This is a genomic window from Sphingomonas aurea (genome assembly GCF_030678875.1).
GTDB lineage: Bacteria > Pseudomonadota > Alphaproteobacteria > Sphingomonadales > Sphingomonadaceae > Sphingomonas > Sphingomonas aurea.
Map to the genome: position 1 here is coordinate 167,645 of NZ_JAUUDS010000004.1, position 56,811 is coordinate 224,455.

Sequence of the window (56,811 nt, forward strand, 5' to 3'; positions counted from 1 at the left end):
GCTGCTCGAGGAGTTTTCCATTCGCCGCGGCTCGGGCGGCGGGGGCGCGTGGCCGGGCGGCGACGGCGCGACCCGGCGAGTGCGCTTCCGCGAACCGATGCGCGCCAACATCCTGTCCAACCATCGTCAGGTCGCGCCGTTCGGCCTGTCGGGTGGCGGCGATGGGACGGTCGGCGCCAACCGGATCGAGCGTGCCGATGGCCGCATCGAGACGCTGGCCTCGGTCGCTTCGGCCGATATGGCTCCCGGCGACGTGTTCGTGATCGAGACGCCGGGCGGCGGCGGTTACGGCGGGGTACGCTGATGCTCGTCCTGTCCGGCGTCGCGGTGATCGCACTCGGTTTCCTGCTGCGGTTCAACCCGCTTCTCGTCATCGTCGTCGCGGCGCTGGTGACCGGCCTCGCCGCCGGTCTGGACCCGCTGACGGTGCTGGCGCGGTTCGGTCATGCCTTCAACGAGACGCGCTACGTCACCGCGATCTACATGGTGCTGCCGGCGATCGGGCTGCTGGAGCGCGCCGGGTTGCAGGCGCGTGCCCGCTCGCTGGTCGCGGGCCTGCGCGGGTTGACGGTCGGGCGGCTGCTCGCCGGCTACCTGCTGTTCCGCCAGATCTCGGCGGCGCTCGGCCTGACCGCGGTCGCCGGCCACCCGCAGACGGTCCGCCCGCTCGTCGCGCCGATGGCGGAAGCCGCTGCCGAGCGGCAGGGCGATGCCGATCCCGAACGGGTTCGCGCCCTGGCGGCGGCGACCGACAATATCGGCCTGTTCTTCGGCGAGGACATCTTCATCGCGATCGGATCGATCCTGCTGATGAAGGGGGTGCTAGACGGATATGGCATCCATATCGAGCCGTTCCACCTGTCGGTGTGGGCGATTCCGACCGCGATGGCCGCCTTCCTGATCCATGGTTTTAGACTCTGGCTGCTCGACCGACGCTTGGGGCGGCGGCCGGCATGATCGGGATCGGCTTCGTCTATCTGGTCGCCGGCAGCTTCTTCGCCACCTGCGCGCTGCTCGGGCTCGTCGACCGGCGCTGGGCCAACGCGCTGTTCCACGCGCTCCTCGCCACCTCCTTCTTCGCGGGCGACCGCATCGGGGACCTCGGCAACGGCGTGCTGGTGCTCGCGCTGGTCGCCACCGCGACATCGGGGCGGATGCGGCGCGGCGAGCCGGCCGATCAGGTGGCGCCGCGCGGCCCGCTCCTGATGCTGGCGCTGGTGATCCCCGCAACCGCGCTCGGCGGCACGCTGCTGTTCAAGCAGATGCCGGCGCTGATCGATCCGGCGCAGGCGACGCTGGTGGCGCTCGCCATCGGCGTGCTCCTCGCCCTCATCCTCTGCCATCTCTTCCTGCGTCCCGCTCCGCTCGACGGGATCAGGGCCGGGCGGCGGCTGCTCGACGAGATCGGCTGGGCGGCGGTGATGCCGCAGCTGCTCGCCAGCCTCGGCGCGGTCTTCGCGCTCGCCGGGGTCGGCGACGTGGTCGGCCGGCTGGTCGGCGGCGCGATCCCGGCGGGCAGTGTGTTCGGCGCGGTCGTCGCCTATGGCCTGGGCATGGCGCTGTTCACGATCGTGATGGGCAATGCCTTTGCCGCCTTTCCGGTGATGGCGGCGGCGGTCGGCATTCCCCTCCTCGTCCACCAGTTCGGCGGCGATCCGGCGCCGGTGGCGGCGATCGGGATGCTGGCGGGCTTTTGCGGCACGCTGCTGACCCCGATGGCGGCGAACTTCAACATCGTCCCCGCCGCCCTCTTGGAACTGAAGGACCGCTACGGCGTGATCCGCGCGCAGGCGGCGACGGCGCTGCCGCTCCTCCTCTTCAATATCCTGCTCCTCTGGTGGGTGATCCGATGACTGCGCTCGACCCGATCCTCGCCGCCCGCTTCGCGCGGATCACGCTGGACCATATCGGCCGCGAATATCCCTATAAGCTCGACCATATCCTGACCGGTCCTCACGACGCCGTGACCCCGGCGACGCTCCACCCGATCTTCCACGGCAGCTTCGACTGGCACAGCTGCGTCCATGGCTGGTGGCAGCTGCTGACGCTGCGTCGGCTGTTCCCCGACCTGCCCGAGGCGGAGGCGATCGCCGCGCGCGCCGACGCGAGGCTAACCCCGGCACTGGTCGCGGGCGAACTTGCCTATCTCGACCGGCCGATGAGCGCGGGGTTCGAGCGGCCCTATGGCTGGGCCTGGCTGCTCGCGCTCCATGCCGAGGCCATGCGCCACGACGCACCATGGGGTGGGGCGCTGGCCCCGCTCGCCGCCGCCTTCGCCGCGCGCTTCGCGGCCCATCTGCCCCGGCTGACCTACCCGATCCGTGTCGGCACCCACTTCAACACCGCCTTCGCCCTGATGCTGGCGCGCGACTGGGCGGTCGAGCACGACGCGGCGCTGGTCACGCTGATCGACGACCGCGCGCGCGACTGGTTCGGCCAGGATCGCGGCTGTCAGGCGTGGGAGCCGTCCGGCGACGACTTCCTCTCCCCCGCCCTGACCGAGGCGCTGCTGATGAGCCGCGTCCTGCCCGCGCCCGCGTTCGCGAAGTGGTTCGACGCGTTCCTGCCCGACCTGTGCCGGGGCGAGCCCGCGACGCTGTTCACGCCCGCCCATGTCTCCGATCGCAGCGACGGCAAGATCGCGCATCTCGACGGCCTCAATCTCAGCCGCAGCTGGTGCTGGCGATCGATCGCCGCCGCGCTCGGGGCGGCTCATCCGGTCGCGACCGACATGGCGGAGGCCGGCCGGCGGCATCTCGCCGCCAGCCTGCCGCACCTCGACGACAATTACATGGGCAGCCACTGGCTCGCGACCTTCGCGCTGCTCGCGACGGTGGGCTGATCGCGCCGATCCGGACCCTACCCGATCGTCACGCCCACCACGCGCCAGCCGCCGGCCTCGCGCTCGAGCGTGACCGTCTCCACCGCATCCGCCTCGTTGGCGAAGCTGGTGCTAAACTTCACCACCTCGTACCCGTCCGGCGGAGCGGGCAGGTTTTCCTGGCTCAGCAGGGTGCGTGAGATCATCTTGCCCAGCGGCACGCGGACCTTCTCCGACACCGTCACCCAGACCTGCGGCGTGTTCAGCTTGCGAAACGCCGCCCCGGTCATCCGGTAGCTCTCGTCCCAGCGCCCCTCGTCGACCAGGACCAGCCAGCGTCGCGCCGCGTCGGACACCTCCGACGGCGCCACCGCTGTCGCCGCGGGAGGCGGGGCGGCGACCTGAGGCAGGGCGGCAAGGGCGAACAGGCCGAGGACGAGGGTCATGAGCACGACTCCGATGAAGATCGCCGGACGGTGTGCCGCCGGGCGTGCGCCGCCGACCGGCGCTGTGCCCTGATCCGCGTCCGGCCCGCCCGGGTCACCCCCGATCCTGTCGTCCGCAAGTAAATCGGGGTGCGCGGCGCCGCCCCGACCCTCCGCATCCAGCAGCAGGCGTGCCGCCTCGCGGCTGCTCGACACCGCCAGCTTCCGCCGCGCGTCGCGCAGCCGCTCGTTGATCGTGTGGACCGACAGGCCCAGGCTGCGCGCGGTCGATTTCGCGTCGTGCCCACGCACGATCAGGCGAAGCGTCTGCTTCTCCTTCTCGGTCAGCGCCGACAGGCGTTCGTCCACCGGCGCGATCATCGTCCACGGCCTAGGCCGCGCCCATCGCCACAGCTACCCTGAAAAATTTGTAGCCGCGCAAACGGGATGTGCGGCGGCACCATCCATGTTAGCCTTACGTTTCCGACGCGCGCAGTCGGCGGAACGGAGGCAAGCATGTCGCTCATCATCAACGGGATCGCGGTACCGGCCCCGGTCGATCCCCGCGTGTCCCTGCTCGACCATCTGCGCGAGACGCTGCACCTGACCGGCACGAAGAAGGGCTGCAACCAGGGCGCGTGCGGAGCCTGCACCGTGCTGGCCGATGGCGAGCGCATCCTCTCGTGCCTGGCACTCGCCGTGCAGTATGACGGGCGATCGATCACGACGATCGAGGGGCTGGCGCAGGACGACGCCCTCCACCCCCTCCAGGCCGCATTCATCGAGCATGACGGGTTCCAGTGCGGTTATTGCACGCCCGGCCAGATCTGCTCGGCAATCGGCATGGCGGCGGAAGCCAGGCGCGGGGTGCCCAGCCATGTCACCACCGACCTGACCGCCGACGTCACCCTCAGCCGTGCGGAGGTGCAGGAGCGGATGAGCGGCAATCTGTGCCGCTGCGGCGCCTATAACGGGATCGTCGAGGCGATCCGGAGCACCGTCGCCGCCGAGGTGGCGGCATGACCCCCTTCAGCTACGCCCGCGCCAACGACGCGGCAGAGGCGCTGCAACTGGGTCGGGACGCCGCCGCAGCCTATCTCGGCGGCGGCACCAATCTGGTCGACCTGATGCGCGAGACGGTGGCGCGACCCGACCGGCTGGTCGACGTGTCCGGCCTGCCAGCCGACATCGCGGAAACCGAGGACGGCGGACTGCTGATCGGCGCGGCGGTGCGCAACACCGCACTGGCCGAGCATCACGCGGTGCGGACGCGCTATCCGATGCTGTCGCGCGCCATCGTCGCGGGGGCATCGGCGCAGATCCGCAACATGGCCACGGTCGGCGGCAATCTGCTGCAACGGACGCGCTGCACCTATTTCTACGATACCGACGGCTCCCGCTGCAACAAGCGGGCGCCCGGATCGGGATGCGACGCGCGCGAGGGGTTCAACCGCATCCACGCCATACTCGGCGCTTCCGACGCCTGTGTCGCGACGCATCCGTCGGACATGTGCGTGGCGCTGGCGGCGCTCGACGCGACTGTGCATCTGGAGGGGAGCGGAGGCGCGCGGAGGCTGCCCTTCGCCGACCTGCACCGCTTGCCGGGCGACCGGCCTGACATCGACACCGTGCTGGAGCCGGGCGAGCTTGTCACCGCGGTCGAGCTACCGCCGCTGCGCCTTGCCGCCACCTCGACCTATCGCAAGGTGCGCGACCGGGCGAGCTACGCCTTCGCGCTGATCTCGGTCGCCGCCGCGCTGGAGCTGGACGGCGACCGGATCGCCGACGTGCGGATCGCCTTCGGCGGCGTCGCGCACAAGCCGTGGCGCGCAACCCGCGCCGAGGAGGCGCTGCGCGGCGGTCCGGCGACCGATCAGGCGGTCCACGCGGCGGCGGCGCTTGAGTTCGCCGACGCCCGGCCGCTGCGCGACAATGCGTTCAAGCCGGCACTGGCGGCACGGACGCTCGCCGCCGTGCTCGGCGGCCTGGCTCGGGGAGAAGCGGCATGAGCATCGTCGACACCGCCAAACAGGCTGCGCAGGGCCTGATGCAGGGCGCGATGGAGAAGCTGGTGCCGCTCGCCCCCGACAGCTGGATACCGGGCGGCGTTCCCGACCCGCTGATCGCGCGCAAGCACGGGCTGATCGGCACGCCCGTCTCGCGCCTCGACGGTCCGCTGAAGGTAAAGGGCGGCGCGCGCTTCGCCGCGGAGTACCGGTTCGACGACATGGTCTATGCCGCGCTCGTCTACGCGACGATCCCGCGCGGCCGCATCGTCGCGATCGATCAGGCGGCGGCCGAGGCAGCCACCGGCGTGGTCCTGGTGATGACCCACCGGAACGCGCCGCGGATGAACACGCCCGCCGTGTTCGGATCATCGCCGACCGCGGTCGGACCCGCCGACCTGCCGATCCTGCAGGACGACCGTATCCATTGGAATGGCCAGCCGATCGCCTGCGTACTGGCAGAGACGCAGGAACAGGCGGACCACGCCGCCTCGCTCATCGCCGTCACCTATGATGAGGAGCCGTCGACCACCTCGCTGGCCGGGGCCAAGGCCAACGGGATGGAACAGGGCCTGTTCATGGGCCAGCCGCTGCTCAACGAGATCGGCGACGCAGAGGCGGCGCTGGCATCGGCGCCGCACCGCATCGACCATGTCTACCGAACGCCGCGCCACAACCACAACCCGATCGAGCCGCACGCCGCGACGCTCGCCTGGGTCGATGGCGGGCTGGTGATCCACGACGCCAGCCAGATGGTGACCCAGCAGGCGCAGACCATCGGCGAGGTATTCGACCTGACGCCCGATCAGGTTCGCCTCACCTCGCCCTATGTCGGCGGCGGTTTCGGGAGCAAGGGGCTGTGGGATCATCAGGTCATCGGCGCCGCCGCGGCGCAGCTGGCCGGACGGCCGGTCCGCATCACGCTGTCGCGGGAGGGCGTGTACCGCGTCGTCGGCGGACGGACGCTGACCGAACAGCGCGTCGGGATCGGCGCGACGGCGGATGGCCGGTTCCAGGCGCTCATCCACTCCGGTCTGTCGGTCATGACCCCGCACAATTCCATGCCCGAGCCGTTCATCCTCGGCACCCGTGCCGCCTATGCCGCACCGAATATCGCGCTGAAGGTGGAGATCGCGCGCATGAACATGCTCGCCAACACCTTCATGCGCGCGCCGGGCGAGGCGGTCGGCACCTTCGCGCTCGAATGCGCGGTCGACGAGCTGGCGGTGCAGATCGGCATCGACCCGGTCGACCTGCGCATCCTGAACGAGCCGGACAAGGATCCGACCTCCGGCCTGCCCTTCTCGTCGCGGCACATCGTCGAGGCGTGGCGCCGGGGGGCGGAGCGGTTCGGCTGGTCCGACCGCCCCGCCACCCCCGCCTCGCGCCGCGACGGCGAGTGGCTGGTCGGCATGGGCTGCGCCACCGGCACCTATCCCTATTACCGGATGCCCGGCGCGGAGGCACGGATCACCCTGACGCGCGACGGCGACGCTGTGCGCGCGACCGTGGAGGTCGCGGCGGCAGAGATGGGCATGGGCACCTCGACCACCACGGCGATCGTCGCGGCGGAGCGGCTGGGCCTGCCGCTCGACCGGGTCGAGGTGGCTTACGGCGACTCGGCCATCCCAGGCGCGATCATGGCCGGCGGGTCGCAGCAGACGGCGGCGATCGGTGCGGCGGTGATCGCCGCGCACAACGCGCTCGTCGCCGAGTTGCTGAAGCTCGCCGGCAATGATTCGGGATTGGCCGGCCTGTCCCCGGACGATGTCGGCAGCGTCGATGGCGGCCTGTCCAAGCGCGACGATCCGGTGCGGCGCGAGAGCTATGCCTCAATCCTGTCCCGCGCCCGGCGCGACAGCGTGACGGTGACGGCGGCGGGTTCGCCGCCGCTCGAGCTGATGCACTGGTCGATGCACTCGCACAGCGCGCTGTTCTGCGAGGTGCGGGTCAACGCGGTGACCGGCGAGACGCGGGTCACCCGCATGCTGGGTTCGTTCGATTGCGGGCGCATCCTCAATCCCCGCACCGCGACCAGCCAGTTCCGCGGCGGCATCATCATGGGGCTGGGCATGGCGCTGATGGAGGAAACCCAGTTCGACGAGCGGAGTGGCCGGATCATGAACCCCAGCCTCGCCGAATATCACCTGCCGGTGCACATGGACGTGCCGGAGATCGACGTGATCTGGACCGACATCGCCGATCCCCACACCCCGATGGGCGCGCACGGCATCGGCGAGATCGGCATCACCGGCGTCGCCGCCGCGGTCGCCAATGCCATCTACAATGCCACCGGCAAGCGGGTGCGGAACCTGCCGATCACGCTCGACAGGCTGCTTTAGCCGGCTGCCTCAGGTCCGCGGCAGCGCGAAGGCCATGGTATAGTCGCCGTAGCGGGTGCCGAGCGCGCCGTGCCCGCCGGCGGTGATGACCACATATTGCCGCCCGTCACGCCCGCGATAGGTCATCGGCGTCGCCTGCGCGCCTGCCGGCAACCGGGCCTTCCACACCACCTCGCCGGTGTTCAGGTCATAGGCGCGCAGATACTGGTCGGTCGTCGCGCCGATAAAGGCAAGGCCACCGGCGGTGATGATCGACCCGCCAAGGTTGGGCACGCCGGTCTTGATCGGCACGCCCAGATGCGATCCGAACAGACCGGTGTCGCGCGCGGTGCCCAGCACCTTCTTCCACGCGATCTTGCGCGTGTTCAGGTCGATCGCGGTCAGGTGGCCCCAGGGCGGCGCCACGCAGGGCGCGCCGAAGATGCCCACCCACGCCTTCACCACCGCGACGTACGGCGTATTGTACTGGGTCTGGAGCTGCGCCTGCATGGCGTTCTCGCCACCCTGCTTCTGCTTCATCAGGGAGGCGACGCGCGGATCGTCGCGGCGCATCAGCCACAGCTTGAACGGCATTTCCATCGTGTTGACGGTCATGATCCCGCGCACCGGATCGACCGCCGCGCCGCCCCAGTCGGTGACACCGTCGAAGGCGGGATGGCCGATGATCGGCTTCAGGCCCATCGGCTGGTAGATGCCGGTCCCCTGCGCACGACGAATGTCGATACGGCAGAACAGCTGATCGATCGGCGTCGCGCCCCAGGTCGCGACCTCGGTCGGGGCGGGCGGCGTGAAGCTGGGCATCCCGGTCGAGAAGGGCTGGGTCGGCGACACGCGCACGCCCGGCGTCGCGCCATCGGTCCGCACCGGTCGCTCGGTGATCGCGGCGATCGGCTGGCCGGTCAGGCGGTTCAGGAAGAACACCTGCCCCATCTTGGTGGTCTGGATCAGCGCCGGGACAACCTGTCCGTTCGGCGCGCGATAGTCGAACAGCGACGGCCCGATCGGCAGATCCATGTCCCACATGTCGCGGTGTACCAGCTGACGGGTCCAGCGCAGCTTGCCGGTCGCCACGTCGAGCGCGACGATCGAGCTGCCGAACCGGTCGTCGAACGGCCGGCGATACCCGATCCAGTAATCGGGAGAGGCGTTGCCGGTGCCCAGATAGACGATGCCGTTCGCCGCGTCCGCGGTGATCGCGCCCCAGACGTTCGGCGTGCCGCGTGTATAGACCTGCCCCGCCGGCAGTGGGGCGATCGCGTCCTGCGACCGGCCCACGTCCCATGCCCAGACTGGCGCACCGGACACGGGGTCATAGGCGCGGACCACCCCGCTTGGGATGTCGCGGTTGACGTTGTCGGTGATCCGCTCGCCGATGATGAGGCGACCGTTCACGACCACCGGCGGGGTCGTGCCGATCTGGTCGGACGGCTTCGACGTGCCCATGTTCGCGCGCAGGTCGATCGCGCCGCCGTTCGCGAAGCTGGGGCACGGCCGTCCGGTATCGGCGTCGAGCGCGACGAGGCGCGCGTTGAAGGTCGGCGCGAAGATGCGGTGCGGGCACGGCGTGCCGGCCGGTGCCTCGAAATAGGTGACGCCGCGGCAGACCAGATAGTTGTTGCCCTGGATCTTCGCGTCCTCGTGCCAGCTCCACTTGGTCTTGCCGGTGGTGGCGTCGATCGCCTGGACGAAGGAATGCGGCGTGCAGGTGTAGAGCGTGTCGCCGATATGGATCGGCGTCGCCTCGGAATGATATTCGCGCTTATGCTCGGTCGCCTCCGCCGGCATGGGCAGGTCGCCGGTGCGTTGCGTCCAGGCGAGTTGCAGGCGGCCGACATTCTGCGGCGTTATGTCGGCAAGCGTCGAGTAGCGGCGCCCGGACAGCGTGCCACCATAGTCGCGCCAGTCGCCGTCCGCCTCGCCCGTCGGCGCTGCCGGCAGCTGCACCGCTGGCGCGTCCTGCGCGACGACTCCTTGCCCGTGCAGCGTCAGCCCGGCGACGCACAGCACCGCTAGTCCCGCAGCGACGGCGGGCATCGCATGCCCGCGCGACCGCCACGAACGCCCGCGCAGGCCGGTCAGCAGCACCAGCACCAGCAGCACGGTGGGCGCAACCAGCCGCGGTACCAGCTGGAGCCCGTCCAGCCCCACCTCCCACACCGCCCAGATCAGCGTGCCGATCCACAGCGCGACGAACAGCCATCGCCCGAGCGGACTTTCGCGCCCGATCAGCGCTCCGCTGGCCACCATCGCGACGCCGACGATAAGATAATAGGGCGAACCACCCAGCGAGACGAGCACCCCGCCTGCGACCACGAAGAAACCACCCAGAATGGTGATGACCCAGGCCAGGACGATGGTGAGCAGCCGTGCCATATCCGCGCATTCCCTGTGATCTACGGGCCACAACGCAGCCGGCGGCGAAAAGTCCCCGTGCGGTCAGGCGCGACTGATCCGGTACGGCCCTGCACGAACGGACAGCGGCTGCCCCTTCCAGCTCAGCCGTACCGCACCCTCGGCAAGGAGCCGGTCGACCGCATCGTGCACGGCGGGCATCGCGTCGCGCCACGCATCGGCATGGCCGGCGGTCAGCGCGCGTGCGACCTCGCTCGGACAGACACTCGCCTCGGCGGCGCGGGCCGCGAGCAGCGCCAGGGTGGCTGCCCGCGCCTCGGTCATGCCCGGCGGAAGCATGTTGCCTCGTGATCGTCGATCAGCCCGCACGCCTGCATCCAGGCATAGACGATCACCGGGCCGACGAACTTGAACCCCCGTGCCTTCAGCGCTGCCGACAGCGCCTCGGATTCGGGCGACCGGGTCGCGGTGCCGTCGCCGACGATCGGATGTCCGCCAACGAAGCTCCAGCAGAAGGCGGCGAAATCCTCGCCCTTGTCCGCCATCGCCAGGACCGCGCGCGCATTGCCGATCACCGCCTCGATCTTGGCGCGGGAGCGCACGATTCCGGCGTCGGTCATCAACCGCTCGACATCGGCCGCGTCGAACCGCGCGACCCGCACCGGGTCGAAGCCGGCGAACGCGGCCCGGAACGCCTCGCGCTTGCGCAGGACGGTGATCCAGGCGAGCCCGGCCTGGAACCCGTCGAGCATCAGCTTTTCCCACAGCGCGCGGGCATCATGCTCGGGCACGCCCCATTCCGCGTCGTGATACGCGGCGAGCAGCGGCGCGCTCTGCGCCCAGCGGCAGCGCGGACGGTCAGGATCGATCGGCGAGGTCATGACGCTGGTGGCTAGGCGCTTCCACGAGCCGGGTCGATCAGTTCCGCGTGCCGCCGAACACCGGCGCACGCTTGCCGAGAAAGGCGGCGACGCCCTCGCGATAATCGTCGCTGCACCCCAGCACCCGCATCGCGTCGCGCTCGGCGTCCAGCTGCGCGTCGAGCGTAGTGCCAGAGGCCGCGCGGATCAGTCGCTTGGTTTCCGCCAGCCCCTGTGCCGGCCCGGCGGCAAGCCGCTCTGCTAGTGCCGTGGCGGTGTCGATCAGCGCATCGTCGTCGACACAGTCCCAGATCAGCCCCCACGCCGCCGCCCTCTCGGCCGACAGCGCGTCTCCGGTCAGCGCCAGGCCCAGCGCCCGCGCCTGTCCGACGAGGCGCGGCAGCACCCAGGTGCCGCCCGAATCGGGGATCAGGCCGACCTTCGCGAACGACTGGATGAACTTCGCCGACCGGCCGGCGACCACGATATCGCAGGCCAGCGCGACGCTGACTCCCGCCCCCGCGGCGACGCCGTTGACGGCGCAGACCACCGGCTTGGGCAGGATCGTCAGCCGCCGGATCAGCGGGGCATAGTGGCGCTCGATCGACTCGCCGAGGTCGATCGGCGTGCCATCGGCCGGCGCGACCCGGTCGGACAGGTCCTGCCCCGCGCAGAAGCCGCGACCGGCGCCGGTCAGCAGGACGGCGCGAACCTCGCCGTCCTCCGCGATCCTGTCGAGTGCGGCGGCCAGTTCGCCGTGCATCGCGGCGGTGAAGCTGTTCAGCCGCTCGGGCCGGTTCAGCGTGACACGCGCGACACCGTTCGCGCGTTCGACCAGGATCATCTCACGTCCCCTCAGACCCGTTCCAGCATCAGCGCGATCCCCTGCCCCACGCCGACGCACATGAACGCCATCGCATAGCGGCCGCCGGTGCGGTGCAGCTCCTCGACCGCCGACAGGGTGATGCGCGCACCCGACATGCCGAGCGGGTGGCCGAGCGCGATGGCGCCACCATTGCGGTTCACCCGCGGGTCGTCCCACGCGATGCACAGGTCGCGCAGCGTCGCGATCGCCTGGCTGGCGAACGCCTCGTTCAGTTCGATGACGTCGAGCCGATCGAGCGCGATGCCGGTGCGGTGCGCCAGTCTGCGCGCCGCCTCTATCGGACCGACGCCCATGATCCGTGGTGCGATGCCGGCCGCTGCCATGCCGAGCACCCTTGCCCGCGGTGTCAGGCCGTGGCGCGCCGCCGCGGCCTCCGACGCGACCAGCATGGCCGCGGCCCCATCGTTCAGCCCGGAAGCATTGCCGGCGGTCACCGTGCCATCGGCGCGCACCACCGGCTTCAGCTGCGCGAGCGCGGCGAGGCTGGTGGCGCGCGGGTGCTCGTCCTGCGCGAACAGGATCGGCTCGCCCTTGCGCTGCGGGATCTCGACCGGCACGATCTCCGCGGCCATGCGCCCGCTGGCGATCGCCGCGGCGGCCTTTTCCTGGCTGGCGAGCGCGAACCGGTCCTGCTCCTCGCGCGACACCTGCCACTGGTCGGCGACGTTCTCGCCCGTCTCGGGCATCGAATCGACGCCGTACGCATGCCGCATCGCCGGATTGACGAAACGCCAGCCGAGGACCGTATCCTGCAGCGTCTGCGCGCGGTCGAACGGGCCCGCCGCCTTGCCCAAAACATAGGGCGCACGGGTCATGCTCTCGACCCCGCCGGCAATCATCAGCTCGGCGTCGCCGGCGCGGATCGCTTGCGCGGCCGATCCGACCGCGTTCAGCCCCGACCCGCACAGCCGATTGACGGTCACCCCCGCCACCGTATCCGGCAGACCGGCGAGCAGCACCGCCATGCGTGCGACGTTGCGATTGTCCTCACCCGCCTGATTGGCGCAGCCCAGGATCGCATCGTCGACCGCCGCCCAATCGACGTGCCGATTGCGCGCCGCGAGCGCACGGATCGGCACGGCGGCGAGATCGTCGGCACGGATCGTCGACAGTCCGCCGTTCAGCTTCCCGATCGGGGTACGGACGGCGTCGCAGATATAGGCGTCGGGCATATGACCTCGCGCTTGGGTGACTGGATGATGCGCAGCGATACCGCGCCCCGACGGTGGTCTGCCATAGCCGCGTCGGCGGCACTGCGACATTCCAACCGTGATTTACATCCGCCCGCCCGGCCGCGCGTGACCGCACCCGCCTGCCCACCTAGCATCCGGTCGTGGACAGGATCATGAGCGGAACGGCGCTGGTCACGGGCGGCGCGCGCGGCATCGGCGCGGCAACGGCAGAGGCCCTGGAGCGGGCGGGCTGGCGCGTGCTGGCCGCCGATATCGACGCACGGGCGGTCGCCGAAGCGGATACAGGCTGGTGTGCCGCCGGTCGGGCCATCGCCGGTGTTCAACTCGACGTGACCGACCGAGCGGCGGTCGGCGCGCTGCTCGACGCGCACGGGCCGGTGACGCTGGTCGTCAACAATGCCGCAGTGCCGGCCGACATGCTCCCATTCGCCGATCTGACGGCACCTCAGTTCGAACGGGCTTTGCGCATCAACGTGCTCGGCAGCTTCATCGTCGGGCAGGAGGCGGCGCGGCGGATGACGGGCGGCGCGATCGTCAACATCGCCTCGCGCGGGTATCTGGGCGGCATCGGCGGCGCACATTACGTCGCCTCCAAGGCGGCGGTGGTCGGGCTGACCCGCGCGATGGCGATCGAACTCCGCTGGCGCGGCATCGCGGTGAACGCGGTCGCTCCGGGCATGGTGGACACTCGCATGATCAAGCATTTCACCCCGGCGATGCGCGCCCGCCTGACCGAGCTTGAGCCGAGCGGCGGCGCGCTCGACCCGCAGGTCATCGCCGACACGATCGTCTTCCTCGCCTCTCCCGCAGGCCGCGCGATGAGCGGGCAGGTGCTGCTGGTCGACGGCGGCAAGGCGCTCGGCGTGGCCCTTTACTGAGGCGGAGACATGATGGCTGCACGATCCCTGCTGGTACTGGGCAAAGCGGACGGCGTTGCCGCCGCGATCGGTGCGGTGCTGTGCGCCGGCGACTATTCTCCCGTTGCGGAGGGACAGATCGCCGACGCGATCCTGATCGACGGTGTCGATGAGGCGCCCGACACCCCGTTCCTCGACCTGACGGAAGAGGCGTTCGTGGCGCAGGCGATCGACGCTACGCTTGACCGGCGCGCCGCCCTGCTGACCGCGCTGGAATGCGCCGCGGCGGATGCGGCGATCCTGGTGATCGCGTCGGACGCGTATCTGGGGCGGTGGCACGGCGCCGGACAGGCGGCGGGCAGCGCGGCGCTGATCGGCATGATGCGCAGCGTCGCGATGGAGCATGGCCGCTCCGGCCTGCGCGTCAACGCGCTGGCGCTGCCTTCCGGGGTCGACCCCGAGGCGGCCGCCGTCCTGGCCGCGGCGCTGATCGAGAGCCCCGCCGCACACGGCCAGTGCGTGCTGGCCGACGGCGGCGACAATCTGAAGCTGCGTCAGGCGCGGCGACGCTGAGCCGCTACGCGGTTTCCAGCCCCAGTTCCCGCATCGCGATGGTGAGTGCGGTACGATAGTCGCTCTTGCCGCTGGCGTGGCGCGGCAGGGTGTCGAGCAGGATGATGTGCTTGGGCATCTTGTACGCTGCCAGTTCGGCCAGCATCTCGCGCTGTGCGACGCCTGCATCGTACCGATCGGTGACGCAGGCCAGCGCCACGACCTTCCGCCCCCAGACCGGGTCGGGCACACCGACGACGATCGCGTCCTCGATCCCCGACGCACGCTTCATCGCCTCTTCCACCTCTTCGGCGAACACCTTCTCGCCGCCGGTGTTGATGACCATGTTACCGCGGCCGACCAGCCGCAGCCGGCCGTCCGCCTCGCGCACCGCCATGTCGCCGGGGATCGCCAGCACCTCGTCGCCGATCCGGCGATAGGTCGCGGCGGTCTTGGCCGGGTCGCCGTGATAGCCCAGGCCGAACGGCGCGCGGCGCGCCAGCCAACCCTCGCCCGGCTGGTCCGCCTCCAGCACGCGGTCGGTTTCCGGCTCGACCAGCACGGTGTGGCGGCCGGGCTCGAACCAGCCGGTCGGCGTCTCGCTGGTCGCGGTGGTGATCGCGTACCCGAAGCCGGACGCCTCGGAGGCACCCAAGATGTCGACCAGCGTCAGCTGCGGGATGGCGTCGACCAGCACCCGCTTCACCTCACGACTCCACATCAGCCCGGCGGACGAGATGACGCGCAGCGACGAAAGGTCCCATCGGCCGGGATGACGCTGCAACGCCTGCGCCATCGGCCGGGCGAAGACGTCGCCGACGATCAGGATGCGGGTGGCGCGCGTCCGCTCCGCCTCGTCCCACAGGCGTTCGGCGTCGAAGCGGGTGTCGGGCAGCAGCACCGCGGTGCCGCCGCCCACCAGCTCCGCCATAGAGCTGTTCAGCCCGGCACCGTGCATCAGCGGACAGGCCGGGATGACCCGGCCGGGCAGTGGGTTCTCCGCCACCATCGCAACATGGTCGGCCATGGTCCGCACGACCGTCTTGATCGTCGGCGCCTCCAGCTGCGACACGCGCGCGTCGCCCGACCGCCACATCACGCCCTTGGGCTTGCCGGTCGTGCCGCCGGTATAGAGCAGATACCCATCCTCGGGCGAGCGGGTGATGTCGAGCGGGCGGCCATCGCCCTCCCCGACCATCGCGTCGTATTGGCCGCCGTCGATCTGCACCGCCAGCGCCAGCGACGGCAGCAGCGGCGCGACCAGCTCGGCGAACTCCGCCTGATAGAACAGGCCCTGCGCCTGGCAGTCCTGCAGGACATAATCGATCTCGCCGGTCGTGTAGCGATAGTTGATATTGACGTGGCTCAGCCGGGCCTTGAACGCGGCACAGGCGATCTCGATGAACTCGGGGATGTTGCGCGCCAGGATGGCGACGCGCGCGCCGGTCGGCAGCCCGGCGGCGAGCAGCGCGCGCGCGAGCCGGTTGGTGCGCGCGTCGAAGTCGGCCCAGCTGACGACGCGCTCGCCGTGGATCAGCGCGGGGCGGTCGCCCGGCACCGCCGCCGCCGTCGCGTCGAGCAGGTCGCCGAAGTTCCAGTCGCCTGCGACCGGTCGCACCGTCCCCTCCCCGGCGGTCATCGTCAGCGCCCCTGGAAGACCGGCGGGCGCTTCTCGACAAAGGCGGCGACGGCCTCGCGCGCGTCCTCCGACTGGGCGAGCTTGGCGGTGTTGCCCTGCTCGTACACATAACCGTCGCGCAGCGTCATGTTCTCGATCGTCCGCATCGAATCCTTGGCCAGCCGCGTCGCCAGCGGGCTCTTCGACGCGATGGTGCGCGCCATATCCATCGCAAACGGCATCAGCTCGTCATGCGGCAGGCACGCCTCGATGATGCCGCGGCGATACAGCTCCTCGGCCGGCGCGCGATAGCCGGTCAGCATCATGCGCCGCGCCAGCGAGTGCGGCAGGATGCGCGCGGCGTGCTTGCCCCCGCCCATCAGGCCGACATCGACCTCCGGCAGGCCGAATACCGCGCGCTCGGAGGCGACAATGATGTCGCACGCCGCGACCAGCCCCAGCCCCGCACCCAGTGCCGGGCCGTTGACCGCTGCGATCGTCGGCTTGGCGTTGTCCATGATGCAGTATCCGACCTCGCGCACCCAGCGGTTGCGGCTCCAGCGCGCACCCGGCGCCGACAGGTCCATGCGGTTCTTCAACTCCGCTCCCGCGGAGAAGCACTTGCCCGCGCCGGTCAGCACGACGCAGCGCACGTCGTCGCGGTCGTTGAAGGTGTCGAAGACGGCGATAAGCTCCTGGATGAACTCCATCGGCTGCGCATTCACCGGCGGGTTGTCGAGCGTCACCACGGCGACGTAATCGGCGACGTCCAGCTTTATCAGGCTCACTTGCCTCTCCCACATTGCGCTTTGATTTGGCCGTATCATTGATCGGTGCGCGCCCGCGGTGAAGCCGCATCGCCGCCTGCCCGGCCCTTAATCCTATATGCGATTGCCCCGCGATCGGGCCTCCGGGTCGGATATCCCGTCTATGATATTGGCCCGCGACGGGCCGAACGCGTTGAGGGGCGACCATCCCCGTGGCGACAATGTGCGCAACGAACACGCAATATCGTGTCTTAAAAAGCCTGGGGAGGATCACACTTCATGCGCGTCCAACGTCTCTCGACCCTGCTACTGCTAAGTTCGGCCCTGATCGTGACCCTGCCGGCCGCGGCGCAGACCAGCACGGATACTCCGCCGGACATGCCCCCCGCCGCGGCGGATACGCCCGAGCAGCAGAGCAATGAAATTCCCTCTCGCAACGGCGGCCTAGACGACATCGTGGTCACCGCGACCAAGCGCGGCGAGGCGCAGAGCGTGCAGGACGTGCCCTTCGCCGTCACCGCGTTCGGCAGCAACCAGCTCGACGAACAGCACATCCGCTCGATCGCCGGGCTCAGCTACGACATCCCGAACGTCCAGCTGACCGAACTCGGCACCGCGCCGGGCTACGCCAATTTCTCGATCCGCGGCCTCGGCATCAACAGCTCGATCCCGTCGATCGACCCGACCGTCGGCACCTTCATCGACGGCGTCTATCTGGGCGTCGGCGGCGGCGTGGTGCTCGACACGTTCGACCTGGCGGGCGTCGAGGTGCTGCGCGGCCCACAGGGCCTGTTGTTCGGCCGCAACGTGACGGGCGGTGCCGTCGTGATCCGCTCCACCGTGCCCAGCAACACCTTCCACGTCGACTTCAAGGCGGCGCTGTCGACCGGCCTGGAAAAGAACGCCAGCATCGTCGTCAGCGGCCCGCTGGTCCAGGACAAGCTGCAGGCGAAGCTGGCCGTCTATTACAACTACGACAATGGCTGGTTCACCAACCAGTTCAACAACAACAAGAATTTCGGCCGCGACCGTACCATGATCGTGCGCCCCGTGCTGCGCTGGACGCCGACGAGCGACGTCGAGGCGATCCTCCGTTTCGAACATGGCGCGATGCGCGGCGACGGCGCGCGGCCGACCAATTTCGGCCTGTTCGGTGCCAACACCTTCAACATCTCGGTCAACGAGGAAGGGCTGTCGCGCAACCTGTGGAACCAGCTGAGCCTGGAGACGAATTTCGACGTCGGCTTTGGCAACGGCAAGATCACCAACATCGCCGCCTATCGCGACTTCAAGGGCGACCTCATCACCGATCTCGATGCGACGCCGCGCACCGACTACCACTTCTACACGCACACCGACCAGAACCAGTTCAGCAACGAGCTGCGCTACGCCGGCACGTTCGGGCGCGTCGACGTGACGACCGGCCTCTACTACTTCGGCCAGCAGATCGAATATCTCGAGAAGCGGCTGCTGTCGGGCGGCAATCTGACCATCGCCGGTGGCGGTGTGCAGAACCAGCACTCCTACGGCGCCTTCGCCTCGTTCGACTGGCACCTGACCGACCAGATCACCTTGAACATCGGCGGTCGCTATTCCAACGAGGACAAGCGCGTCCGCATCGCCAACATCGTCGCGGGCAGCTGCAACTTCGACGCGCGCACCTGCAACTACACCTTCTTCAGCAAGAAGCGCTGGGACGGCTTCACCCCGCGCCTGGGCGTGCAGTTCAAACCGACCGATCAGACCCAGCTCTACGGCTTCTACGCGCGCGGTTTCCGCAGCGGCGGCTACAATCTCCGCTCGATCAACACCGCGGTCGCACCGGGCCCGTTCGACCAGGAGGTGCAGGACTCGTTCGAGATCGGCCTGAAGCAGGATTTCGGCCGGGTGCTGCGCGTCAATCTCGCCGGCTTCCACAACAAGATCCACAACGTCCAGCGCGAGATCGTGACCCCGGTCGCCGGCGTCGGCGCGTTCCAGGTCATCAACAACGCCGCCGACGTGACGATCAAGGGCGTGGACGCCGAAGTGGTGCTGAAGGTGCCCGGTACCGGCCTGTCGATGACCGGCCAGCTCGGCTATACCGATGGCAATTACGACCGGATCTTCGCCGACCTGAACAACGATCGGGTGATCGACGCGAAGGATTATGCCCTGATCCTGCCGCGACTGTCGAAATGGACCTATGGCGGATCGGTCAACTACTCGCTGCCGGTCGGCGACGGCACGATCGACGCACGCGGCGCGGCCAATTACCGCAGCATCGCCTATTATAACGAGCTGAACACCGGCATCCTGCCTGCCGCGACGATGGTCGACGCGAACCTCGCCTATTCCGTTGGCCGCTACAAATTCTCGATCTTCGGCACCAACCTGCTGAACGAGGTTACGTTTGGGATCTCCGGTCCGCTGCCCTTCTTCGCGGGCAGCACCTTCTCGGCACTGAACAAGGGCCGCGTCATCGGCGCGGAATTCCAGTACAAGTTCTGAACGCCGGACGATTCCGAGGGAGGCGCCGACCCGAGTGGTCGGCGCCTCTTTTCTATTCTGCCGCCGGGCCGACGTCGCCATAAGCGGAATAGCCGCCGTCGACCGCATAGCTCATGCCGGTGACGTAGGAGGCCGCGTCCGACGCAAGGAAAGCGACGGCGTCCGCCACCTCGTCCGGCTGGCCCAACCGCCCCATCGGCACGCGCGCGCGGATCGCGTCTAGGTCGCGCAAGCCTGCATCGGCAAGCCCCTGGATCCCGGGCGTCGATATGTACCCCGGCGCGACCGCATTGACGCGAATGCCATGCTCCGCCCACTCGCAGGCCAGGCTCTTGGTCAGCATCGTCACGCCCGCCTTGGCCGCGCAATAGGCGTTGCGCCGCGGCAGGCCGCCGGTCGCCGCGATCGACGACAGGTTGACGATCGCACCGCCCCGTCCGCCCGCGACCATGCTCCGCGCCACCGCGCGCGACGCGATCAGCGTTCCGGTCAGGTCGACGTCGAAGACGCGGCGGAAGCGCTTGGTCGCCTGATCGATCGTCGCCTCGAAGCGGTCGGCGATGCCGGCGGCGTTGACCAGCACGGCAACGGGGCCGTGATCGCGCACCACCGCCGCGACCGCCGCCTCCACCGCCGCCTCGTCGGTCACGTCGACCGGGATGTCGGCAGTGCGATCCAGTACCGCCACCGTCCGGCCTGCTGCCGCGAGCCGCGCCGCAACCGCCGCGCCGATCCCGGACGCGCCGCCGGTCACGATCGCGCAGCCCGCCGGCACCTGTCCACCGACGGCCGCGACCGACGCCGGCGCGCGACCGCCATAGGCCGCCACCCCGCCATCGGCGACGATCGCGGCGCCGGTGACGTAGGGGGCGTCGGCGACATGGGCGATCACCGCTGCGATCTCCGCGGGTTCCGCCATCCGGCCGAGCGGCACCGCCGCCCCTGCGACCGCAGGATCGAACTTGCCCGCGCGCTCCAGCGAAGCGAGGATCTCGGTCCGGACATAGCCGGGCAGCACCGCGTTGACGCGCACCCCGCCCGCCGCCCACTCGCAGGCCAGGGCACGGGTCAGGCCCAGCACCGCCGCCTTGGTCATGCTGTACGGCGTTCGCCCCGGCAGCGCGGCAAGCGCGGCGCCGGACGACAGGTTGACGATCGCACCACCGCCCTGCGCCAGCATCACCCGCGCCGCCTCGCGCGCGGCGACGTAGCTACCCTCGACGTTCACCGCGATCAGCCGGCGTACCTCTGCGATCGGCTTGTCTAGGACCTTGCTCGCCTGCGGATCGACGATGCCGGCATTGTTGACCAGGATGTCGATCCGCCCGAACCGCGCCGCCACCGCCGCGGTCGTGCGGACCACCGCATCCTCGTCCGCGACGTCCATCGGCAGTCCGACATGCGGGTCGCCGAGTTCGGCCGCTCTCGCCTCGACGGCCGCAGCATCGATATCGGTCAGCACCACCGTATCGCCACCCTCGGCGAATACCCGCGCGGTGGCGAGGCCGATCCCCGCAGCGGCGCCGGTGACGATCACGATGCGGGACGGCGCCATGGCTCTCTCTCCTGTTCGGGCTGTTTTGCCGCAATCAATCGCGGGACCGGTCGCGGGGCAAAACGCTTCGCCGCGCCGTTCCGGTTATCGCCCATGAAATAGCCGGTGGCAGCCGACCCGTCGGCGTGACCGGTGCCGGCGCGCGCTGATAGCCCCCTGGCATAACAGGATGGAGGGTGACGATGGCGGGCGAACTGACGGGCCGGGTGGCGATCGTGACCGGCGCCTCGCGTGGCCTGGGCCGCGCCATCGCCGAGCTGTTCGTGGCAGAGGGCGCCCGCGTCGCCGTGCTCGACCTGAAACAGCCCTGGGCCGCTGCCGTAGCAGACGAGATCAACGCGAAGGGTGGCCAGGCCATCGGCCTGGGCTGCGACGTCGGCGACCGCGAGGCGGTCCACGCCGCCGTGCAGGCGACGCTCGACGCGTTCGGCCAGCTCGACATCCTCGTCAACAACGCGATGTGGAACCGCTACGAGCCGGTCGAGACGATCACGACCGAGACATTCGAGCGGATGACCCGCGTCGGCATGGGCGGGATCGTCTGGGGCATCCAGGCCGCAACTCCGGCAATGCGCGCGCGGGGCGGATCGATCGTCAATATCGGCTCGATGGCGGGCCGGCTCGGCAGTCCCAATGCGCTGATCTATGCCGGGGTGAAGGCCGGGGTCGACGGGCTTACCCGCGCCGCTTCCATCGAACTCGGCCGCGACAATATACGCGTCAACGCGATCGCACCCTCGACCGTGGCGACCGAAGGCGTGCTGGCGATGCTGAGCGACGAGATGATGGCGCGCCGGCTCGAACGCTCGCCGATGGGCCGGCTCGGGGAAACAGGCGACATCGCCCAGACCGCGCTGTGGCTGGCATCCGACCGGTCAGGCTTCGTCAACGGCCAGTCGATCGCCGTCGACGGCGGCATCGGCCACGCCTTCATGCCGTGAAGACCGCTACTCTCCCCTCCCCTTCAGGGGAGGGGCTGGGGGTGGGGCGCGTCCACAAAGGTATCGGTAGCGGAAAACGCCCCACCCCGCCCCCTCCTCTGAAGGGGAGGGACCCAGCGCGCGCCTCGTCGTACCGTCAGGCGAACACCGTGTAGAGCGGATCGATCGGATACTTCCCACCTACCGGCTGGCGGGCGCCGAACCGCTCCGCCTCGCTGCCGACCGGCACCGGCAGCGGCTCGACCCAGTCGTACACCACCGTCCGCCGCAGCACGCGCCATTCGCCGCCGCGCTGTTCGAACCAGTCGAGATAGCGGCCCTTCAGATCCCACTGCTGCATCCCCTCCGGCCCCGGCTGGCGCTGAAAGGCGGAGAAATAGCTCTCCACCGCCGCGCCGCCGTCGCAGAATTTGATCAGCACGTTGTGAATCTGGTGGATGCTGCGCTCCACCCTGGGCAGCACCGTCATCGCCCAGTCGCAGAAGCCCTCGGCGCTGCCGCGATACTGGCCGTGATCGTCGGTGCCGTCGGGCCAATAGGCCGATCGCAGCGCCGCCTCGTCCATCCGGTCGATCCCCCGGCAATAGCGATAGAGGCAGTCGCGGATCGCCTCCCGATCGGTCAGTTGCTGCAGGTCGGTCATGCCCCGGCTCCCAGTCGCGCGAAGCGCGTGCGGTGGTGATCGGCATTCCCGAACGCCTGCGCCAGCATCATCTGGCGGCGCAGATGGTGGCTGACGATGAGCTCTTCGCTGAACCCGACGCCGCCGTGCAGCTGCACCGCCTGCTGCCCGACATAGACGCCGCTCTCCGCCACCCGCACCTTGCCCGCCGACACGGCGCGGGTGCGCGTATGGGGGTCGCGGCCCAGGTTCAGCGTCGCGTGATACGCCATCGAGCGGGCCTCCTCGCCCGCCACCACCATGTCGACCATGCGGTGCTGGAGCACCTGAAAACTCCCGATCGCGACGCCGAACTGGTGGCGGGTGCGCAGATGGTCGAGCGTCGCCTCCGACGCCGCCTCCATCGACCCGACTGCCTCGGCGAGCTGCGCGGCGATAGCGCGGTCGACCGCCGCCTCGATCACCGGCGTCGCCGCCTCGACGTCACCGACCGGGATGGCCGCGACATCGTCGAGCATCAACCGCGCGTGGCGATGCCCGTCGATCGCGCGAGACCCGTCGACCGCCAGCCCCTCGGCGGCTCGGTCGATCAGGAACAGCCCGATCCCGTCACTCTCGTGATCGGCGCCGGCGGTGCGTGCGGACACCACGAACCAGTCGGCATCGGCCCCGTCCTCGACATGCACCTTGGCGCCCGACAGCCGCCAGCCCTCGCCGTGCCGCACGGTGCGCGTCGTGACGTGACGCAGGTCGTAACCGCTGTCCGCCTCCAGGAACCCCGCCGCCGCCACCGCCGTGCCGGCCCCGATCTCGCCCAGCAGTTCCGCTCCCGCTTCGCTGCCCTCCAGCAACGCCGGTACCAGCACGCACGAGGTCACATAGGGCACCGCCATCAGGTGCCGGCCGACGCCCTCCATCACCGCCATCACATCGGCCGCGCTGCCGCCCAGCCCGCCATCGCTCTCCGCGATCGGCAGCATCAGCCAGCCCAGCTCGGCCATCTCGGCCCAGCGGCGCTTCGTCATCTCGGGTCCGGCGGCCAGCGTCTTCAGCCGGTCGGCCGCGGCCCAATGCTCCTCGCCGTAGCGGAGCACGCTGTCGCGCAGCATCTGCTGCTCGTCGGAATAGGCGAAATCCATGACTGCCCCTTCAGAGCCCGAGCGCGCGGCGCGCGATGATGTTGTGCTGGATCTCGCTCGACCCGCCATAGATCGACGTCACCCGCGAATAGAGTGCGCCCTGCAGGGCATAGGGCATGTCCTCGGCCGGCCCGTCGCCATTGCCCAGCGGCGCGAAGTGCGCCGACTCCGGCCCCAGCGCTTCGACCCACAGGGCGGTGCCGGCCTGGGTCAGCTGCGACCAGCGCAGCTTCACCATCGATCCCCGCGGGCCGCTGTCCGCGCCGCGCGCGGCATCGTCCATCAGGCGCAGCACCATGGTCTGGAGCGCGATCACCTCGATCTCGAACTGCGCCAGCTTCGTGGCAAAGCCCGGCGTCTCGATCAGCGGCACACCGCCGACCCGCCGCCTGGTCGCGGCGTCGCGGATGCCGCGCACCGTCTGGGTGAGGAAGATCGCGGTCGCCGCGCTCACCATCCGCTCGCGGTCGAGCAGCACCTTGCCATAACCCCAGCCCTTGCCCTCCTCGCCCAGCAAGTTGGACACCGGCACGCGCACATCGTCGAGGAACAGCTCGTTGGTATGGTATTTCTCGTCCATCGTCGGGATCTTCTGCACGCGCAGCCCCGGCGTATTCATGTCGACCAGGATCAGCGAAATCCCCTGCTGCCGCTTCGCCTCCTGCGATGTGCGGGCGAGGACGAAGACATGGCTGGCAACATGGGCATAGCTGGTCCACATCTTCTGCCCGTTCAGCACGTAATCGTCGCCGTCGCGATCGGCACGGGTGCGCAGCGCCGCGAGGTCCGATCCCGCCCCCGGTTCCGAGTAACCCTGGCACCACCAGTCGTCGAGCGTCAGGATGCGCGGCAGGTAGCGCGCCTTCTGCTCGTCGGTGCCATAGGTGAAGATGATCGGGCCGATCAGCTCCAGCCCCTGGTGGAACTGTGCCGGCGCATCGGCGCGCGCCGCCTCGCTCCAGAAGATATATTGCTGGGTCGGCGTCCAGCCGGTGCCGCCATATTCGACCGGCCAGGTCGGCGCGCCCCAGCCGCGCGCGTGGAGCCGCCGCTGGTAATAGATCAGGTCTTCCGGATCGAGGCGCAGGCCGGCACGCACCCGCGTCCGCCAAGTCTCGGGAATGCCGTCCGCGAAGAACTCGCGCACCTCGTCGCGGAAACGCAGGTCGTCGGCGTCGAAGTCCAGATTCATGCGAGCCCTCTCGTCATCCTCTCCGCACTTTGGTGGCGAACGACGGGGCTGCCGAGAACTGCGCGCGCCTGCCGCGCCGGGTTATTCGCGGATGTGATACACACCCTCTGCCAGCCCGGTGGCGCCCAGCCCCTCGATCGCCAGCACGCGCCCGGCGTCGGGATGGTCGCTGCGCAGCCGGTGGCCGGAATCGGCGATCGTCGTCACATAGAGCGTCGCCCGCCCCGGCCCGCCGAACGCCGGACAGGCGGGATAGGGGATCGGCAGGTCAATCCGGCGCAGCACCTCACCCCGGGGGGAGATGCACGCGACCTGCTGCGCCAGTACCAGCGCGACCCACAGATTGCCTTGCGCATCGACAGTCGCACCGTCCGGCCCCGAGCCGAGCGTCCGGCAGTCGATCAGGTCGCGCCGTTCCCCGATCGCGCCGGTGACGGGATCGTAAGCGTGCGCCCGGATGAAGCCGTCGAGACTGTCGGCGAAGTACAGCGTCCGCCCGTCCGGCGCGAAGCAGATCGCATTGCCCACCTCCAGCCCGCCCGCCAGTCGCTCCGCCTCGCCATCTGCGTCGAGCCGCCACAGCCCGCCCCTGGACGGCACCGCCCCGGTGCCATGCACCTGCGCCTGCGCGCTCAGGAAGCGGCCCGCCCGATCGGCCTTGCCGTCGTTCAGCCGCAACGTCGGATCGGCGGGCAGCAGCCGGATCGGCCGGGTCGCGCCGGTCCGCATATCGAGATGGTGGAAACCGTCGGCCAGCGCCGCGATCAGCCCGCCGTCCGCCAGCCCGATACTGCCGACCGGCTGGTCCACCTGGAACCGCGCCCGCGCCTGCCCGTCCGGTGTCGCGGCGTGGATCAGCCCGGCAAGCGCATCCACCCACCACAGCCAGCCGCTGCGATGATCCCAGACCGGGCTCTCGCCCAGCTTCGCGCGATGATCGCCCAGGAAGCGGATCGCGGTCACGCGACCGCCCCGATCCGATAGACGCGCTCGGCGGTGTCGTGCCAGATCGCCCGCCGCTCGGCGGCGCTCCGATCGGCGAGCGCGTCGTCGAAGCGCGCGACGATGGTCGGATAATCGGCCATCACCAGATCGACCGGCGCGTTGCTGCCCCACATCAGCCGCTCCGCACCGAACAGCGCCAGCAGCCGCGCGATCACCGGCCGGACCGTGTCCGCTGACCAGTCGCGCCGCACCAGCCCCGCGCCCGACAGCTTGACCGACACATTTCCGCAGTCGGCCAGCGCCGCCATCCCGGCTGCCCAGAGCGGATCGCCATCGGCCATCCCCAGATGCTCGATCACGATCGCCGCATCGGGCATCGCCCGTGCGAGCGCCGCCACCGCGTCCAGTTGCCCCGGCCACACCATCAGGTCCGCGACCCCGCCGGCGGCAGACAGCGCCGCCAGTCCGCGCCGCCACTGCGGGTCGTCGAACGGCGCGGGTGCCGTGACGCGGATGCCGCGCCAGTTGGCGCAGGCCGCGTCCGCCGCGATCCGCGCCCCGGCATCCGGGTCGGCGAGATCGATACGGGTCAGGATCGCGTGCGGAAAGCCATGGGTTTTGGCGATCGCCTGCACCACCCGCGCCTCCTCGTCGGCCGGCGCGAAGCCCGCCTCGACATAGACCGAGGCGACCACTCCGGTCGCGCGTGCCTGCGCCGCGAAGATGTCGACCGGATAGTCGCGCACCAGTTCGGCACTGTTGCCCCAGAAGCGCTCGACCGGCGGGCCGTCGAGCATCGGATGGCGATCGCTGCCGGCCGTCCACAGATGGTGATGCGCGTCGATGCGCCGGGTCACGCCAGCCTCTCCTGCCTGCACCAGCGCAGAGTGGCGCGGAAAACCCGGACCGGCGTAGGCGACAGCGTCGGCGCGGGCGGAATTTACATGGGTGATAATCCGCGATGGCTTCGCCGCGCGGCTTCATCCACGATGCCGGCGCCTGTCATGTCTGGCGTCAGCGCCGCGGCGACAGACCGGGCGACAGGAGAGCGGCTTTTGCGCAGCGATACCATCACCAGCAGCCCGGACGGCATCGTCGTGCCGACCCTGCCCCCGGCCCGCAACGTTGCGGCCGGTGCCGTGCCGACCCGCTTCCCGCTCGGCATCATGCTGATGATGATGCTGATCTACACGCTGAATTTCTTCGACCGCCAGATCCTGACCATCCTGGTCGAGCCGATCAAGGCGGACCTGCTGCTGTCCGACGGGCAGATCGGCGCGATCACCGGCCTCGCCTTCGCGATCCTCTATACCGCCGCCGGGATGCCCCTGGCGTGGCTCGCCGACCGGACCAACCGGGTGCGCCTGATCGCGGTCGCGCTGGCCGTCTGGAGCGTCTTCACCATCGCCTGCGGCTTCACCCGCAGCTTCGGCCAGCTGCTGCTGACCCGCGTCGGTGTCGGCGTCGGCGAGGCAGGGTGTACCCCCGCCGCCCACAGCCTCATCACCGAATATGTCCCGCGCGAGCGGCGGGCGCTGGCGCTCGCCATGTACCAGATGGGCGTGCCGCTCGGGTCGCTGACGGGACTCGCGGTCGGCGGGCTGCTGGTGTCGTCGCTCGGCTGGCGCTGGGCCTTCTTCCTCGCCGGTGCGCCGGGGCTGGTGCTGGCCGCGATCGTGCCGCTGGTGATGCACGAGCCGCGCGGCAACCGCGCCGCGATCGTTCCCGATCCCGTGCCGCTCGGCCCCGGGCTGAAGACGCTGTGGCGGCGCAAGTCGTTCGTCTGGATCTGCATCGGCTCGGGCTTCTCCGCCTTCGCCTTTTACGGGCTCAGCGCCTTTTCCGGCTCGCTCTACCTGCGCACCCATGCCACCGAGCTGGCGGCGATGGCCGCCGATGCCAGCATGGCGCCGACCGCGCTGCTCGGCATCGTGCTGGGCCTGATCGTCGGCGTCATGGGCGGGCTCGGCACCTTTCTGGGCGGCTTCCTGTCGGACCGGGTCGCGCGCGGCAACATCGTCAATTACGTCCTGTTCTGCGCCGTCGCACTGACGCTCGCCGCACCTTTGTTTGCCGGCGCCGCGCTGGCCGGCGGGCTGGTGCTGTCGTTCGCCTTCTTCGGCGGGGCGCTGTTCTGCCAGACGCTCAGCTACGGTCCCGTCTATGCGGCGATCCAGACCGTGGCGGAGCCGCGGATGCGCGGCATGGCGGTCGCGCTCCAACTGCTGGTCGTGAACCTGGTCGGGCTGGCGCTCGGCCCGCTGTTCGTCGGGATGACGAGCGATCACCTGACCGCCACGCTCGGCCCCATCCACGGGTTGCGCTCGGCCATCGCGCTGGTCGCGGTGCCGATGCTCCTGTCCGGCCTGATGTTCACCCACGCGACCCGCCTCGTCCGGCGCGAAGACGCGACCTTCGGAGGAGACTGACGTGCTTGGCCTCATGCAGCAGCACCGGCTGACCACCGCCGCGCTGATCGACCACGCCGCCCGCGCCCACGGCCGGACCGCGATCGTCTCGCGCCGGGTCGACGGCACTCTCGCCCGCTCCAGCTGGGGCGAACTGGCGGTCCGCGCGCGGCGGGTGGCGACGATGCTCACCGATCTCGGCGCGAAGCCGGGCGACCGCATCGCCACCCTCGCCTGGAACCGCCTGCCCCATCTCGAACTCTATTACGGCGTCACCGCCGCCGGCATGGTCCTCCACACCGTCAACCCGCGGCTGTTCGCCGAGCAGATCCGCTACATCGTCGACCATGGCGGCGCGTGCATCCTGTGCGTCGACCCGGACCTGCTGCCCATCGTCGAGCCGGTGATCGCCGAACTGACCGGCATCGAGCATGTCGTGATCCTTTGCGCCGCCGACGCCATGCCGGAGACGACCATACCCTCCCCCATCGCGTACGAGGACGCGGTCGCCGCCGCCGTGCCGCTCGCCGAGTGGCCGGCGATCGACGAGGATAGCGCCTCCAGCCTCTGCTACACCTCCGGCACGACCGGCCATCCAAAGGGCGTGCTCTACTCGCACCGCTCGACCGTGCTGCACGCCTTTGCCGCCTGTGCGTCGGACTCGATGGCGCTGTCGGCGCGTGACACGGTGCTGCTGGTCACGCCGCTGTTCCACGTCAACGCTTGGGGCCTGCCCTTCACCGCCGCGATGTGCGGCGCCAAGCTGGTGCTGCCGGGGTCGGCGCTGGACGGCGCGTCGATCTATCAGCTGCTGCGCGACGAGGGCGTCACCTTCTCGCTCGGCGTACCCACCCTATGGTTTACGATTCTCGACCACATCCAGCGCCACGTCGACCCGGCCGATCGCGCGCAGCTGAAGCTCCGCCGCGTCTTCATGGGCGGCGCCGCCACCCCGCGCACCCTGATCGAGCGGTTCCGCGACCTGCTCGGCATCCAGGCCAACCAGGCCTGGGGCATGACCGAGACGAGCCCGGTCGCCACCGTCTGCAAGCCGCTCGGCTTCCAGGCCGACTGGCAGGACGACGCGCTGATCGACGTCCTCGCCTGCCAGGGCCGCGCCGTGTTCGGCATCGAGCTGCGCATCGAGGACGAGGACGGCGCACCACTGCCCCACGACGGCGAGCGTTCGGGGCTGCTCAAGGTCCGCGGACCGTGGGTGCTCAACGCCTATTACGGCAACGAACCGGGCTCGGCGCTCGACGATGGCGGCTGGCTCGACACCGGCGACGTCGCGAAGATCGACGCGGACGGCTTCGTCCACCTGACCGACCGTGCCAAGGACGTCATCAAGTCGGGCGGCGAGTGGATCAGCTCGATCGACCTGGAGAACGCCGCCGCCGCCCACCCCGCGGTCGCCGAGGCGGCGGTGATCGGCGTCGCCCACCCCCGCTGGCAGGAGCGCCCGCTCCTGCTGGTCCGCCTCCATCCGGGCGAGACCGTGTCGAAGGCGGCGATGGACACCCACCTCGCCGACCATGTCGCACGCTGGTGGCTGCCCGACGCGATGGTGGTGGTGGACGACCTGCCCCACACCGCGACCGGCAAGGTGCTGAAGGCGACGCTGCGTGCGCAGTACCGCGATCATCTCGGCGGGTGACAATTAGCCCCTCCCCTTCAGAGGAGGGGTTGGGGTGGGGCGTTTCCACTTGCGCGGCGTATGCGGAAGCTCCCCACCCCCGTTCCCTCCCCTAAACGGGAGGGGCTTAGTTGCGATGGCGGATCACGCCTCCACGAGCGACACCGCCGGCCGGAACACCAGCTCCGAATATCCCCCGGCAGCCGCCGTCGCGCAATGCTCGCAATATTTCGAGAAGCCGCCGGTGAACATCGTCAGCCCGCGCGTCTTGCCGGTCACGTTCGCGCCGACATACCAAGTCTGCGCCTTGGACAGCAGGGTCTTCTCGGCCAGCGTATGGACCAGGTCCATCCACCGCGCCTCGGCCTGCGGCGTCGGCTCGAACGTGCCGAGCCCCTCGGCCTCCATATGGTCGAGCAGCGCGCACAGCCAGTTCACGTTCTGCTCGTTGATCGAGATGATGTTGGCGAGCGCGGCGGGGCCGTTGGCGCCGCACACCATGAACAGGTTCGGGAAGCCTGCCAGCATCAGCCCCAGATAGGATTCCGCGCCGTGTGACCATTTGTCGCGCAGGTTCGCGCCGTCGCGCCCGACGATGTCGAACGCCATCATCGCGCCGGTCAGCCCGTCATACCCGGTCGCCAGGATCAGCGCGTCGAGCGCCACCTCGGTCCCGCCCGCCAGCCGGACACCGGTCGGCGTGATCTCGGCGATCGGATCCTTCAGCAGGTCGACGAGATGGACGTTCGGCCTGTTGAACATCTCATAGTAATCGGTGTCCAGGCAGGGCCGCCGCGCGAAGATCGGATAGCCCTTGGGCTTCAGCGCCTCGGCCGTCTCGGGATCGTTGACCACCTCGCCGATCTTGGCACGGACGAACTCGGCCACCTGCTCGTTGGCGTCCGGGTTCGTGAGGAGATCGGAAAAGGTGCCCAGGAACGCGTGGCCGCCCATCCGCCACGCATCCTCCATCAGCTGGCGGCGCTGGCGCGGCGGCAGGCTGAAATAGGGGCGCGTCGTCGACGGCCGCACGCCGCCCAGCGCGCTGGCATTGGCGGCGGCGCGCAGGCCGGCATAATGCGCCTTGATCTCTTCGACATAGTCGGGATCGAGCTTGTCGTTGCGCATCGGCAGGGTGAAGCTGGGCGTGCGCTGGAAGACGTAGAACTCGCCGACGTCCTTGGCGACCTCGGTCACGATCTGGATGCCGGTCGACCCGGTGCCGATCAGGCCGACCCGCTTGGTCGAGAAATCGACCTCGTGGTGCGGCCATTTCTGCGCGCGGTACAGCTCGCCGCCGAAATCGGCCAGGCCCGGTATCTCGGGGTCCTTGGGGATCGACAGCGGCCCGGTCGCCAGCACGCAATAGCTCGCCTCATAGACCGTGCCGTCGTCGACGGTGACGCTCCACAGCTGGCGATCCTCGTCCCACACCGCGCCGGTCACCCGCGTGTTGAACCGGATGCTGTCGCGCAGCTTCAGCTTGTCGGCAACGAAATTGGCATAGGCCAGGATCTCGGGCTGGGCGGCGAACTGCTCGCTCCAGGTCCACTCCTGCTCGATCTCGGGCGAGAAGGAGTAGCTATAATCGACGCACATCAGGTCGCATCGCGCACCCGGGTAGCGATTCCAGTACCAGACGCCGCCGACATCACCGCCGGCCTCGATTCCAACAATCCGCATCCCCCGCTCGCGCAGGCGATGGACCGCGTACATGCCGCCGAAGCCGGCGCCGACCACCACCGCGTCCAGCCGCACCGTCTCACCGCGGCCAGCGGACACCAGTTCACCAATCTCGCTCATGCTCCGAAACCTCTCCCGTCCGAGCTGTTGGGAGATCAATCGCGCCAACCGCGCGCCAAGCCGCGGAAAACCATTGGGGAGCGCCGAATATCACATACGAGGATCACGCCGGTCAGTTGTCTTCCGCATCGCCGGGGGCGTCGGGCTGGTCGGCCGCGGCGTCGCGCACGGCGGCGCGGCGGGCGTTGAACGCGGCGATCAGCTCGCGCATCGTCGCTAGGATGTCGGCCTTCTCACGCGAGATGCGCTCCGCAAGTCCGCCCACGCCGATCGACAGCGGGATCCCGTGCAGGTCGGCGTCGAGCGCGATCGAGATCGACGACACGTCGGGCGTCGGCCAGTTGGGGAAATAGCAGTAGCCGACGTGCCGTATCCACGAGATGTCCTTCATCACCTCGGCATAGTTCACCCGGCTGTCGGACATCTCGTAATGGTTGGTGTAGCGGCACAATTTGTCGATCGCGCGGTCATTCATCCGCGCCATCATCGCCCGCCCGGCACTCGAATCGACCAGCAGCCGCATGGTGCCGTCGGGCGGCACGTTCTTGAACTGATGGCCCGGCGCGGTCAGGAACAGATACTGGACGAACAAGTCATTCTGCGTGGCGATGCCGACCGTCTCGTCGGTACGGCGCTGCATCTCCTCGACCAGTTCGCGAAAGCCGCCCTCCTGCTGCATATACCCCGCCACCCAGTTACCGAGCAGGTTCAGCCGCATGGTCGGCAGGTAGGTCCGCTTGATCCGATTATAGTTGAGATAGCCAAGAAGAACCATGCTTTTCAGCAAGTTGGTCGTACTCGATTGCGGATAGCCAAGCTCGGTATAGATCTCGTGCAGCGCCATCGGTCGCCGACGCTCGGCGAACAGTTCCAGCACTTCGAAGGTGCGCATCGCCGATTTCACTGCTCGCCGCTGCACGTCCGGCCGGCTCCTTCCCGCTGCGCTTCGCCTTGCAGCGGGGTAACCCATCCCCATGCGCCTGCACAAGGACGTCACGGGGCGAGCGCCGGTGCAGGATCGCCAGCCCTGCCCGCGCGGCTGTTCCGGTGTCACAGTAGCGGCCACTGCCGACCGCCGTCGATTTGCTTTGCGAAGGGGGCCGACCGGACGATAGGGACATCGGCTCCCTCCCTTCCCGGCCGAGCCCGATGCCCGCACCTTCGTTCATCCGCGATACCAACTCCCTCCTCTATTGGCACCGGCGATGATCCTGCTCGCCCTGCTCCTCCAGGCCGCGACACCGCCGGCCGGCACCGACATCCTCGTCACCGCGCCGCCCAAGCCGTTCGCGCAGACGCCGGCGACGATGGTGGTCGAACCGGTGGCGATGATGATCGCCGCCTGCGACGCGGACGGCGACGGCGAGACGATGCGCAGCGAGATGATCGAGTGCGTCCGCCGCTCGTACGACGCGATCGACACCGCGAAGAAGGGATCGATCGGCTATTTCCAGTTCGCCGACTGGGCACAGAAGTGGCTGGGCGACCGCAACGCGCTGCCCAGCCCGTTCGACGTCGATCGCGACGGCGACAACCGGATCACCCTCGACGAGTTGCAGGCGCATTTCGCCAAGCTGTTCAGCCGCTTCGATCGCAACCGCGACGGCGCGATCGACCGCGCGGAGACGCTGACAATCCGCACCGCCCCGGCCGACGCCAACGGCCCGACGCCGCCGCGCCCGCCGTTCGGCGAAAAGCGCAAGAAGGACCGGCGATGACGCCTCCCCGCTTCGCCTTCACCATCGCCGCGACCGACGGGCGCGCCCGCACCGGCAGCATCGCGATGGAGCGCGGCACGATCCGCACCCCCGCCTTCATGCCGGTCGGCACCGCCGCGACCGTCAAGGCCATGAAGCCCGGCGACGTCGCCGCGGCCGGCGCCGACATCATCCTGGGCAACACCTATCACCTGATGCTGAGGCCGGGTGCCGAGCGGGTCGCGCGGCTGGGGGGGCTGCACGGCTTCATGGGCTGGGACCGGCCAATCCTGACCGACTCGGGCGGCTATCAGGTGATGAGCCTGTCGGAGTTGACCAAGCGCTCCGAAGAGGGGGTGGCGTTCAAGTCGCACCTCGATGGCACCCGCCATCTGCTGAGCCCCGAGCGCTCGATCGAGATTCAGCGGCTGCTCGGCAGCAACATCACCATGGCGTTCGACGAGCTGGTGCCGACCACCTCGACGCGGGAGGTGCAGGCGGCGGCGATGGAGCGCTCGATGCGCTGGGCGCGGCGCAGCCGTGATGCGTTCGATGCGGGCGCGGACCATGCCGCCCGCAACGCGATCTTCGGCATCCAGCAGGGCGCGCTGGATGAGGGGCTGCGCAAGGCGTCGGCGGATGCGCTGGTCGATATCGGGTTCGACGGTTACGCGGTCGGCGGCCTGGCGGTCGGCGAGGGGCAGGAGGCGATGTTCGCCTGCCTCGACTATGCGCCGCAGCAGCTGCCTGTCGACAAGCCGCGCTATCTGATGGGCGTCGGCAAGCCGACCGACATCGTCGGCGCGGTCGAGCGGGGCATCGATATGTTCGACTGCGTCCTGCCGACACGGTCGGGCCGCACCGGGCAGGCGTTCACCCGCGCCGGGCCGATCAACCTGCGCAACGCCCGCTTCGCCGAGGATCAGGGGCCGCTCGACCCCGCCTGCGGCTGCCCGGTCTGCGCGACGTGGAGCCGTGCCTATCTCCACCATCTGGTCCGCGCCGGCGAGATATTGGGCGCGATGCTGATGACCGAGCACAACATTCGCTTCTATCAGGCGTTGATGGCCGATCTGCGCGCCGCGATCGCCGAAGGGCGGCTGGCGGCCTATGCTAGCGATTTCCGCACGCGCTACACGCGCGGCGACACAGGAGAGACGAAGTGACCGACGCGACCACGCCCAGGACCGACGACGACGCTCCCAACGAGATCCTCGCCGCCGCGCGCGAGGTGAAGGAGAAGGCCGAGGCCGCCGCCGCCGCGACCGCGGAGCAGGCGAAGCGCTGGCCGCTCGGCAAGATCGGACTGGGCGTCGGCATCGGCTCCGCCGCGGTCGCCGCCGCCGTCCTCTACGGCAGCCGCAAGCGCGAGGGCAAGTGAGGCACGCGATCCTCGCCGCCGCGCTGCTCGCCGGCACCGCGCTGCCGGTCGCGGCGCAGGTGCAGCAGCAGGCCGCCGTCGCGCCGATCGGCTTCACCGAGCGGACGCTCGCCAACGGGCTGCGCGTGTACGCGATCCGCGACACCACGACGCCCAACGTGTCGGTGCAGGTCTGGTACGGCGTCGGCGGGCGCGACGATCCGCGCGCCCGCTCAGGCTTCGCGCACCTGTTCGAACATCTGATGTTCAAGGCGACCCGCAACCTGGTGCCCGAACAGATGGACCGGCTGACCGAAGATGTCGGCGGCTACAACAACGCCTCCACCAACAGCGACTATACCAATTATTACGAGGTCGTCCCCGCCAACCATCTGCAACGACTGCTGTTCGCTGAGGCCGACCGAATGGCGTCGCTGGTGGTCGAGCCGGCCAGCTTCGCCTCCGAACGCGACGTGGTGAAGGAGGAGTATCGCCAGGGTCTGGCCCGCCCCTATGGCAGCCTGTTCCAGACGCTGCTGCCGGCGCTCAGCTACACCCGCGATCCCTATGCCCGCGGCGTGATCGGCGATGTCGCCAATCTGGATGCGGCGACGATCGACGATGTCCGCGCCTTTCACGCGACCTGGTACCGCCCCGACAATGCGGTGCTGGTCGTCGCCGGCAACTTCGACCCCGCGCAGCTGAACGCCTGGGTCGACCGCTATTTTGCCCGGATAAAGCGCCCCGCCGGTGCGATCCCCCGCGTGACAATCACCGAGCCGCCGCGCACCGCGCCGGTCCACCGCACCGTCTACGCCGCCAACACGCCGCTGCCGGCAGTGCTGCTCAGCTGGCAGGCGCCGCCGATGAAGAGCGACGACGTGCCGGCGCTCGCCGTGCTCGACGCGATCCTCGCGACCGGCGAGCATTCACGGCTGTACGAGAGCCTGGTCTATCGCGACCAGCTGGCGCAGAGCGCGGAAACCTCGCTCGACCTGCGCGCAGCGACCGGCATCTACGCCGTCTACGCGATCATGGCCGGCGGCAAGTCGGCGGAGGCGGGCGAGGCGGCGCTGCGTCGCGAGGTCGCCCGGCTGCGCGATGCGCCGGTCACCCCGGCGGAACTGGCCGAGGCAAAGAACGAGCTGGTCACCGCAGCGCTGCGCGAACGCGAGACGGCGGAAGGCAAGGCCTCGCTCTTGGCCAACGACGTGATCCTGACCGGCGATCCGCGCACCAGCGAGCGTCATCTCGCGGCGATCCAGCGGGTCACCGCCGCAGACGTTCAGCGCGTCGCCCGCCGCTACCTGACCGACGCGCAGTCCGCTGCGCTCCGCTACCTGCCGGCAAAGCCCGGCGCCAAGGGCGATACGGTCGACGTGGCGGCGACCGTCGTCACCGCCCCGCTGGTCGCCCCGCGCGACGTCGCGCTGGTCCAGCCCGCAAGCGCCGCCGACCGCGTCCCTCCACCGCCGCCCGGACCGGCGATCGCGCCCACCGCGCCCGCGATCACCGAGCAACAATTGCCCAACGGCCTCCGCGTCGTGACCGTCGAGCGTCACGACCTGCCGCTCGTCACCGCGGAGCTGATCGCGAGCGGCGGCGGTTCGGCCGATCCGGCGGGCCGCGCCGGCACCGCCAGCCTGGCCGCGACGCTGCTGACCAAGGGCACCGCGACCCGCTCGGCCACCGACATCGTCCGCGCGATCGAGGCGCTGGGCGGCAGCATCGGCAGCGCCGCCGACCGCGACGCCGCGCAGATCAGCATCGCCGTCACCTCTGGCCAACTCCGCGCGGCGATGCCGATCCTCGCCGATATCGCGATGCGTCCGGCCTTTGCCGCGGAGGAGATCGAACGCGCGCGTGCCCAGGCGATCGACGCTGCCACCGTCAGCCTGACCGATCCGCCGCAGCTCGCCGGACTGGTCGCCGGCCGGGCGGTGTTCGGCGCCGGCCCCTATGCCGCGCCCATGGAGGGTACGCCGACCTCGCTGAAGGCGATCACCCGCGCCGATATCGCGGCGGCCTATGCGGGCAGCTGGTCGCCCGATCGCGCCGCGCTGGTGCTGGTCGGCGATATTACGCCCGCCGCCGCGCGCGCGCTGGCGGCGACCACGCTGGGCGACTGGAAGGCGACGCCCGGCCGCGCCGCGGTGGCCGCCGCCCCGTTCGGCACGCCGCGCGTGATCGTCGTCGACATGCCCGATGCCGCGCAAGCCGGCGTCGTCGTGGTTCGCCCCGGCGTCGCCCGGGCTGATCCGCGCTACTATCCGCTGATGCTGGGCAACACCGTGCTGGGCGGGGGTTTCTCGTCGCGATTGAACCAGGAGATCCGGATCAAGCGTGGGCTGGCTTACGGCGCCTCGTCGAGCGTCCTCGCGCGCCGCCTGCCCGGCAGCATCGCCGCGCGTACCCAGACCAAGAACGCCACCGCCGACGAGGCGATCGCGCTGATCGTCACGGAGATGACGCGCATGGGCGCTGCCGCCGTCCCGGTCGCCGAGCTGGACACGCGCAAGGCGGTGCTGGTCGGCGGCTTCGGCCGGGTGGTGGAAACCAATGACGGCCTCGCCTCGCTGCTGGCCGACCATCTGGCAGAGGGCGTGCCGCTGACCGAGGTCGGGCAATATCCCACCCGCATCGAGGCGATTGCGGCCGCCGAGGTACAGAGCGTGGCGGCTGCCCTGCTCGATCCTACACCCGCCAGCATCGTCGTGGTTGGCGATGCGAAGCAGTTCGTCGAGCCGCTGCGCGCCCGCTACCCGGCGCTGGAGGTGATCCCCGCCGCCGCGCTCGATCTCGATCGGCCGAGCCTGAAGCGGCCTTAACGCGAAAAAGGGCGGGGATGCACCTGGCACCCCCGCCCCTTTACTCAGCGATATCGGCGATCCTGCCGGTCATGCTTGTCGAACCGCACCCGCGCGCTCAGCGCGTCGTAGCGGCGGTCGAGATCGCGACGCTCCCACTGGTTCAGTCCACCGGCGCGGTAGCGCGACTCCAGCCGGCTCAGCTGGCGCATCTCGGTGGTCAGGCGTCGCGCTTCCGGGCGGGTCAGCCGGCCGGAGCGGATGCCCTGGTCGATCCGCGCGTCCAGATTGCCCTGACGCTGTGCGATCGGCTGCCAACCGCGCTGCGCACTGACGGTTGCCGGCATCGCGGCGGCGGTCAGGCCCAGCAGGGCTGCGGCGAGAGGGATGGCTTTCATGGTCTTCACTCCTGTTACGCGGCCGTCGATCCGGCCTGATGCTGAAATAGGAAAAAGCTGTAACCGCCCTGTCCCGTGAACTGGGGAAATGTGTCGCCGATCGTATCAGCGCCGCCGCCATCGTTCAGGAACGGAGGGAACGGGCAGCAGGATCGGCGGGTTGGCGGTGGAGAAGGAGAGCCAAGATGGACCCGATCAAGCCGACGACCGAGACCGACGATCCCAACATCTCGACCGAACATCAGCGCGACGGCGACGCGCGACGCCCCAGCGACACGCTCGACCGCGGTCAGGACGCAGACGATGTCGACGAGGGTGAGACGATCCCCCGCAAATCCTCGCTGACCTGAACAGGCGCGGCCCTGCGTCGCAACGCAGGGCCGACCCCGTCAGCGGCAGCGGACGTTGTTGCGGTCGACGGCCCGACCCGCCAGCGCGCCGCCAGCCGCACCGAGCAGCGTGCCCAGCACCTCTGACCCACCCGGCGCGATGATGTTGCCCAGCACACCGCCGGCAACGCCACCGACGAGCAGACCGGTCGTGCCGTCCGATCGGCGGCAGTAATAATTGCCGTTCTGCCCGCGATAGATCCGGTCGCGCGACGACAGGCGCCGCTCGCGATAGCGGCGGTCGTCGACATAATAGCGGTCGGCGTAATAGCCGCCATAGGCCGGGTCGACCCGGTTGTAATCGTACGACGAATAGCTGCGGTAGCGCGGATCGGGGCCGTAGTTGCCACCGGCGCAACCGGCCGTCAGCGTCGCTGCGGCGACGGCCGCCAGGGTCAAGGGAGCGATGCGCATGGTTGAAGCCTCTCCTGTTCCGTTGATGCTGCCCCAATGCGCGAAGCCCCGGTGAAGTTGCTTCAGGTCAACTTCGCGTCGAGCGTGATCTCGGCGGTCAGCAGTTTCGAGATCGGGCAGTTGGCCTTCGCCTCCTGCGCGATGCGATCGAATTCGGCGGCGTCGATGCCGGCTATGCTGGCAACCAGCGTCAGGTCGGATCGCGAAACCTTGAAGCCGTCGCCGTCCTTGTCCAGCTTCACCGCCGCCTTGGTTTCCAGCGTGCCGTCGCTGTGCCCGGCGGCGGCGAGCGCAAAGGACAGCGCCATGGTGAAACAGCTGGCATGCGCCGCGGCGACCAGCTCCTCGGGATTGGTGCCGGGCTCGTCCCCGAACCGGGTGCCGAACCCATAGGCATTGTCGTTGAGCACGCCCGACTGGGTGCTGACATGGCCTTTGCCGTCCTTGCCCAGGCCATCGTAGCGGGCAGATGCGGTGCGCGTGGTCATGGGATTGCTGTTCCTCTACTGGATGGTCGTGCCACGATCGGCGGCAAGGCTCGGCGCGGGACCGGTCGCGGGGCGCAGCGACTCGCGCAACGATGCCGGCACAGGCGCGGTCGGATCGGGGCGGAAGGCATCGGGCGCACGGTCCTGCGCCCCGGGGCGGGGCTGGTCCAGCGCCAGGTCGGGGGCTGCGTGCTCGGCCGGGTTGGCGCGCGCGCCGCGCCGCGCGAACAGGATCGCAACCGCCGTCGCGCCCAGTCCGATCGCCGCCGCGCCCGCGGTCAGCAGGTTGACGCCGAACGTCTTCGATCGCGCGGGCTTGGCGGCGGGCTTCGCCGAACGGCTGCGGCGCGCGGGTTTCTGCTTGGTAGCCATGGGAGTCCTCTGTTGATGAGTCCCCCTGTCAACGGTGCGGCGTCGCGCGCGTTCCCGTCGGGAATATCAGGCGTCGGTCCGCGCAGCCTCGCGACGCTCGCGCGCGGCCAGGGTCTGCTCGGCCCGGTCGGCCATCACCGACCAGGCATTGGCGGCACGCTCGGCCCGCTCGCGGACATTGTCGAGCACGGCGGCCTCCGCATTGGCGCGTTCGGCTTCGGCACGGGCGCGGAACAGCGTGGCTTCGGACATGGTCGACTCCTGCGAAGATAGAAAGAAAGCGGCGGCCCGGACCCGGACCGCCGCGATGCCGCACTCAGTCGGCGGGCTGCAGGTTTACCGCGGCCATCTTGCCCCGGCGATCCTCTTCCAGCTCGTAGCCGACGCGCTGGTTCTGGTTCAGCGTCACCATGCCGGCACGCTCGACCGCCGAGATATGGACAAAGGCGTCGGTGCCGCCATTGTCGGGGGCGATGAAGCCATAGCCCTTGTCGGCATTGAAGAATTTTACCGTGCCGGTGATCTGGCCATTGCTCATGAAATCATCCTTCTGTTCGGGCCGGGCCCGACTGCCGGACCCAGCGATGCGTGGGAGGCAGGGAAAGAAGGAAGAAGGTGCCGCAAAGCGCCGAAGACCGTCGATGTGCGACTGTAGCGGCACGAATGTGGGGCGCCGCAGCCCCCAACGCAAGGGCGCCGCTATTCCTGTGCCGGCAGCGCGTGCTGCGGCCGCCATTCGGTCGGTATCCGGTGAACGAAGGTCGGCCGCACGCCTGGGGTGAACCACAGCTGCCCGCGCCGGATCAGCAGCGCCTCCCGCGGCGGTCCCCGCTCGCCGCGCAGCCGCGTGCGGACCAGTACATGTTCCGGCGCGGTCGCAATGGGAAACCATGTGTGCATCGCCAATCCCTCCATTCTGCGTCCCGGTCGGCGAGCGAGTGGGGCCGCCGGGACGCAGGCGCGCCCTGAAAGGACGCGGTCGAAGGTACGGGTGGCGCATGACCGGGGATGCACCCGACCCGCATGTTGAGGGTTCCTGCCCCGATCCCGCTCATAAGGGATGTCGCATAATCCGCGGCCGCTATCGCCTTCCGCACGATTTCGGCCTGGGCGGGGTCGCGATCGGCAACGAGTTCCAGTTCGCGACCGACGAGCAGGCAGAAGCGACGCTCGCCGCCACCTGGGACGCAGGCGTGCGCTCTCGCGGGCTGGCGGACACCTCAAAAGCGTCCACTTCGCCGTCGAACTCGAATCACGCCGCGATCGATCGGGCGCCGAGGCAGCAACCGCTCAGGCGCCGAACAGCGACGACGCCTTCAGGACGCGGGTCGATCCGTTCGCGTCGGACACCGCGTAGGTGAAGCCCGGCAGCAGGCAAAAGGCGCCTACCCGCCCCCGGTGGTCCAGCGCCAGAAAGCCGACCTGCACCCCGCGAATGGCGTCGCCGCGCAGATTGGCGATGTGGCGCACCGCTTCCTCGCACGCGGCCATCGGGGCCAGCCCGGCGCGCATCCCCGCCACCACGCGCGCGGCGCCGGCGATGCGGACGACTTCTTCGCCTACGCCCGTCGCGGTCGCGCCGCCGACCGCGCGCTCGACATAGAGCCCCGCGCCGACGATCGGCGAATCACCGACGCGGCCGTGCATCTTGAATGCCATGCCCGATGTCGTGCACCCGCCTGCCATCCGTCCCCGCTCGTCCCGCGCGAGGATGCCGATCGTGTCGTGGTTGCGTGCATCGCCGGGGCGACCGGGCAGGCCCTGATTCTCGATGTTCGCCTGTGGGTGGTAGGCGGCGGTCTTCAGCCATTCCCGCCACGCCGCCTCGCTTTCGGGGGTCAGCAGGCGCGTGGCCAGGAAGCCCCGGTCTCGCGCGAAGCGGGTGGCACCCTCGCCGACCAGCATGACGTGCGGAGTATGCTCCATCACCGCGCGCGCGACGGAGATCGCGTGGGTCGTGTCCTCCAGCGCCGCGACCGCGCCGCTGTTTCCGGCATCGTCCATGATGACCGCGTCCAGCGTCACCCGACCGTCGCGATCGGGATAGCCCGAATAACCGACCGAGTGGTTGGCCGGGTCGGCCTCGGCGACCTTCCCCGCCGCCTCGACCGCATCGAGCAGCGATCCGCCCGCGCGCAACCGGGCAATGCCCGCTGCATTGGCCGCAGCGCCGAAGTCCCAGGTGGACACCATCGTCGCGGCGTCGACCGGAGCGGCGCCCACGCGGCGCGGTGCGACGGCCATGCCTCCGGCCGCCAGCATCGTGCCCATCGCCTGCCTGCGGGATGGCATCCTCTACCGCCTCCTTCATGCCCTGCCGGGCCATGGATGCCCCGAAACCGGCAAGCGGGTCCAGCCCTGCGGCCGAACCCGTTCGCCGATCCGGGCGATCAGAACCGCGCGTTGATTCCCGCGACGAGCTGGCGGCCGAGCAGGTCGTAGTTGAACATCGTGTTGCTGCGCAGCAGGCCCAGCACGCTGCGCGAGTTCGGAACCAGCGGCGGATCGCGATCGAACACGTTGTTCACCGACAGGCGGAAGGTGAACCGCTCGGCGATATCGAAGCTGGTCGACAGGTCGATGTAATCATACGCCTTCACCCCGGTATAGGTCGTCCGGCGATCGGCGGCCGTCACCGGGATGCCCGTATCGGGATCGGCGTTGTAGGAGATTGTCATCGGACTGATGTGGCGCCAGTTCACCGAGACGCTGGCGACCCTGTCGGGCGAAACCCAGCTGGTGAGGAAGCCGTGCTTCCACTTGGGCAGGCTCTCTCCGCAACCCGGCCCGTAATAGCCGACGCAGTTGCGCGGCGGCACGTCGGGCGAGTCCTGCGAGCCGACGCGCGTCACCAGCGAGCCGTTGAAGGACAGGTTCAGCGCCCCCGCTCCGCCCAGACCGAAATTATACTGCGCTTGGAAATCCCAGCCGTGCGACTGCGACTTGTAGCCGTTGCTGGTGCCCTGCGCGATATAGCCGGTGGTCGGCGTGGCATTGTCGGTGATCGGGCTCGACAGGGTGAAGGTACCCGGATTGCGCACGATACCGCGGCAATAATATTGGATGCCGGTGCTCAGGCAGCCGTTGATGAAGTCGGTCGACTGGAAGAAGTTAATCGAGTCGTTCAGGTTGATGAGGAACCGGTCGGCCGACACGACGAGCCCGCGCAGGAAGCGGGGCCGCAGCACGACGCCGAAGGTGGTGGTATAGGCCGTCTCGGGCGTCAGCCCGAAGCCGCCGCTGCGGATGGTGCAGCCCTCGTCGGGGCAGCGCAGCGCCGCGCTGCCGTAGAGGTTGTCGGGCAGCCCGGTCCGGCGGCACTGCTCGATGGTGGCGGTCGGGGGCAGGGTCGAATTCGGGTTCTGCTGATTGGGCTGCGCGCTGCAGGGATCGTTCAGCCCGCCGACCGTCTGGTAGAAGACGCGGCTCGCCTGATCCGCCTCGACGACACCCGGCGCACGCTGCGCCTTGTTATAGGCCCCGCGGAAGGTGATGTCCTCGATCGGCGCCCACAGCCCTTCGACCTTCCAGGTGTCGAACGATCCCCGCAGGCGGTTGTAGCGCGACCGGCGATAGCCGCCATTGACCTGGAGCAGTTGCGTCCAGCGCTGGTCCTCGATCAGGGGAGCCTGGGCCTCGGCATTCACCTCCCACACATTCTGCGTGAAGGTCACATCCTCGCTGGCACCGTTGGCGCGCGCGATCTCGTCCGATGTGTTGCCCAGCTTTTCCGCCCGGAACTCGCCACCGAATGCGATCGCCACGCCCTGCTTGGCGAGCGGCGAGGTTACCCCGTAGCGGCCCAGATCGGCCGACAGCGTCGCCAGCCCCTGCCACAGGCTCGGCTCGCCGGTGGACGAACCGAAGGCATTGTAGAACAGATACTGGTTGAGCGCGGTGTCGTTGTTATACGCCTTGAACGCATCGAACGGCACGCAATCGGCGTCGGTACGGTCGATGCAGGTCGGCACGCCGTTGACGTTGCGCACGCGCAGGGAGCGCTGCACCCGGTCGAAATCGGGGATTGGCTGGCCGGTGAACGTCGTCTTGTTGCGCGCATACATGCCGACCAGGTCGTAGCTCCAGACATTGTCGAGCACGCGTCCGCGAAGGCCGGCGGTGACGCGGAAACCGCGGTTGAGGATCTTCTGATCGGCAGGCGGCTGGCCATCGAAGCGGTAGCGGACGTCCAGCGGGACGTCCGCCATCGTTCCGGCCAGGCTGCCGCACAGCGTCTGCGCCTGCGACGCCGACAGGAAGGGATTGTCGCAATTCACCTGATAGGGCGTCGAGCCGTAGGAACCGAAGCTCAGCGTCCGGTTCAGCTGGGGATTGCGCGACTTGTCGCGATAGAAGAGCGCCGTCGAATAGAATTCGATGTCATCGCTGAGCTTCGCGGTCAGGAAACCGCCGGTATTGATGCGCTCGAACTCACGCTGGAAGCTGAACCCGTCATAGGGATTGGCAGCGGTGTTCGGCCCGGAATTGATCCGCACGAAGGTACGCGAGCCGTCGGGGTTGTTGACCAGCTGCAGGCCGTTGCTGCTGCCCGAGCGCGGTATGATCGTACCATTGGGTGTGAACGTCGCCCGCGAACAGCCGAGTGGCCCGTCGATCGACGCCTGGGTGACCTCGCACGCCGCATAGGATCGCGCCGCTAGCGGCACAATGTTCGAGTGGCTGTAATTGGCGAAACCGGTGATGTTGATCCGCCCGTCGAGCAGGTTCTTGCCCAGCGCGAGGTTGACGTTCACCCGCCCCCCGTCGTTGGTCATGCCCCTGGCAGCGGGGAAGAACGCCTGGCCGGCCGCGTCGGTGACCGCGTTGCTGCGGTTGTCGTGGTTGAAGAGGACGTAGCTGGCCTTCAGGTTCACCCCGTCGAAATTCTTCTTCAGGATGTAATTGACCACGCCCGAGATCGCGTCGGATCCGTACACCGACGAGGCGCCGCCGCTCAGTACGTCGATGCGATCGACGAGCGCGGTCGGGATGATGCCGACATCGGCGCCGTTCGCCAGGCCCATGCGCAGGCCGTCGACCAGCATCAGCGTCCGCTCGTAACCCAGGCTGCGCAGCTTGATGCGCTGGCGACCGGTATCCGAATCGGCGTAGTTCTGCTCCGCATTGGCCTGCACCTGCGGCAGGCGGTTGAGCGCGTCCTCGATCGTGACGGCACCCTGGATGGCAAGGTCGTTGGCGGTCGTGGTGGAGATCGGCGCCGCCGATGTGTTGTTGGGCCGGACGATGCGCGTGCCGGTGACGATGATCTCGTCGGGCCGCGCGACATCCGACGTGCGATCGATATTGGCATCGGCATCGAGCTTCGCGGAGGCGACCGGATCGCCGATCGATACCGGTGCATCCTGCGCCGCCGCGGAGTCGGTTTGCGCCTGGGCCGGCACGGCCATCAGTGCCGCGACACAGCAGGTCGCCTCAAGAACCCTCTTCAACGCGATCATCGTCTATCCCCCCCTATGACCCATGGTGCCCTCGGCACCGATCCCTTGTCGTGCGTCGCCGCTGCCGCGGATGCTGTTGGCCATCCCGTCGGCATGGGCGGTTCGCCCGTATGATCTCCGTCGCAGGCGTTCGCGGCTTCGCGCCGGATCATCCCTCGACCATGAAAAGGTGACATGGTTTGCAGGCCGATACAATACCAATAGATCGCCAATTTTGCTTTATGGTTGCATCCGTGTCACACCGTGGTTTCGGTCGTGTCGAACAGCAGATGCACCACGTTGGGCGAGGGGCGCGCGACCGCCAGTATCCCCGCCCCCTGCAATGCATCTTCATCGACCGACGCCGGGTCGATCAGGCGGATTCGCCAGCGACCGGGATGGCGCGATGCCTCCGCGACGTTGCGCTCGCCACCCAGGGCCCGCCCGATCGCATCGGGAAGCGGTTGGCACTGCGGCTCCGCAGATAGCGGGTGCGAGATCGCCACGTCCCCCGCCGCAACCTCCAGCACGGTCCGCATCTCCAGCGCGACCATGTCCGCGACCGGGCCAAGAACGACCTGCACGACATTGGCAGAGGGGCGCAGCACGCCCCGCGCGCCCAGCCGCTTCAGCGCCGCGTCGTCGATCGCCGACGGATCGTGCACCACGAGGCGCAGCCGGGTGGTGCAGGCGCCGACCTCGACCAGATTGGCCGCTCCGCCCAGAGCCGCGACATAGGCGGCGGCGCGCGGGCCCTCGACCTGCGGACCGGCGGTGACGGGGCTCTCGGCTTCGCGACCGGGCGTCGGCAGCGACCAGCGCCGGATCGCGAACCGGAACACCGCGTAATAGACCAGCGCATACCCCGCTCCGACCGGCAGCAGCAGCAGCGGCCGGGTCGCCTTGCCGTAGTTCAGCACATAGTCGAACAGGCCCGCCGAGAAGCCGTAGCCCAGCCGCACCCCCAGAGCGTTCATGATAGCCTCGGCCAGCCCGGTCAGCACCGCATGGATCGCGTAGAGCAGCGGCGCCAGGAACATGAACGAGAACTCGATCGGCTCGGTCACGCCGGTCAGGAACGAGGTGAGCGCCAGGCTGAGCAGCAGCCCACCCGTCGCCTTGCGCCGTTCGGGCAGCGCCTCGTGATACATTGCCAGGCACGCGGCGGGCAGGCCGAACATCATGATCGGGAAGAAGCCTGACATGAAACCGCCCGCGGTCGGATCGCCCGCGAAGAAGCGGCGCAGGTCGCCGGTCGTGCCGTGATAATCGCCGACGATGAAATAGGCGACGTTGTTCAGGATGTGGTGCAGGCCGGTTACGATCAGCAGCCGGTTGAGCATGCCGAACAGGAATAGGCCCCAGCCACCCGCGCCTGTCACCGTCTGGCTCAGCGCGTCTACGCCCTCGTTCAGCGGCGCATAGCTCAGGCCCAGCGCCGCGGCGATGCCCAGGCCCGCGAAGCCGCTGGCGATCGGCACGAACCGCCGCCCGCCGAAAAAGGCGAGATAGTCGGGCAGGCGCAAGGTGGCGAAACGGTTGTAGAAGGATCCCCCGATCAGCCCCGCGGCGATGCCGAGCGGCACGTCGAACCGGTGGATCGCCGCGGTTCGCGCCGCCGCCTCAACGGCCTTGCGGACATCCTCCGCCAGGTCCGGACCGGCGGGGGGCAGCACGATCAGTGCCTCGGCCCCGCGCGTGGAAACCAGATAACAGACCAGCCCGGCCAGGCAGGCCGCGCCATTGCCGTCGCGTGCGAAGCCGGTGGCGACGCCCACCGCGAACAGCAGCCCCAGATTGTCGAACACCGCCGCGCCCGCGGCGCTGACGAAGCCGATGTCGAGCAGGTCGGGCTGGCCCAGCCGCAGCAGCATACCCGCCACCGGCAGCACCGCGATCGGCAGCATCAGTGCGCGCCCCAGCGCCTGGAAGAAGGGCAACACTCGCCCGCTCATCGCATCTCCCCCGCAAAGCACGCAGCGGCAGCGCGGACCGCCGCGGCCGAGGGCTGGTCGAGCATGGCGCGCGCATGGTCGCGCGCCGTTCGCAGGTCGAGCCGCCGGACGACCGCCCGGATCGCCGCCAGCCGCGACGGCGGCACCGACAGCTCGGTGACGCCCAGGCCGAGCAGGATCGGCACCGCCAGCACGTCCGCGGCCAGCCCGCCGCACACGCCGACCGGCCGTGCGTGGCGCGCGGCGCCCGCGCAGGTCTGCGCGATCAGCCGCAGCACCGCGGGATGCAGCCCGTCGATCCCGCCGGCCACGGCCGGATTGCCGCGGTCCATCGCCAGCGCATATTGGGTCAGGTCGTTGGTGCCGATCGACAGGAACGCCGCGCGCGACGCCAGCAGGTCCGCGGTCATCGCCGCCGCCGGCGTCTCCACCATCACCCCGATCGACGCCGCCGCGCCGCCCAGCGCCTCGGCCCGGGCGATCACCATGTCCAGTTCGCCGACGCTGGCGACCATCGGCACCATGATCCGGCAACCGGTGGCGATCGCGGCGGCCAGCTGCGTGTCGAGCAGCGCCGGGTCTGCCAGCGAAACCCGCACGCCGCGGACGCCCAGCGCCGGATTATCCTCGGCCGGCAGGTTCAGATACGGCGCCGGCTTATCCCCGCCGACGTCGAGCAGCCGCAACACCAGCGGCCGATCACCCAGCACACCGGCGATCGCCGTGTAGGCGGCGCGCTGTTCGGCCTCGTCGGGCGGCGTCGCCCGGTCGAGAAATAGGAATTCGGTGCGCAGCAGCCCGCACCCCTCCGCCCCCGCCGCGACCGCCGCCTCCGCGTCCGCGCGCGACCCGAGGTTGGCGAACAATTCGATCCGGGCACCGTCGACGGTCCGGCACGGGCCGTCGGCGCTGCGCTGCGCCTCCGCCCGCCGCCGTGCGTCTTCCGCCTCGACTTCGGTAAGGCGATCGGCCGGCGGATCGACCTCGACCCGGCCGTGGTCGGCGTCCAGGATCAGCATCGTCCCGTCCGTCACGCCCGCCAGGGTCGTGCCCAGTGCCACCAGCATCGGCACCCCCGCTCCCGCTGCCAGGATCGCGGCGTGCGAGGTGGGACCACCACCCGCCAGTGCAAAGCCCGCCGCGCCCGCATCGGCGAGCGCCAGCACGTCCGACGGCAACAGCTCGTCGGCGATGACGATTGCGCCGCGCACATCGGAAGGCGCGGCCGGACCGCCGCCTGCCAGCGCCGCCAGAACACGCGCCTCCAGATCGCGCAGATCGTCGACCCGCCCCGCGATCCGAGCGTCGCCGCTGCCCGTCAGCAATGCCGCCTGCTCCGCGATCGCGACCGTATAGGCGACGGACGCGCTCCGCCCCGCGGCGATGCTGGCCTGCGCGGCGTCGAGCAGCACGGGATCGTCGAGCATGGCGCCATGTGCGGCGATCACCGCCCCCCGTGCACCATCCGCGGCGGCACCGGCGGCCAGCGTCGCGCGCACGGCATCCAGGGCGTCGGCCAGCCGCCGCGCCTCGAAGGCGGGTTCACCGGTGGCTTCGATCGGCTGCGCTACGGGTCTTTGCCAGCAAATGGAGGGGCCGATGGCCACGCCCGGCGCGGCGGCGATCCCCGGTTCGCCCGGACTTCCGCCGGTGATGATGAGAGGCGGCGGCGCTGCCGCCGTCTCCGGCGTCGCATCCTGCAGCACCGCGGCGATCGCCTCGATCGCCTCGACGGCGCGCTCGCCCTTCGCCTCGATCGTCACCACCGATCCGCACGCTGCACCCAGCCCCAGCAGCGCGGTGACGCTGTTCGCGGGGGCGCGGCGGTCGCCATGGATCAGCGTGACGGCGGCGCCCGCCGTCCGCGCCGCCGCACCGATCGTCGCGGCGGGCCGGGCATGGATGCCATGCGGCAGGCGGACGGCCACCCTGCGCGACGATCCCTCGCCATCCGCTGTCTCGACCACAGGCGCGTCATCGCCCTGCACCAGCCGGAACAGCGGCATACCGACCGTCACCATGCCGGTGGCCAGCGCCTCGATCCGGTTGCCGTTGCCGGTCGCGATGACCGGGGTGACGATTGCCGTCGCCTCGCGCACCAGCCGGTCGAGGTCGAAGCGCAGCAGCGGCGTGCCCGCCGTCACCCGCATGCCCTCCGCCACCAGCAGCTGGATGCCCGCCCCGCCCAGCGCCACCGTGTCGATACCAAGGTGCAGCAGCAGCTTGGCGCCGTTCACGGCCTCGATCGTCAGGGCATGGCGCGCGGCGTGGATCGAGGCGACCAGGCCGTCGATCGGCGCGTGCAGCGTGTCGCCGGTCGGGTCGATCGCCAGCCCCGGCCCCATCATTCCGCTCGCGAACACCGCATCGGGCACCTGCGCCAGCGGCCGGACCACGCCGGCGAGCGGCGCGAGGACGATCGCCCCGCCGCTCATCGCCCGGTCATCGTCGCGCGACCGATAGTGCCGCTGTCGGTGGCAGGGTCCGTCTCGGCGATCAGGACGATGTCGCCTGCGCCGCCCACGAACAGCGGCACCGCTGTCGGTCCGGGCGCCTCGCCAGGCTTGCGGCCGACCTGCGGGCTGACGATCCGCAATCCGCCGCGTCCGCCGATCCTTGCGAAGCTGATCGTGCCACCCTGTGCGGCCTTCCGCACAACGCCGGCCTTGAAGCCTTGACGGGCGGCAGGCCGTGCCGCGGTCCCGGGGGCCAACTGCTCGTGCCGCATCGGCCTCATGCCGGATCAACCGCGCGCGCTACATGCGTCTCGACCAAGTGAAGATCGGCGTCGAGTTGCACCCAGTCCGCTCGCAGGCCCGGCGCCAGCCGCCCACGCTCCTCCGCCAGCCCCAGAAACGCCGCCGGATGGGTCGCTGCCAGCATTGCCGCGCGGTCGGGTGTGATGCCGAACGTCGCAACGCTGTTGCGCAGCGCGCTCGCCATGTCGAGGTCGGATCCGGCCAGCGTGCCGTCGGCATGGCTGCACCGCCCGTCCGCCACATGGATGCGCCGCCCCTGCAGCATGAAGTCCGCCCCTCCTGCGCCCACCGATGGCATCGCGTCGGTCACCAGCATCATCCGGTCGAACGGGCGGCAACGCATCGCCGCACGCAGCACCGGGCGCGCGACATGCACGTCGTCGACGATCAGCCCGCACCATGGCCGGGTATCGTCCAGCGCCGCGCCGACCACCCCCGGCGCGCGCTGGATCAGCGGCGGCATCGCGTTGAACAGATGGGTGACGCCGGTCATCCCCGCATCGAGCGCGGCGAGCATCGTGTCGTAATCGGCCTCGCTATGCCCCGCGCTGACGATCACTCCGGCCTCGACCAGCGCGCGGATGCCCGGCAGCCCCGCTTTCTCGGGTGCAAGCGTCACCATCACGCGCCCGCGCCGCGGCCGGGTGAGGATCGCCAGCAGCGTATCGTCGAGCGGCCGGAATAGCGCGGCATCGTGGATGCCCTTGCGCAGCGGGTTGAGGACCGGCCCCTCGATATGTGCGCCGACGACCCCCGGCACCCCCGCCTCGATCGCCGCGTCGACCGCATCGAGGGCCGCGGCGATCCGATCCGGCGTGTCGCTGATAAGCGTCGGCAGGAACGTCGTCGTCCCGTACCGGGCATGGGCCGCGCCGATCGCGGCGATGGCGTCGACGCTGGTATCGTCGTTGAACAGCACGCCGCCGCCGCCGTTCACCTGCGTGTCGACGAACCCCGGCAGCACCCAGCCACCGTCGAGGTCGATCGTCCCCTGCGCGTCGTGCAACGGGCCGATCGCCGCGATCCGGCCGTCACGGACCTCTATCTCGGCATCGGCCAGCACGCCGGCGCCGGTGGCGACATGGCCGCCCGTGAAGCGGTACAGCGTCATAGCGTCTCCGTGACCTTGGCCAGATGCGGGGGGCGGTCCGGATCGCATCCGCGGGCGCGGGCCAGCTGCTCGGCCAGGCCATAGAAACTCGCCAGCATCGCCACCGGCTCCAGCGCCGGATGGCCGGCACGCACCGGCAGGTCGCGGCCGGAACCGGCGACCAGCACCCGCGCGCCGCGCGCGGCCAGCTCCGCGGCAATGGCGGCGACATCGTCACCCGCCGCGTCCGATGTGGCAAAGCCCAGCACCGGAAAACCCGGCTCGACGATCCGCATCGGCCCGTGCCGCACCTCGGCGGCGCTGAACGCCTCCGCCTGGATCGAGGAGGTCTCCTTCAGCTTCAGCGCCGCTTCCTGCGCGATCCCCAGTCCATATCCGCGCGCCAGCACGAACATGCCGCCGGCATCGACCAGCGGCGCGACCGCGCCCGACCAGTCCGCCTCCAGCGCATCGGCCACGGCGTTGGACAGGCCGGGCAGCGCCGCGGTCAGCGCGGCGTCGCCGCTCCACGCCGCGGCAATCGCGGCAAACCCGGCGAGCGAGGTGAGGCACGACTTGGTCGCCGCGACCGCCCGCTCCGGCCCGGCGCGCAGCGGCAGCAGCGTGTCCGCCAGTCCCGCGAGCGGCGAGTCCTCGTCATTGACCAGCGCGACGACATGCGCGCCCGCCGCCTTGTGCGCGCCCACCGTCGCCAGCAGGTCGGGGCTACGTCCGCTCTGCGATACGGCGATCAGCAGCGCACCGGCCACCGCCGGCGTCGTGCCGTAGAGTGACGAAACCGACGGCGCGGCAGAGGCGACCGGCACCCCGGTCAGCGTCTCCAGCAGATATTTGCCATAGGTCGCGGCGTGATCGGACGATCCGCGCGCACAGGTGATGACGACCGGCGGCGGGACGGTGCGCAGGCGGTTGCCCAGCGCCGCGACGCGGTCGGCATTGTCGCGCAGCATCGCGGCGATCGCGGCAGGCGTCTCGGCCGCCTCGCGCGCCATCAGCGTCGTCATGACGCGCCCCCGATGGCCGGGCGCCTGTCGAGCCCTGCGGACATCCTCTTCCCCTTCCCCATTGCGGCGGACGATAGCCATACCAGACCAGTCCCGCAATGGTCCCTGTTTGGCATTATCCATGGCGTGATGCGATCGCACCGGCCAGCGCACGCACCGCCGCCGCATCGGTCGACCGCGACGGCCCTGCGGCGAAGCCGAAAGCGGCGATCCGCGCATCGCCCCAGTCCCGCGTCGCGGCGGCCGATGCGTGGACCGTCCCGACGCCGGTGTCGCGGATCAGCGCGGCGACGGTGTCGGGGCGAACCCCGGCACCCGCGATCATCTCGATCCGCCCGCGCGCCTCCGCCACCATCGCCGCCAGCGTAGCGGCGCCGGCGGGTGCGCTGGCGGCGCCGCCGGAACTCAGTACCGCATCATAGCCGAGCCGCACGGCGACCGTGACCGCGGCAATCGGGTCGGGCGCCAGGTCGATCGCGCGATGAAGGACGATCCGCAACCCGTGCGCGGCATCGCGCAGACGCGCGAGCGCATCGCGATCCGGCGCGCCATCGGCATGGGTCGCCCCCACGACGACGCCAGCCACCCCCATCGCGCGCAGATGGCCGATCTCCGCGACCATCAGGTCGAGCGTCGCGGCGTCATACACGAAGTCGCCCTGCCGCGGCCGGACCATGGCGTGGACCGGCAGGCCGGACGCGACGGCATGGTCGACGAGTGCCGCCGATGGCGTGAGCCCGCCGATCGCCAGGGCGCTGCACAGCTCGATGCGATCCGCGCCGCCGAGGCGCGCCGCGTCGATCCCGCCCACGTCCTCGACGCAGATTTCCAGCAGAACGGCCTCGTGCGACATTTGCGGTTCCTTTACGTGCATGCAGTCTGCGGAGAAAAGCGCTGGACGTGCAACCCGGCGGTCGTCAACATACCAATATGATACCGAAGTGCGGAGAGGATCATTTGATGGACAGGCGTGGTGCGCGCATCGCAGGGCTGGCGCTTCTGGTGTCCGCGACCGTCGCCGGCCAGGCGGTGGCGCAGCACGGGCCGGTCGCACTGCCATTGATCCCGATGCCCGCTTCGATCGAGTCGGGCAGTGGCAGCTTCACCGTTACCGCCGGCACGACGGTCGACGCCCGCACGCGGGGCGCCGCCACCGCGGCGCGGCTGCTGATCGAGCGGGTGCAGGTAACGCGCGGCATCGCACTGGTCAGGGCCGCGGGCGGCGCGATCCGGATCGAGCGGGACCGGTCGGTGCGCGGGGACGAGGCGTATCGGCTGACGGTCACCCCGCGCGGCATCCGTATCGCCGCCTCGACCGATGCGGGGCTGGTCCATGGCGCGATGACGCTGGCGCAGCTGCTCGCCCCCGACGCAGCCTTTGGCCGGCCGGTCGCGGTTCCGGCGCTGGCGATCGCCGATGCGCCGCGCTTTCGCTGGCGCGGCTACATGGCCGACGTCGCGCGCCATTTCCAGCCGATCGCCGCGCTGAAGACGACGATCGATCAGATGGCGGCGCTGAAGCTCAACACGCTCCACCTCCATCTGTCCGACGACCATGGCTGGCGCGTCGAGATCCGCAAATATCCCGAGCTGACGCGGATCGGCGCGTGGCGCACGCCGCTGACCGGTGGCGGCCCGCCCCCCGCGCAACCCTATGGCGGGTTCTACACGCAGGCGGAGTTGCGCGACCTCGTCGCCTATGCCGCGGAGCGCGCGATCACGATCGTGCCGGAAATCGACCTGCCCGGCCATGCCCAGGCGATCGTCGCGAGCTATCCCGAACTCGGCGTCTTCGGGGATCGCCCGGTGGTGTCGGGCGATTGGGGGGTCAATCCGTACCTGCTCGATCCGGGGCCCAAGGGCGTCGCCTTCGTCAAGGACGTGATCGACGAGCTGCTCTCGATCTTTCCCGGCCGCTACATCCACCTGGGCGGCGACGAGGCGATCAAGGACCAGTGGCAGCGGTCGCCACGTGTCCAGGCGCTGATGCGCGAACGCGGGATCGCGACCGAGAATGCGCTGCAATCGGCGCTGATCCGCGAGTTCGACGCCTATCTGCGCGCACGCGGGCGCCGGCTGATCGGGTGGGACGAGATATTGGAGGGCGGCGGCCTGCCCCAATCCGCAGTCGTCATGTCGTGGCAGGGCGAAAAGGGCGCGATCGAGGCGGCGCGCGAGGGGCATGACGTCGTGCTGTCGCCGGCACCGATCCTCTATCTCGACAACCTCCAGTCGTGGTTGCCCGACGAGCCGCCGATGCGCCCGGCCAACCCGCCGATGACGCTGGCGCGCGTCTATGACTATGACGCGATGCCCGCCGCGATCGCACCGGCGGACCGCGACCATGTGCTCGGCGCGCAGATGAACGCCTGGTCCGAATATCTGACGACGCCCGAACGGGCCTGGTACGCCACCTTCCCCCGCCTCGCCGCCTTTGCCGAGGGGGTGTGGTCGCCCGGCGAGCGGCGCGATTTCGACCGGTTCCTCGACCGGCTGGAACCGCAGGCCGCGCGCTGGCGGCGCGAGGGAGTGCCCGCGGCGGATACCGCGTTCGCGGTCGCCTATACGCTGCAGGGGACGCGCAGCGATGCGGTGACGGCGAAGCGCGCCCGCGTCGCGCTGGCCAACCAGACCGGACACGGCACGATCCGCTACACGCTCGACGGCACGGCGCCGACGACCAGTTCGCCGACCTATGCCGCGCCGCTCGACCTGCCGCTCGGCACGACCGTGCAGGCGACCCCGTTCGGGGCGGACGGCCAGCCGCTGGCGAAACCGCGCAGCTATGCCGCCACTGTCCCGGCGCTGCTGACGACCGATTCGGTCACGCTTCAGGCCTGCCGCGGCGGCATCGAGCTGCGCCTGCCACTGACCCCCGACCAGGTCGAGGCCGCCCCGGCCTATAGCAGCAACATCTTCGACGATTGCATGACTTGGCGACAGGCGCCGCTGTCGGTGGCGGACGGCTATACGATCGCGGTCGCGAGACTGCCGCGCAATTTCGGCATCGCGCACGATTTCAAGAAGCTGAAAAGCTATTACGCCGCGACCCGTTACGGCGAGCTGGTCGTGCGCGCGGGCGGGTGCGAGGGGACGCCGGTCGGCACCTTCCCCCTGCCCGATCCCGCCACCGCACCCAACCGGTTCGAGGTGTCGGGCAGATTGCCGCGCGGCACCGCGGACGGCGACCTGTGCATGACCTTCACCGCGCCGGTCACCGGTCCGCTCTACGCGGTCGGGCAGGTCGCGCTGGCGCCGGCCCGATGAGGGTGCGGGCGGCGATCGTATTAGCGGCGCTGCTCCTCGCCGCACCCGCACCCGCGCTCGCCCAGACGGACGTGATGCCGCTCGATCGGGGCTGGCAGGTGCGGATCGACCCGGCCCACACTGCCGCGGCCCGCGCGCATCCCCGCGCCGCGCGCTGGTTAGCCGCCACCGTGCCCGGCACCGTGCAGCAGGATCTGATCGCCCGACATATTGTGCCCGATCCCTTTGTCGGGCTGAACGAGGCGGCGATCCAATGGGCCGGGCTGACCGGCTGGCAATATCGCCGGACGCTGACGGTGACGCCAGAGACGCTGCGTCGCGATCGGGTGGAACTGGTGTTCGACGGGCTGGACACGTTCGCGCGCGTCACGGTCAACGGTCGCCTGCTGCTCGCCGCCGACAATGCCCATCGCCGCTGGCGCGCCGACGCGCGCGCGGTGCTGCGTCCCGGCATCAACGAGCTGGTCGTCACCTTCGCCTCGCCGATCCGCACCTTGCAGCCGATGGTGCTGGCCGAGCCGCATCCGCTGCCCGGCGAATATGACTCGGCGTTCGGCGACGAGCCGAAGGGGCGGCAGACCTCGCCCTATATCCGCAAGCCCAAATATCATTACGGCTGGGACTGGGGACCGCGCATCGTCGCGCAGGGCATCTGGAAACCGGTGCGGCTGGAGGCGTGGAATACCGCCCGGATCGACGCGCTGACCGTCGCGCAGGAGGCGGTTTCGCCGGCCGAGGCGCGGATCAGCGCCAACCTGTCCATCCCCGCCAGCCGCGCCACCACTGCGCGCGTGCGCGTGGTAGCGACCGCGCCGGACGGCACCCGGATCGCGGCGGAGCGCCAGGTCGCACTGACGCCCGGCAGCAATCGCGTCGCCGTGCCGCTCGCGATCCCCCGGCCCGCGATCTGGCAGCCGATCGGCTATGGCGCGCAGCCGCTCTATACGCTGGCCGCGACGATCGCGACCGACGACGGCGCGCAGGACCAAGCCACCCGCCGCACCGGCCTACGCACGGTCGAGCTGATCCGCGAAGGGGGCAGCTTCGGGGTGAAGGTCAACGGCACGCCGATCTTCATGAAGGGCGCCAACGTCATCCCCTTCGACAACTTCCCCGCCCGCGTGACCGCCGCCGACCAACGCCGCATCCTGACGATGGCGGCGACGGCGAACATGAACACGGTGCGGGTCTGGGGCGGCGGCTATTATCCCGACGACGCTTTCTACGACATCGCCGACGAACTCGGGCTGATGGTGTGGCAGGACTTCATGTTCGGTGGCGCCGTCACCCCGCCCGACACCGCCTTCCGCCAGAACGTCGCCGCGGAGGCTGCCGAGCAGGTCGAGCGGCTGCAGGCACATCCCTCGCTGGTACTGTGGGCGGGGAATAACGAAGTGCAGTCGGGCTGGGAGAATTGGTCCGATCGCAAGGCGTTCAAGCGCGCGGTCGGCGCCGATGCGCAGGAGCGGATCGGCACCGGCATGGCGGTGCTGTTCGACCGGGTGCTGCGCGACGCGGTGACGCGCGGCGACGGCGACGTGCCCTATTGGCCCGGCTCGCCCTCCACCGACTATGAAGGGCCGATCGACACCGATGCCGATGGCGACCGCCATTTCTGGGATGTGTGGTCGGGGTCGAAGCCGATCGCCCGCTACACCGATGCCTGCCCGCGCTTCATGTCCGAATATGGGTTTCAGGCGATGCCGGGCCTGCCGACGATCGCCGCGTTCGCCGGCGATCCGCGCGGCCTGTCGGCCAGCAGCCCGGTGATGAAGGCGCATCAGAAATTTTTGGGCGGCGAGGGCAACGACCGCGTCCTCTTCTACCTCGCGCAGCATCATCGCACGCCGCGCGACTTCGCCGATCTGGTATATCTCAGCCAGGTGATGCAGGCCGATGCGATCCGCACCGCCGCGCTGCACCACCGGGCGTGCCGGCCGGT

Annotated in this window: 51 protein-coding genes (2 of these 51 only partly in view); 20 read left to right on the forward strand and 31 right to left on the reverse strand. The window is 69.8% G+C overall.

The genetic code is table 11. From position 1 onward, the window contains the following. The 4 genes in view from Q5H91_RS10270 to Q5H91_RS10285 are tightly spaced (each overlapping or abutting the next) and all read left to right on the forward strand, a layout consistent with a single transcriptional unit that may run on beyond the window. Positions 1-304, forward strand: partial view of a hydantoinase B/oxoprolinase family protein gene (locus Q5H91_RS10270; protein ID WP_305173306.1) — the 3' end only. The gene continues 3,272 nt to the left of window position 1, outside the view; the window shows 304 of its 3,576 coding nt (coding positions 3,273-3,576); its start codon lies off the left edge, out of view; the stop codon is at positions 302-304. Then, a complete protein-coding gene (locus Q5H91_RS10275; RefSeq protein WP_305173307.1) occupies positions 304-957 on the forward strand; it encodes a DUF969 domain-containing protein in 654 nt (217 codons plus the stop codon). Before Q5H91_RS10270 ends, Q5H91_RS10275 begins: the two co-directional genes overlap by 1 nt. Further along, a complete protein-coding gene (locus Q5H91_RS10280) occupies positions 954-1,853 on the forward strand; it encodes a DUF979 domain-containing protein (RefSeq protein WP_305173308.1) in 900 nt (299 codons plus the stop codon). Before Q5H91_RS10275 ends, Q5H91_RS10280 begins: the two co-directional genes overlap by 4 nt. Next, entirely contained in the window at positions 1,850-2,842 is a 993-nt protein-coding gene (locus tag Q5H91_RS10285; RefSeq protein WP_305173369.1) for a DUF2891 domain-containing protein, read from the forward strand. Before Q5H91_RS10280 ends, Q5H91_RS10285 begins: the two co-directional genes overlap by 4 nt. 17 nt (positions 2,843-2,859) lie before the next feature. On the opposite strand, the gene Q5H91_RS10290 is transcribed toward Q5H91_RS10285, so the two are convergent. Then, positions 2,860-3,627, reverse strand: coding sequence for a helix-turn-helix domain-containing protein (locus tag Q5H91_RS10290; RefSeq protein ID WP_305173309.1), 768 nt, complete (start codon positions 3,625-3,627; stop codon positions 2,860-2,862). 135 nt (positions 3,628-3,762) lie between these two features. On the opposite strand from Q5H91_RS10290, the gene Q5H91_RS10295 reads away from it, so the two are divergent. The 3 genes from Q5H91_RS10295 to Q5H91_RS10305 are packed head-to-tail and all read left to right on the forward strand — an operon-like array spanning position 3,763 to position 7,594. After that, positions 3,763-4,269, forward strand: a complete 507-nt coding sequence (locus tag Q5H91_RS10295) for a 2Fe-2S iron-sulfur cluster-binding protein (RefSeq protein ID WP_305173310.1) — start codon at positions 3,763-3,765, stop codon at positions 4,267-4,269. Further along, on the forward strand, positions 4,266-5,255 hold the full coding sequence (locus tag Q5H91_RS10300) for an FAD binding domain-containing protein (RefSeq protein WP_305173311.1): 990 nt from the start codon (positions 4,266-4,268) through the stop codon (positions 5,253-5,255). Before Q5H91_RS10295 ends, Q5H91_RS10300 begins: the two co-directional genes overlap by 4 nt. Beyond that, a complete protein-coding gene (locus Q5H91_RS10305) occupies positions 5,252-7,594 on the forward strand; it encodes a xanthine dehydrogenase family protein molybdopterin-binding subunit (protein WP_305173312.1) in 2,343 nt (780 codons plus the stop codon). Before Q5H91_RS10300 ends, Q5H91_RS10305 begins: the two co-directional genes overlap by 4 nt. 9 nt (positions 7,595-7,603) lie before the next feature. Here the strand turns inward: Q5H91_RS10305 and Q5H91_RS10310 are convergent, their stop codons facing one another. The 5 genes from Q5H91_RS10310 to pcaF form a co-directional block, all read right to left on the reverse strand. Next, positions 7,604-9,967 (reverse strand): membrane-bound PQQ-dependent dehydrogenase, glucose/quinate/shikimate family, encoded by a 2,364-nt coding sequence (locus Q5H91_RS10310; RefSeq protein WP_305173313.1) that lies wholly within the window; start codon positions 9,965-9,967, stop codon positions 7,604-7,606. A 63-nt stretch (positions 9,968-10,030) separates the two neighbouring features. Beyond that, positions 10,031-10,270 (reverse strand): DUF3253 domain-containing protein, encoded by a 240-nt coding sequence (locus tag Q5H91_RS10315; RefSeq protein ID WP_305173314.1) that lies wholly within the window; start codon positions 10,268-10,270, stop codon positions 10,031-10,033. After that, a complete protein-coding gene (locus Q5H91_RS10320; protein ID WP_305173315.1) occupies positions 10,267-10,827 on the reverse strand; it encodes a DNA-3-methyladenine glycosylase I in 561 nt (186 codons plus the stop codon). Before Q5H91_RS10320 ends, Q5H91_RS10315 begins: the two co-directional genes overlap by 4 nt. A gap of 37 nt (positions 10,828-10,864) precedes the next feature. Then, positions 10,865-11,650, reverse strand: a complete 786-nt coding sequence (gene paaG / locus Q5H91_RS10325) for a 2-(1,2-epoxy-1,2-dihydrophenyl)acetyl-CoA isomerase PaaG (RefSeq protein WP_305173316.1) — start codon at positions 11,648-11,650, stop codon at positions 10,865-10,867. Positions 11,651-11,661: 11 nt separating this feature from the next. After that, a complete protein-coding gene (gene pcaF / locus Q5H91_RS10330; protein WP_305173317.1) occupies positions 11,662-12,864 on the reverse strand; it encodes a 3-oxoadipyl-CoA thiolase in 1,203 nt (400 codons plus the stop codon). A gap of 173 nt (positions 12,865-13,037) precedes the next feature. Between pcaF and Q5H91_RS10335 the strand changes: the two genes are divergently transcribed. Both Q5H91_RS10335 and Q5H91_RS10340 read left to right on the forward strand, forming a co-directional pair. After that, positions 13,038-13,763: an SDR family NAD(P)-dependent oxidoreductase gene (locus tag Q5H91_RS10335; RefSeq protein ID WP_305173318.1), complete on the forward strand. Its 726-nt coding sequence runs from the start codon at positions 13,038-13,040 to the stop codon at positions 13,761-13,763. Positions 13,764-13,775: 12 nt separating this feature from the next. Continuing rightward, complete coding sequence (locus Q5H91_RS10340) at positions 13,776-14,315, forward strand: SDR family oxidoreductase (protein ID WP_305173319.1); 540 nt, start codon at positions 13,776-13,778, stop codon at positions 14,313-14,315. 4 nt (positions 14,316-14,319) lie between these two features. On the opposite strand, the gene Q5H91_RS10345 is transcribed toward Q5H91_RS10340, so the two are convergent. Continuing rightward, positions 14,320-15,933 (reverse strand): AMP-binding protein, encoded by a 1,614-nt coding sequence (locus Q5H91_RS10345; RefSeq protein WP_305173320.1) that lies wholly within the window; start codon positions 15,931-15,933, stop codon positions 14,320-14,322. Between the two features lie 2 nt (positions 15,934-15,935). Next, positions 15,936-16,700 carry an enoyl-CoA hydratase/isomerase family protein gene (locus tag Q5H91_RS10350; RefSeq protein ID WP_305173321.1) on the reverse strand — a complete coding sequence of 255 codons (765 nt, stop codon included), beginning with the start codon at positions 16,698-16,700 and terminating at the stop codon, positions 15,936-15,938. Between the two features lie 258 nt (positions 16,701-16,958). Between Q5H91_RS10350 and Q5H91_RS10355 the strand changes: the two genes are divergently transcribed. Beyond that, a complete protein-coding gene (locus Q5H91_RS10355; RefSeq protein ID WP_305173322.1) occupies positions 16,959-19,169 on the forward strand; it encodes a TonB-dependent receptor in 2,211 nt (736 codons plus the stop codon). A gap of 52 nt (positions 19,170-19,221) precedes the next feature. On the opposite strand, the gene Q5H91_RS10360 is transcribed toward Q5H91_RS10355, so the two are convergent. Beyond that, the gene (locus Q5H91_RS10360; protein ID WP_305173323.1) at positions 19,222-20,724 is read right to left on the reverse strand and encodes an SDR family oxidoreductase; all 1,503 of its coding nucleotides are present in this window, start codon (positions 20,722-20,724) and stop codon (positions 19,222-19,224) included. Positions 20,725-20,906: 182 nt separating this feature from the next. Here Q5H91_RS10360 and Q5H91_RS10365 point away from each other — a divergent pair, with 182 nt between their 5' ends. After that, positions 20,907-21,665, forward strand: a complete 759-nt coding sequence (locus Q5H91_RS10365; protein WP_305173324.1) for an SDR family NAD(P)-dependent oxidoreductase — start codon at positions 20,907-20,909, stop codon at positions 21,663-21,665. Between the two features lie 136 nt (positions 21,666-21,801). Here the strand turns inward: Q5H91_RS10365 and Q5H91_RS10370 are convergent, their stop codons facing one another. The 5 genes from Q5H91_RS10370 to Q5H91_RS10390 all read right to left on the reverse strand — a co-directional run bounded on the left by Q5H91_RS10370 (position 21,802) and on the right by Q5H91_RS10390 (position 26,420). After that, a complete protein-coding gene (locus Q5H91_RS10370) occupies positions 21,802-22,308 on the reverse strand; it encodes a nuclear transport factor 2 family protein (RefSeq protein ID WP_305173325.1) in 507 nt (168 codons plus the stop codon). Continuing rightward, positions 22,305-23,426 (reverse strand): acyl-CoA dehydrogenase family protein, encoded by a 1,122-nt coding sequence (locus Q5H91_RS10375; protein ID WP_305173326.1) that lies wholly within the window; start codon positions 23,424-23,426, stop codon positions 22,305-22,307. Before Q5H91_RS10375 ends, Q5H91_RS10370 begins: the two co-directional genes overlap by 4 nt. Before the next feature lie 10 nt (positions 23,427-23,436). Further along, the gene (locus Q5H91_RS10380; protein WP_305173327.1) at positions 23,437-24,618 is read right to left on the reverse strand and encodes an acyl-CoA dehydrogenase family protein; all 1,182 of its coding nucleotides are present in this window, start codon (positions 24,616-24,618) and stop codon (positions 23,437-23,439) included. An 81-nt stretch (positions 24,619-24,699) separates the two neighbouring features. Then, a complete protein-coding gene (locus Q5H91_RS10385) occupies positions 24,700-25,581 on the reverse strand; it encodes an SMP-30/gluconolactonase/LRE family protein (protein WP_305173328.1) in 882 nt (293 codons plus the stop codon). Further along, the gene (locus tag Q5H91_RS10390; protein WP_305173329.1) at positions 25,578-26,420 is read right to left on the reverse strand and encodes an amidohydrolase family protein; all 843 of its coding nucleotides are present in this window, start codon (positions 26,418-26,420) and stop codon (positions 25,578-25,580) included. The genes Q5H91_RS10385 and Q5H91_RS10390 overlap by 4 nt, the downstream gene beginning before the upstream one ends. A gap of 198 nt (positions 26,421-26,618) precedes the next feature. Here Q5H91_RS10390 and Q5H91_RS10395 point away from each other — a divergent pair, with 198 nt between their 5' ends. Further along, complete coding sequence (locus Q5H91_RS10395) at positions 26,619-27,992, forward strand: spinster family MFS transporter (RefSeq protein WP_305173331.1); 1,374 nt, start codon at positions 26,619-26,621, stop codon at positions 27,990-27,992. A gap of 1 nt (position 27,993) precedes the next feature. Beyond that, positions 27,994-29,628, forward strand: coding sequence for a long-chain fatty acid--CoA ligase (locus Q5H91_RS10400; RefSeq protein ID WP_305173332.1), 1,635 nt, complete (start codon positions 27,994-27,996; stop codon positions 29,626-29,628). 123 nt (positions 29,629-29,751) lie between these two features. On the opposite strand, the gene Q5H91_RS10405 is transcribed toward Q5H91_RS10400, so the two are convergent. Both Q5H91_RS10405 and Q5H91_RS10410 read right to left on the reverse strand, forming a co-directional pair. Beyond that, positions 29,752-31,410 carry a flavin-containing monooxygenase gene (locus Q5H91_RS10405; RefSeq protein WP_305173333.1) on the reverse strand — a complete coding sequence of 553 codons (1,659 nt, stop codon included), beginning with the start codon at positions 31,408-31,410 and terminating at the stop codon, positions 29,752-29,754. Positions 31,411-31,522: 112 nt separating this feature from the next. Beyond that, positions 31,523-32,302: an IclR family transcriptional regulator gene (locus Q5H91_RS10410; RefSeq protein WP_305173334.1), complete on the reverse strand. Its 780-nt coding sequence runs from the start codon at positions 32,300-32,302 to the stop codon at positions 31,523-31,525. Between the two features lie 313 nt (positions 32,303-32,615). On the opposite strand from Q5H91_RS10410, the gene Q5H91_RS10415 reads away from it, so the two are divergent. The 4 genes from Q5H91_RS10415 to Q5H91_RS10430 are packed head-to-tail and all read left to right on the forward strand — an operon-like array spanning position 32,616 to position 37,295. After that, positions 32,616-33,128 (forward strand): EF-hand domain-containing protein, encoded by a 513-nt coding sequence (locus Q5H91_RS10415; RefSeq protein WP_305173335.1) that lies wholly within the window; start codon positions 32,616-32,618, stop codon positions 33,126-33,128. Further along, complete coding sequence (gene tgt / locus Q5H91_RS10420) at positions 33,125-34,273, forward strand: tRNA guanosine(34) transglycosylase Tgt (protein ID WP_305173336.1); 1,149 nt, start codon at positions 33,125-33,127, stop codon at positions 34,271-34,273. The genes Q5H91_RS10415 and tgt overlap by 4 nt, the downstream gene beginning before the upstream one ends. Beyond that, on the forward strand, positions 34,270-34,488 hold the full coding sequence (locus Q5H91_RS10425; protein ID WP_305173337.1) for a hypothetical protein: 219 nt from the start codon (positions 34,270-34,272) through the stop codon (positions 34,486-34,488). The genes tgt and Q5H91_RS10425 overlap by 4 nt, the downstream gene beginning before the upstream one ends. Continuing rightward, a complete protein-coding gene (locus tag Q5H91_RS10430) occupies positions 34,485-37,295 on the forward strand; it encodes a M16 family metallopeptidase (protein WP_305173338.1) in 2,811 nt (936 codons plus the stop codon). The genes Q5H91_RS10425 and Q5H91_RS10430 overlap by 4 nt, the downstream gene beginning before the upstream one ends. 44 nt (positions 37,296-37,339) lie before the next feature. Here Q5H91_RS10430 and Q5H91_RS10435 read toward each other — a convergent pair whose 3' ends face one another. Beyond that, positions 37,340-37,672, reverse strand: a complete 333-nt coding sequence (locus tag Q5H91_RS10435; protein ID WP_305173339.1) for a hypothetical protein — start codon at positions 37,670-37,672, stop codon at positions 37,340-37,342. A gap of 185 nt (positions 37,673-37,857) precedes the next feature. Here Q5H91_RS10435 and Q5H91_RS10440 point away from each other — a divergent pair, with 185 nt between their 5' ends. Then, the gene (locus Q5H91_RS10440; RefSeq protein ID WP_305173340.1) at positions 37,858-38,022 is read left to right on the forward strand and encodes a hypothetical protein; all 165 of its coding nucleotides are present in this window, start codon (positions 37,858-37,860) and stop codon (positions 38,020-38,022) included. Between the two features lie 39 nt (positions 38,023-38,061). On the opposite strand, the gene Q5H91_RS10445 is transcribed toward Q5H91_RS10440, so the two are convergent. The 14 genes from Q5H91_RS10445 to Q5H91_RS10510 all read right to left on the reverse strand — a co-directional run bounded on the left by Q5H91_RS10445 (position 38,062) and on the right by Q5H91_RS10510 (position 52,455). Then, positions 38,062-38,475 carry a glycine zipper 2TM domain-containing protein gene (locus tag Q5H91_RS10445; RefSeq protein WP_305173341.1) on the reverse strand — a complete coding sequence of 138 codons (414 nt, stop codon included), beginning with the start codon at positions 38,473-38,475 and terminating at the stop codon, positions 38,062-38,064. Positions 38,476-38,537: 62 nt separating this feature from the next. Next, positions 38,538-38,963 (reverse strand): OsmC family protein, encoded by a 426-nt coding sequence (locus Q5H91_RS10450; protein ID WP_305173342.1) that lies wholly within the window; start codon positions 38,961-38,963, stop codon positions 38,538-38,540. Positions 38,964-38,978: 15 nt separating this feature from the next. Further along, a complete protein-coding gene (locus Q5H91_RS10455; RefSeq protein ID WP_305173343.1) occupies positions 38,979-39,335 on the reverse strand; it encodes a hypothetical protein in 357 nt (118 codons plus the stop codon). Positions 39,336-39,401: 66 nt separating this feature from the next. Next, complete coding sequence (locus Q5H91_RS10460; protein WP_305173344.1) at positions 39,402-39,587, reverse strand: hypothetical protein; 186 nt, start codon at positions 39,585-39,587, stop codon at positions 39,402-39,404. A gap of 64 nt (positions 39,588-39,651) precedes the next feature. Beyond that, positions 39,652-39,873 carry a cold-shock protein gene (locus Q5H91_RS10465; RefSeq protein WP_305173345.1) on the reverse strand — a complete coding sequence of 74 codons (222 nt, stop codon included), beginning with the start codon at positions 39,871-39,873 and terminating at the stop codon, positions 39,652-39,654. Between the two features lie 161 nt (positions 39,874-40,034). Then, positions 40,035-40,235 (reverse strand): hypothetical protein, encoded by a 201-nt coding sequence (locus Q5H91_RS10470; RefSeq protein WP_305173346.1) that lies wholly within the window; start codon positions 40,233-40,235, stop codon positions 40,035-40,037. Positions 40,236-40,625: 390 nt separating this feature from the next. Then, a complete protein-coding gene (locus Q5H91_RS10475) occupies positions 40,626-41,627 on the reverse strand; it encodes a glycosylasparaginase (protein ID WP_305173347.1) in 1,002 nt (333 codons plus the stop codon). A 98-nt stretch (positions 41,628-41,725) separates the two neighbouring features. Further along, the gene (locus Q5H91_RS10480; RefSeq protein ID WP_305173348.1) at positions 41,726-44,794 is read right to left on the reverse strand and encodes a TonB-dependent receptor domain-containing protein; all 3,069 of its coding nucleotides are present in this window, start codon (positions 44,792-44,794) and stop codon (positions 41,726-41,728) included. 236 nt (positions 44,795-45,030) lie between these two features. Further along, entirely contained in the window at positions 45,031-46,728 is a 1,698-nt protein-coding gene (gene nagE, locus Q5H91_RS10485; protein ID WP_305173349.1) for an N-acetylglucosamine-specific PTS transporter subunit IIBC, read from the reverse strand. Further along, positions 46,725-49,163, reverse strand: coding sequence for a phosphoenolpyruvate--protein phosphotransferase (ptsP, locus tag Q5H91_RS10490; RefSeq protein ID WP_305173350.1), 2,439 nt, complete (start codon positions 49,161-49,163; stop codon positions 46,725-46,727). The genes nagE and ptsP overlap by 4 nt, the downstream gene beginning before the upstream one ends. After that, entirely contained in the window at positions 49,160-49,384 is a 225-nt protein-coding gene (locus tag Q5H91_RS10495; RefSeq protein ID WP_305173351.1) for a hypothetical protein, read from the reverse strand. The genes ptsP and Q5H91_RS10495 overlap by 4 nt, the downstream gene beginning before the upstream one ends. A gap of 77 nt (positions 49,385-49,461) precedes the next feature. Further along, positions 49,462-50,598 (reverse strand): N-acetylglucosamine-6-phosphate deacetylase, encoded by a 1,137-nt coding sequence (gene nagA / locus Q5H91_RS10500; RefSeq protein ID WP_305173352.1) that lies wholly within the window; start codon positions 50,596-50,598, stop codon positions 49,462-49,464. Beyond that, the gene (locus tag Q5H91_RS10505) at positions 50,595-51,602 is read right to left on the reverse strand and encodes an SIS domain-containing protein (RefSeq protein WP_305173353.1); all 1,008 of its coding nucleotides are present in this window, start codon (positions 51,600-51,602) and stop codon (positions 50,595-50,597) included. Before Q5H91_RS10505 ends, nagA begins: the two co-directional genes overlap by 4 nt. 115 nt (positions 51,603-51,717) lie before the next feature. Continuing rightward, positions 51,718-52,455 (reverse strand): copper homeostasis protein CutC, encoded by a 738-nt coding sequence (locus Q5H91_RS10510; protein ID WP_305173354.1) that lies wholly within the window; start codon positions 52,453-52,455, stop codon positions 51,718-51,720. 107 nt (positions 52,456-52,562) lie between these two features. Between Q5H91_RS10510 and Q5H91_RS10515 the strand changes: the two genes are divergently transcribed. Both Q5H91_RS10515 and Q5H91_RS10520 read left to right on the forward strand, forming a co-directional pair. After that, positions 52,563-54,869, forward strand: coding sequence for a beta-N-acetylhexosaminidase (locus Q5H91_RS10515; RefSeq protein ID WP_305173355.1), 2,307 nt, complete (start codon positions 52,563-52,565; stop codon positions 54,867-54,869). After that, a protein-coding gene (locus tag Q5H91_RS10520; RefSeq protein ID WP_305173356.1) for a beta-mannosidase crosses the window boundary here: on the forward strand, positions 54,866-56,811 show its 5' portion. It continues 652 nt past the right edge of the window; 1,946 of the gene's 2,598 nt are visible here — the first part of the coding sequence; its start codon is at positions 54,866-54,868; its stop codon lies off the right edge, out of view. The genes Q5H91_RS10515 and Q5H91_RS10520 overlap by 4 nt, the downstream gene beginning before the upstream one ends.

Bases quoted from the DNA above. Each gene is read 5' to 3' on its own strand.
- Q5H91_RS10465 (WP_305173345.1), bottom strand. From the start codon at position 39,873: ATGAGCAATGGCCAGATCACCGGCACGGTAAAATTCTTCAATGCCGAC.
- Q5H91_RS10275 (WP_305173307.1), top strand. From the start codon at position 304: ATGCTCGTCCTGTCCGGCGTCGCGGTGATCGCACTCGGTTTCCTGCTG.
- Q5H91_RS10345 (WP_305173320.1), bottom strand. From the start codon at position 15,933: ATGACCGCCGGGGAGGGGACGGTGCGACCGGTCGCAGGCGACTGGAAC.
- Q5H91_RS10475 (WP_305173347.1), bottom strand. From the start codon at position 41,627: ATGCCATCCCGCAGGCAGGCGATGGGCACGATGCTGGCGGCCGGAGGC.
- Q5H91_RS10315 (WP_305173314.1), bottom strand. From the start codon at position 10,270: ATGACCGAGGCGCGGGCAGCCACCCTGGCGCTGCTCGCGGCCCGCGCC.
- Q5H91_RS10370 (WP_305173325.1), bottom strand. From the start codon at position 22,308: ATGACCGACCTGCAGCAACTGACCGATCGGGAGGCGATCCGCGACTGC.
- Q5H91_RS10280 (WP_305173308.1), top strand. From the start codon at position 954: ATGATCGGGATCGGCTTCGTCTATCTGGTCGCCGGCAGCTTCTTCGCC.
- Q5H91_RS10380 (WP_305173327.1), bottom strand. From the start codon at position 24,618: ATGAATCTGGACTTCGACGCCGACGACCTGCGTTTCCGCGACGAGGTG.
- Q5H91_RS10305 (WP_305173312.1), top strand. From the start codon at position 5,252: ATGAGCATCGTCGACACCGCCAAACAGGCTGCGCAGGGCCTGATGCAG.
- Q5H91_RS10415 (WP_305173335.1), top strand. From the start codon at position 32,616: ATGATCCTGCTCGCCCTGCTCCTCCAGGCCGCGACACCGCCGGCCGGC.
- Q5H91_RS10515 (WP_305173355.1), top strand. From the start codon at position 52,563: ATGGACAGGCGTGGTGCGCGCATCGCAGGGCTGGCGCTTCTGGTGTCC.
- pcaF (WP_305173317.1), bottom strand. From the start codon at position 12,864: ATGCCCGACGCCTATATCTGCGACGCCGTCCGTACCCCGATCGGGAAG.
- Q5H91_RS10455 (WP_305173343.1), bottom strand. From the start codon at position 39,335: ATGGCTACCAAGCAGAAACCCGCGCGCCGCAGCCGTTCGGCGAAGCCC.
- Q5H91_RS10450 (WP_305173342.1), bottom strand. From the start codon at position 38,963: ATGACCACGCGCACCGCATCTGCCCGCTACGATGGCCTGGGCAAGGAC.
- Q5H91_RS10285 (WP_305173369.1), top strand. From the start codon at position 1,850: ATGACTGCGCTCGACCCGATCCTCGCCGCCCGCTTCGCGCGGATCACG.
- ptsP (WP_305173350.1), bottom strand. From the start codon at position 49,163: ATGAGCGGCGGGGCGATCGTCCTCGCGCCGCTCGCCGGCGTGGTCCGG.
- Q5H91_RS10355 (WP_305173322.1), top strand. From the start codon at position 16,959: ATGCGCGTCCAACGTCTCTCGACCCTGCTACTGCTAAGTTCGGCCCTG.
- Q5H91_RS10300 (WP_305173311.1), top strand. From the start codon at position 4,266: ATGACCCCCTTCAGCTACGCCCGCGCCAACGACGCGGCAGAGGCGCTG.
- tgt (WP_305173336.1), top strand. From the start codon at position 33,125: ATGACGCCTCCCCGCTTCGCCTTCACCATCGCCGCGACCGACGGGCGC.
- Q5H91_RS10460 (WP_305173344.1), bottom strand. From the start codon at position 39,587: ATGTCCGAAGCCACGCTGTTCCGCGCCCGTGCCGAAGCCGAACGCGCC.
- Q5H91_RS10405 (WP_305173333.1), bottom strand. From the start codon at position 31,410: ATGAGCGAGATTGGTGAACTGGTGTCCGCTGGCCGCGGTGAGACGGTG.
- Q5H91_RS10505 (WP_305173353.1), bottom strand. From the start codon at position 51,602: ATGACGACGCTGATGGCGCGCGAGGCGGCCGAGACGCCTGCCGCGATC.
- Q5H91_RS10445 (WP_305173341.1), bottom strand. From the start codon at position 38,475: ATGCGCATCGCTCCCTTGACCCTGGCGGCCGTCGCCGCAGCGACGCTG.
- Q5H91_RS10335 (WP_305173318.1), top strand. From the start codon at position 13,038: ATGAGCGGAACGGCGCTGGTCACGGGCGGCGCGCGCGGCATCGGCGCG.
- Q5H91_RS10435 (WP_305173339.1), bottom strand. From the start codon at position 37,672: ATGAAAGCCATCCCTCTCGCCGCAGCCCTGCTGGGCCTGACCGCCGCC.
- Q5H91_RS10310 (WP_305173313.1), bottom strand. From the start codon at position 9,967: ATGGCACGGCTGCTCACCATCGTCCTGGCCTGGGTCATCACCATTCTG.
- nagA (WP_305173352.1), bottom strand. From the start codon at position 50,598: ATGACGCTGTACCGCTTCACGGGCGGCCATGTCGCCACCGGCGCCGGC.
- Q5H91_RS10470 (WP_305173346.1), bottom strand. From the start codon at position 40,235: ATGCACACATGGTTTCCCATTGCGACCGCGCCGGAACATGTACTGGTC.
- Q5H91_RS10510 (WP_305173354.1), bottom strand. From the start codon at position 52,455: ATGTCGCACGAGGCCGTTCTGCTGGAAATCTGCGTCGAGGACGTGGGC.
- Q5H91_RS10290 (WP_305173309.1), bottom strand. From the start codon at position 3,627: ATGATCGCGCCGGTGGACGAACGCCTGTCGGCGCTGACCGAGAAGGAG.
- Q5H91_RS10360 (WP_305173323.1), bottom strand. From the start codon at position 20,724: ATGGCGCCGTCCCGCATCGTGATCGTCACCGGCGCCGCTGCGGGGATC.
- Q5H91_RS10440 (WP_305173340.1), top strand. From the start codon at position 37,858: ATGGACCCGATCAAGCCGACGACCGAGACCGACGATCCCAACATCTCG.
- Q5H91_RS10410 (WP_305173334.1), bottom strand. From the start codon at position 32,302: ATGCGCACCTTCGAAGTGCTGGAACTGTTCGCCGAGCGTCGGCGACCG.
- Q5H91_RS10480 (WP_305173348.1), bottom strand. From the start codon at position 44,794: ATGATCGCGTTGAAGAGGGTTCTTGAGGCGACCTGCTGTGTCGCGGCA.
- Q5H91_RS10340 (WP_305173319.1), top strand. From the start codon at position 13,776: ATGGCTGCACGATCCCTGCTGGTACTGGGCAAAGCGGACGGCGTTGCC.
- Q5H91_RS10295 (WP_305173310.1), top strand. From the start codon at position 3,763: ATGTCGCTCATCATCAACGGGATCGCGGTACCGGCCCCGGTCGATCCC.
- Q5H91_RS10375 (WP_305173326.1), bottom strand. From the start codon at position 23,426: ATGGATTTCGCCTATTCCGACGAGCAGCAGATGCTGCGCGACAGCGTG.
- Q5H91_RS10320 (WP_305173315.1), bottom strand. From the start codon at position 10,827: ATGACCTCGCCGATCGATCCTGACCGTCCGCGCTGCCGCTGGGCGCAG.
- Q5H91_RS10365 (WP_305173324.1), top strand. From the start codon at position 20,907: ATGGCGGGCGAACTGACGGGCCGGGTGGCGATCGTGACCGGCGCCTCG.
- nagE (WP_305173349.1), bottom strand. From the start codon at position 46,728: ATGAGCGGGCGAGTGTTGCCCTTCTTCCAGGCGCTGGGGCGCGCACTG.
- paaG (WP_305173316.1), bottom strand. From the start codon at position 11,650: ATGATCCTGGTCGAACGCGCGAACGGTGTCGCGCGTGTCACGCTGAAC.